Source organism: Alteromonas alvinellae, from assembly GCF_902705805.1.
In genome coordinates this window covers 1-50,343 of the sequence record NZ_CACSIH010000184.1, presented here as the reverse complement: position 1 = coordinate 50,343, position 50,343 = coordinate 1, and the positions used below count along the sequence as shown (strand labels likewise).

The 50,343-nt window shown below is 45.6% G+C and carries 47 protein-coding genes and 1 pseudogene; 33 read left to right on the top strand and 15 right to left on the bottom strand.

The genetic code is table 11. The features are described 5' to 3' along the window. The first annotated feature begins 217 nt into the window (after window positions 1–217). Complete coding sequence (locus tag ACX5KA_RS13555; protein ID WP_458731406.1) at window positions 218–1,330, top strand: MBL fold metallo-hydrolase; 1,113 nt, start codon at window positions 218–220, stop codon at window positions 1,328–1,330. 21 nt (window positions 1,331–1,351) lie between these two features. On the opposite strand, the gene ACX5KA_RS13550 is transcribed toward ACX5KA_RS13555, so the two are convergent. Further along, window positions 1,352–1,990, bottom strand: a complete 639-nt coding sequence (locus ACX5KA_RS13550) for an MOSC domain-containing protein (protein ID WP_458731405.1) — start codon at window positions 1,988–1,990, stop codon at window positions 1,352–1,354. 110 nt (window positions 1,991–2,100) lie between these two features. Between ACX5KA_RS13550 and ACX5KA_RS13545 the strand changes: the two genes are divergently transcribed. From ACX5KA_RS13545 to dnaB, 5 genes are all read left to right on the top strand, one after another. Beyond that, a complete protein-coding gene (locus ACX5KA_RS13545; protein WP_458731404.1) occupies window positions 2,101–2,676 on the top strand; it encodes an RNA polymerase sigma factor in 576 nt (191 codons plus the stop codon). Then, window positions 2,669–3,181, top strand: a complete 513-nt coding sequence (locus tag ACX5KA_RS13540) for a hypothetical protein (RefSeq protein WP_458731403.1) — start codon at window positions 2,669–2,671, stop codon at window positions 3,179–3,181. Before ACX5KA_RS13545 ends, ACX5KA_RS13540 begins: the two co-directional genes overlap by 8 nt. Window positions 3,182–3,194: 13 nt before the next feature. Then, window positions 3,195–4,196, top strand: coding sequence for a DUF4097 family beta strand repeat-containing protein (locus ACX5KA_RS13535; protein WP_458731402.1), 1,002 nt, complete (start codon window positions 3,195–3,197; stop codon window positions 4,194–4,196). Window positions 4,197–4,450: 254 nt separating this feature from the next. Beyond that, on the top strand, window positions 4,451–4,921 hold the full coding sequence (locus ACX5KA_RS13530) for a hypothetical protein (protein ID WP_458731401.1): 471 nt from the start codon (window positions 4,451–4,453) through the stop codon (window positions 4,919–4,921). 115 nt (window positions 4,922–5,036) lie between these two features. Then, window positions 5,037–6,422: a replicative DNA helicase gene (dnaB, locus tag ACX5KA_RS13525; protein WP_014999870.1), complete on the top strand. Its 1,386-nt coding sequence runs from the start codon at window positions 5,037–5,039 to the stop codon at window positions 6,420–6,422. Window positions 6,423–6,547: 125 nt separating this feature from the next. Here the strand turns inward: dnaB and ACX5KA_RS13520 are convergent, their stop codons facing one another. The 5 genes from ACX5KA_RS13520 to rsd form a co-directional block, all read right to left on the bottom strand. After that, a complete protein-coding gene (locus ACX5KA_RS13520; protein ID WP_458731400.1) occupies window positions 6,548–7,750 on the bottom strand; it encodes an OmpA family protein in 1,203 nt (400 codons plus the stop codon). An 89-nt stretch (window positions 7,751–7,839) separates the two neighbouring features. Continuing rightward, window positions 7,840–8,289 carry a secondary thiamine-phosphate synthase enzyme YjbQ gene (locus tag ACX5KA_RS13515; RefSeq protein WP_052235472.1) on the bottom strand — a complete coding sequence of 150 codons (450 nt, stop codon included), beginning with the start codon at window positions 8,287–8,289 and terminating at the stop codon, window positions 7,840–7,842. Further along, window positions 8,279–8,743: a chemotaxis protein CheX gene (locus ACX5KA_RS13510; protein ID WP_014951104.1), complete on the bottom strand. Its 465-nt coding sequence runs from the start codon at window positions 8,741–8,743 to the stop codon at window positions 8,279–8,281. Before ACX5KA_RS13510 ends, ACX5KA_RS13515 begins: the two co-directional genes overlap by 11 nt. Next, on the bottom strand, window positions 8,733–9,206 hold the full coding sequence (locus ACX5KA_RS13505; RefSeq protein ID WP_014951103.1) for a transcriptional repressor: 474 nt from the start codon (window positions 9,204–9,206) through the stop codon (window positions 8,733–8,735). The genes ACX5KA_RS13510 and ACX5KA_RS13505 overlap by 11 nt, the downstream gene beginning before the upstream one ends. A 35-nt stretch (window positions 9,207–9,241) precedes the next feature. Beyond that, the gene (gene rsd / locus ACX5KA_RS13500; RefSeq protein WP_458731399.1) at window positions 9,242–9,706 is read right to left on the bottom strand and encodes a sigma D regulator; all 465 of its coding nucleotides are present in this window, start codon (window positions 9,704–9,706) and stop codon (window positions 9,242–9,244) included. Between the two features lie 161 nt (window positions 9,707–9,867). Here rsd and nudC point away from each other — a divergent pair, with 161 nt between their 5' ends. The 3 genes from nudC to ACX5KA_RS13485 all read left to right on the top strand — a co-directional run bounded on the left by nudC (window position 9,868) and on the right by ACX5KA_RS13485 (window position 12,708). Beyond that, complete coding sequence (gene nudC, locus ACX5KA_RS13495; protein ID WP_458731398.1) at window positions 9,868–10,701, top strand: NAD(+) diphosphatase; 834 nt, start codon at window positions 9,868–9,870, stop codon at window positions 10,699–10,701. Window positions 10,702–10,969: 268 nt separating this feature from the next. Next, window positions 10,970–12,061 carry a uroporphyrinogen decarboxylase gene (gene hemE, locus ACX5KA_RS13490; RefSeq protein WP_458731397.1) on the top strand — a complete coding sequence of 364 codons (1,092 nt, stop codon included), beginning with the start codon at window positions 10,970–10,972 and terminating at the stop codon, window positions 12,059–12,061. Window positions 12,062–12,084: 23 nt separating this feature from the next. Further along, window positions 12,085–12,708, top strand: coding sequence for a hypothetical protein (locus tag ACX5KA_RS13485; RefSeq protein ID WP_458731396.1), 624 nt, complete (start codon window positions 12,085–12,087; stop codon window positions 12,706–12,708). Window positions 12,709–12,773: 65 nt separating this feature from the next. On the opposite strand, the gene queG is transcribed toward ACX5KA_RS13485, so the two are convergent. Further along, window positions 12,774–13,916 (bottom strand): tRNA epoxyqueuosine(34) reductase QueG, encoded by a 1,143-nt coding sequence (gene queG / locus ACX5KA_RS13480; protein WP_458731395.1) that lies wholly within the window; start codon window positions 13,914–13,916, stop codon window positions 12,774–12,776. A 6-nt stretch (window positions 13,917–13,922) separates the two neighbouring features. On the opposite strand from queG, the gene ACX5KA_RS13475 reads away from it, so the two are divergent. The 15 genes from ACX5KA_RS13475 (at window position 13,923) to ACX5KA_RS13405 (ending at window position 32,093) form a co-directional block, all read left to right on the top strand. Then, a complete protein-coding gene (locus ACX5KA_RS13475) occupies window positions 13,923–15,422 on the top strand; it encodes a bifunctional ADP-dependent NAD(P)H-hydrate dehydratase/NAD(P)H-hydrate epimerase (RefSeq protein ID WP_039233829.1) in 1,500 nt (499 codons plus the stop codon). Between the two features lie 145 nt (window positions 15,423–15,567). Next, window positions 15,568–16,050: a tRNA (adenosine(37)-N6)-threonylcarbamoyltransferase complex ATPase subunit type 1 TsaE gene (tsaE, locus tag ACX5KA_RS13470; RefSeq protein ID WP_014951096.1), complete on the top strand. Its 483-nt coding sequence runs from the start codon at window positions 15,568–15,570 to the stop codon at window positions 16,048–16,050. Window positions 16,051–16,135: 85 nt separating this feature from the next. Beyond that, the gene (locus tag ACX5KA_RS13465; RefSeq protein WP_039221795.1) at window positions 16,136–17,485 is read left to right on the top strand and encodes an N-acetylmuramoyl-L-alanine amidase; all 1,350 of its coding nucleotides are present in this window, start codon (window positions 16,136–16,138) and stop codon (window positions 17,483–17,485) included. 94 nt (window positions 17,486–17,579) lie between these two features. After that, window positions 17,580–19,445, top strand: coding sequence for a DNA mismatch repair endonuclease MutL (gene mutL / locus ACX5KA_RS13460; RefSeq protein WP_458731394.1), 1,866 nt, complete (start codon window positions 17,580–17,582; stop codon window positions 19,443–19,445). Between the two features lie 43 nt (window positions 19,446–19,488). Continuing rightward, complete coding sequence (miaA, locus tag ACX5KA_RS13455) at window positions 19,489–20,382, top strand: tRNA (adenosine(37)-N6)-dimethylallyltransferase MiaA (protein WP_052235480.1); 894 nt, start codon at window positions 19,489–19,491, stop codon at window positions 20,380–20,382. A gap of 78 nt (window positions 20,383–20,460) precedes the next feature. After that, on the top strand, window positions 20,461–20,709 hold the full coding sequence (gene hfq / locus ACX5KA_RS13450) for an RNA chaperone Hfq (protein WP_014951092.1): 249 nt from the start codon (window positions 20,461–20,463) through the stop codon (window positions 20,707–20,709). A 17-nt stretch (window positions 20,710–20,726) separates the two neighbouring features. Further along, window positions 20,727–22,016 (top strand): ribosome rescue GTPase HflX, encoded by a 1,290-nt coding sequence (gene hflX / locus ACX5KA_RS13445; protein ID WP_039221803.1) that lies wholly within the window; start codon window positions 20,727–20,729, stop codon window positions 22,014–22,016. A 67-nt stretch (window positions 22,017–22,083) separates the two neighbouring features. Beyond that, complete coding sequence (gene hflK, locus ACX5KA_RS13440) at window positions 22,084–23,235, top strand: FtsH protease activity modulator HflK (protein WP_061096083.1); 1,152 nt, start codon at window positions 22,084–22,086, stop codon at window positions 23,233–23,235. Window positions 23,236–23,240: 5 nt separating this feature from the next. Then, window positions 23,241–24,122, top strand: a complete 882-nt coding sequence (gene hflC / locus ACX5KA_RS13435) for a protease modulator HflC (protein ID WP_039221808.1) — start codon at window positions 23,241–23,243, stop codon at window positions 24,120–24,122. Window positions 24,123–24,418: 296 nt separating this feature from the next. Then, entirely contained in the window at window positions 24,419–26,020 is a 1,602-nt protein-coding gene (locus ACX5KA_RS13430) for an AbgT family transporter (protein WP_458731393.1), read from the top strand. 212 nt (window positions 26,021–26,232) lie between these two features. After that, window positions 26,233–27,312 (top strand): ferrochelatase, encoded by a 1,080-nt coding sequence (hemH, locus tag ACX5KA_RS13425; protein WP_458731392.1) that lies wholly within the window; start codon window positions 26,233–26,235, stop codon window positions 27,310–27,312. A 93-nt stretch (window positions 27,313–27,405) separates the two neighbouring features. Then, the gene (locus tag ACX5KA_RS13420) at window positions 27,406–27,807 is read left to right on the top strand and encodes a DUF4112 domain-containing protein (RefSeq protein WP_014977648.1); all 402 of its coding nucleotides are present in this window, start codon (window positions 27,406–27,408) and stop codon (window positions 27,805–27,807) included. Between the two features lie 142 nt (window positions 27,808–27,949). Beyond that, a complete protein-coding gene (locus ACX5KA_RS13415; protein WP_458731391.1) occupies window positions 27,950–28,834 on the top strand; it encodes a dioxygenase family protein in 885 nt (294 codons plus the stop codon). Between the two features lie 155 nt (window positions 28,835–28,989). Next, window positions 28,990–30,630 carry an acetolactate synthase large subunit gene (locus ACX5KA_RS13410; RefSeq protein ID WP_039221823.1) on the top strand — a complete coding sequence of 547 codons (1,641 nt, stop codon included), beginning with the start codon at window positions 28,990–28,992 and terminating at the stop codon, window positions 30,628–30,630. A 32-nt stretch (window positions 30,631–30,662) separates the two neighbouring features. Next, the gene (locus tag ACX5KA_RS13405; RefSeq protein WP_039221826.1) at window positions 30,663–32,093 is read left to right on the top strand and encodes an aldehyde dehydrogenase family protein; all 1,431 of its coding nucleotides are present in this window, start codon (window positions 30,663–30,665) and stop codon (window positions 32,091–32,093) included. Window positions 32,094–32,177: 84 nt separating this feature from the next. Here the strand turns inward: ACX5KA_RS13405 and ACX5KA_RS13400 are convergent, their stop codons facing one another. Then, complete coding sequence (locus ACX5KA_RS13400; protein ID WP_014951082.1) at window positions 32,178–32,537, bottom strand: DUF2237 family protein; 360 nt, start codon at window positions 32,535–32,537, stop codon at window positions 32,178–32,180. A 164-nt stretch (window positions 32,538–32,701) separates the two neighbouring features. Between ACX5KA_RS13400 and ubiG the strand changes: the two genes are divergently transcribed. The 5 genes from ubiG (at window position 32,702) to ACX5KA_RS13375 (ending at window position 37,129) form a co-directional block, all read left to right on the top strand. Then, window positions 32,702–33,454 (top strand): bifunctional 2-polyprenyl-6-hydroxyphenol methylase/3-demethylubiquinol 3-O-methyltransferase UbiG, encoded by a 753-nt coding sequence (gene ubiG / locus ACX5KA_RS13395; protein WP_039221832.1) that lies wholly within the window; start codon window positions 32,702–32,704, stop codon window positions 33,452–33,454. A gap of 249 nt (window positions 33,455–33,703) precedes the next feature. Beyond that, window positions 33,704–34,693 (top strand): esterase/lipase family protein, encoded by a 990-nt coding sequence (locus tag ACX5KA_RS13390; RefSeq protein WP_458731390.1) that lies wholly within the window; start codon window positions 33,704–33,706, stop codon window positions 34,691–34,693. Beyond that, window positions 34,693–35,679 (top strand): lipase secretion chaperone, encoded by a 987-nt coding sequence (locus ACX5KA_RS13385; protein WP_458731389.1) that lies wholly within the window; start codon window positions 34,693–34,695, stop codon window positions 35,677–35,679. Before ACX5KA_RS13390 ends, ACX5KA_RS13385 begins: the two co-directional genes overlap by 1 nt. A 182-nt stretch (window positions 35,680–35,861) precedes the next feature. Then, a complete protein-coding gene (locus tag ACX5KA_RS13380) occupies window positions 35,862–36,470 on the top strand; it encodes a glutathione S-transferase family protein (RefSeq protein WP_334059611.1) in 609 nt (202 codons plus the stop codon). Then, window positions 36,470–37,129, top strand: coding sequence for a glutathione S-transferase family protein (locus tag ACX5KA_RS13375; protein WP_458731388.1), 660 nt, complete (start codon window positions 36,470–36,472; stop codon window positions 37,127–37,129). Before ACX5KA_RS13380 ends, ACX5KA_RS13375 begins: the two co-directional genes overlap by 1 nt. Here the strand turns inward: ACX5KA_RS13375 and ACX5KA_RS13370 are convergent. The 3 genes from ACX5KA_RS13370 to ACX5KA_RS13360 form a co-directional block, all read right to left on the bottom strand. Next, window positions 37,119–37,358: a hypothetical protein gene (locus ACX5KA_RS13370; RefSeq protein WP_458731387.1), complete on the bottom strand. Its 240-nt coding sequence runs from the start codon at window positions 37,356–37,358 to the stop codon at window positions 37,119–37,121. The genes ACX5KA_RS13375 and ACX5KA_RS13370 overlap by 11 nt on opposite strands. Window positions 37,359–37,462: 104 nt before the next feature. Then, window positions 37,463–38,236: a homocysteine S-methyltransferase family protein gene (locus ACX5KA_RS13365; protein ID WP_458731386.1), complete on the bottom strand. Its 774-nt coding sequence runs from the start codon at window positions 38,234–38,236 to the stop codon at window positions 37,463–37,465. 171 nt (window positions 38,237–38,407) lie between these two features. Then, window positions 38,408–39,580 (bottom strand): ROK family transcriptional regulator, encoded by a 1,173-nt coding sequence (locus tag ACX5KA_RS13360; RefSeq protein WP_458731385.1) that lies wholly within the window; start codon window positions 39,578–39,580, stop codon window positions 38,408–38,410. Between the two features lie 285 nt (window positions 39,581–39,865). On the opposite strand from ACX5KA_RS13360, the gene ACX5KA_RS13355 reads away from it, so the two are divergent. Beyond that, the gene (locus tag ACX5KA_RS13355) at window positions 39,866–40,834 is read left to right on the top strand and encodes a carbohydrate kinase family protein (protein WP_458731384.1); all 969 of its coding nucleotides are present in this window, start codon (window positions 39,866–39,868) and stop codon (window positions 40,832–40,834) included. 127 nt (window positions 40,835–40,961) lie between these two features. Here ACX5KA_RS13355 and efpL read toward each other — a convergent pair whose 3' ends face one another. The 3 genes from efpL to ACX5KA_RS13340 all read right to left on the bottom strand — a co-directional run bounded on the left by efpL (window position 40,962) and on the right by ACX5KA_RS13340 (window position 44,385). Continuing rightward, complete coding sequence (efpL, locus tag ACX5KA_RS13350) at window positions 40,962–41,537, bottom strand: elongation factor P-like protein EfpL (protein WP_025257482.1); 576 nt, start codon at window positions 41,535–41,537, stop codon at window positions 40,962–40,964. 101 nt (window positions 41,538–41,638) lie between these two features. Continuing rightward, window positions 41,639–43,369 (bottom strand): cisplatin damage response ATP-dependent DNA ligase, encoded by a 1,731-nt coding sequence (locus ACX5KA_RS13345; RefSeq protein ID WP_458731383.1) that lies wholly within the window; start codon window positions 43,367–43,369, stop codon window positions 41,639–41,641. After that, entirely contained in the window at window positions 43,369–44,385 is a 1,017-nt protein-coding gene (locus ACX5KA_RS13340; RefSeq protein ID WP_039221863.1) for a ligase-associated DNA damage response exonuclease, read from the bottom strand. The genes ACX5KA_RS13345 and ACX5KA_RS13340 overlap by 1 nt, the downstream gene beginning before the upstream one ends. Window positions 44,386–44,631: 246 nt before the next feature. On the opposite strand from ACX5KA_RS13340, the gene ACX5KA_RS13335 reads away from it, so the two are divergent. Further along, window positions 44,632–45,447: a putative porin gene (locus ACX5KA_RS13335; protein WP_458731382.1), complete on the top strand. Its 816-nt coding sequence runs from the start codon at window positions 44,632–44,634 to the stop codon at window positions 45,445–45,447. A gap of 46 nt (window positions 45,448–45,493) precedes the next feature. Here the strand turns inward: ACX5KA_RS13335 and ACX5KA_RS13330 are convergent, their stop codons facing one another. Next, window positions 45,494–46,687, bottom strand: a complete 1,194-nt coding sequence (locus tag ACX5KA_RS13330) for a DUF418 domain-containing protein (RefSeq protein WP_458731381.1) — start codon at window positions 46,685–46,687, stop codon at window positions 45,494–45,496. Between the two features lie 223 nt (window positions 46,688–46,910). Here ACX5KA_RS13330 and ACX5KA_RS13325 point away from each other — a divergent pair. Both ACX5KA_RS13325 and pdeM read left to right on the top strand, forming a co-directional pair. Next, a pseudogene (locus tag ACX5KA_RS13325) lies at window positions 46,911–49,519 on the top strand (ligase-associated DNA damage response DEXH box helicase). Window positions 49,520–49,559: 40 nt separating this feature from the next. After that, complete coding sequence (gene pdeM / locus ACX5KA_RS13320; RefSeq protein WP_458731380.1) at window positions 49,560–50,264, top strand: ligase-associated DNA damage response endonuclease PdeM; 705 nt, start codon at window positions 49,560–49,562, stop codon at window positions 50,262–50,264. Window positions 50,265–50,343 lie beyond the last annotated feature (79 nt).

Here is a 50,343-nt window from a genome sequence, read left to right as displayed (position 1 = left end):
GCCGCTCACCTTAAGTGAACGGCATTAGCTCTTAGAGCGGCTTTTTTTTTGCGTATTTACTGTGGTGCTGATGGTTTCTCGCTTTACAATAACGGTTAACCGCTATCTTAGTACTTGCGCTAAACTGCGGTTCTCTTGATATCTGCACAATTGAGTAAATAAAACATAGACGCGGCAGTCAACTAAGCGCTTTGCCTACAAGGATGCAATGTTAAAAATGGTAATGAGTTTAAAGAAGTTAACGATGTTGTCGGCGTCGCTAGTAGTAGCAGGAAGTGTCGTGACTGGTTGCGCCAGCTCTAATCATGTTACTCAGATAGAAGGTGAAAATGCTGTAATCAAGCACACCAATGAGCCTGGGTATGAGGACAGATTCAGCAATATTTACGACGGTTTTAAAGCATACCCTGTCACGTGCACTAATGATTGCTACCCGGCGTCTGCCGATATTGAATGTGAAAGTGACATGCAAAATTGTCAGTTCGTTGGCAACAACCCGACAGTGAGCTTAAACACCCCCTTTACCGTTACCTGGTTAGGGCACGCAAGTTTTATACTTAACACCGCAAGTGGTGAACAAATACTTATCGATCCTGTGTTTGGTCAGTTTGATTGGCCTGTTAACTGGGCTTTTCGATTGGCGGAAGGATTCAGCCGCAACGAACCCGCTGAGGTAGGTGAAGACAAACTCGCACAAACCGATGCTGTAGTTTATTCCCATATTCATTATGACCATTTTAATAAGGCCGATATTGCCGAATTAGGCACGAAGCCCGAATATCTTGTTCCGTTAGGTTTCGCAGAGCACTTCCCTAATAGAGGCTACACCATTAAAGAGATGGCTTGGTACACATGCAAAAACGTAGGCAAAACCTCTATCCACTTCGTGCCTGCCCATCATTTCAGTAACCGAATTTGGGTGCCGTATTTGTACGAGGACGACAATGCGACACTGTGGGGCGGTTGGGTATTTGAGAGTGAAGGCAAAACATTGTTCTTTGCGGGGGATACGGGATATTCACCGCACTTCAAGGATATTAAAGCGCGCTTTGGTGAAATAGATGTTTGCCTGTTACCCATAGCGTCTTATTTCAGCGAAACTTCACCCAAATGGTATCGCAAGGTACATACTACGCCAGAAGATGCCATTGTTGCGGCCCAAGACCTAGGCTGTAAAGCCGTAGTGCCTTGGGGCTATGGAAATGCCAGCTGGATGATGGGTGACAAGACGTCACATTCTGCGCTATTTCGTCTTATGAAAATGAAGAAGCAGCTAAACCCTGCAATGCCTTGGATTATTTTGAATGAAGGTGAGCAGGCGTCTTTTTAATTTAAGCTAGGGATAAATGGCCTATTTATCCGCAATTTTTTGGCATTTTCCGCGCCATTCGTCATCAAGCGCCTCAAGTTTCGCTAGCTTTTGTGCCAGGGCTTTGTCTGCTTTGGTATGGGCGCATTGCATTAGGGTGTGAACATTAACGGTATCGTCCTCACGGTGCAGTAGTGTTACTTCGTCGCCTACGTAAATAGTACCGGTTTTAACAACCCGGTAGTACCAGCCAGTAATGCCTCGCTCTCCAACAAATCTATCTAGGTTAGGGATGCCAAAGCGTTGAGAGATTTTATTGCAAGGGGCACGGGGTGCACTTACTTGCAGTTCTACCTCGCCGAACTTCCATATATCGCCGATATAAACGGTAGCATCGTCCATGCCCTCTACACTGATGTTTTCGCCAATACTGCCCAGCGAAAATTCGCCTTCAGGAAAATGCTTTCTTAATGTCAGATAGTTGGTCGGGTTGAACTGATGCAGCACTTTCTCCGGTCCACCGTGAAGACGTTTGTTGGCCTGTTCATCTTCATCGGTTCTGTCCATATGTACCGTTAACGCGTCGACTGGGGCTTTAACAATACTGCTTGGTGCCCCACGAGGGCCTAACGGCTGAGGTTTTCCAGCAAACAGAGCGTTAACAGAAAATGAGGTAGACATGGCATCTCCAAAAAATATTTTTGTGCATTTAAACCTTTCTACTATAGGGTACGACTAACCTTATAACACTAATAATGCTAATCAGCACCACAAATAACAAAGAGAAAAGAATGGAACACACACAACAACGTGTTGTACACGCCAATGTGGTGTTTGGTAATAAAAGTGAAAATGAGCTGATATCTAAAGCGAAAAAGGGCGATAAGCAGGCATTTCGTTCCCTTTACGATGAACATATTGGGCGAGTCTACGCGCTTTGTTACCGGCTTACAGGTGAAAAGGGAATGGCAGAAGATGCTTCGCAAGAAGTCTTTATTCAGCTATGGAAAAAATTGGGTAATTTTGACGGTCAAAGCCAATTTTCCACGTGGTTACACAGCGTAACGGCAAACATTACCATCTCTTATATGCGTAAGCAGAAAGGGTGGGTACAGCGGATGTTTAACTTGGAAAACAGCGGTATTAACGAGATGCCGGCTGAAGAAAACAGCACCGATGTGGATTTAGAGGCATTAGTTATTCGCTTACCCGAGCGAGCCAGAATGGTTTTCGTGCTCCATGCGTTAGAGGGTTACCGACACGAAGACATTGCCAGCATGTCGAACATGGCAGTGGGCTCAAGCAAAGCACAATTTTTCCGTGCTAAGCAATTGTTGAAAGATTTTATGGGAGTCGATGATGAGTAATTTTGACGACAAGCTTGCTCAGCATATTTCTGAGCTATCAAAAGAGAAGCAGCCCGAGCGAGATCTGTGGCGAGGCATAGAGCTAGGTATAGCATCGGCTCAAGACAACCCTTCAAACGATGACGCTTCAGCACCTACTGTTACATCGAGACAGTGGATGGCGATAGCCGCAAGTGTTTGTTTAGTTACTGTATTGTGGTTCGCTGCTCCTTTTGCGTTTAAAGCTGATGAAAGCCGAAGTGATGGCTATGCCCTGATTGACGCAATGAGTATGCAGCATCAACAACAAGTAAATAGTCTTCTTGCTAGTTATGAAAGTACAACAGCGCTAACTGAAGATTGGCAAGAACAATTAAAAGAATTAGACGATGCTGCTGATGTTATCAAAGCGGCGTTAAAGGACGATCCTGACAACTCAGCATTAATCAAAATGCTGCATCACGTATATCAACAGCAAATTGCCTTAATTGAGCGAGTGCACGCGCCAAAGTGGCAGCAAATTTAATAAGGGTTTAAAGATGAATATGAATACGAAAAGCACATTTTTGCACACGTTCATGGCACCTCTGGGGGCCAAGGTATTACTTACTACTGCGCTGCTAAGTATCGCTACTACAGCGTTTGCAGGAGAAAAAGTAGATAAGACCATCGACACATCGTCTTCGCCGAAAGTGGACATTGAACACATCAACGGAAAAGCAGATATTCGAGTTTGGGATAAGTTTCAGGTTCGTGTCACCGGTGAACTGGGCGATCAAACTGAAGAGTTCATCTTTGAAAGACGCGGAGATGTTGTGGTTATACACGTTGAAGTCGAGCGCCACTCAAAGAGCTGGTTTAATAAAGGGAAAGATGGCGACGACCTTGTTATCTATATACCTTCAGCAAGCGACCTTCACTACACCGCGGTCAATGCTGATCTTATTGCAGAAGGTATAACAAAAGCAGTAGATGTTGAGGTGGTAAACGGCGACGTAACCCTTAAAAACATAGGTGAGCGGGTTGAAGTTGAGTCGGTTAATGGCGATATCGTGCTTGAGAATGTGAGAGGCCGTTTAGAGGCGGAAACAGTGAATGGCGAAATTGAAGCGTCACACTCAGGAAACACGCCAGTGAGCTTTGCGTCAGTTAATGGCAAGCTCGACATCACTTCCGATAGCCCAGACGTATCAGTAGAAACCGTCAACGGTCGAATCGATGTGTCTCTTCAAGCGGTAGACGTACTGCAAATCAATACGGTTAATGGAAGGACTTACGCAAGTTTAGGTCTTAATAAGAACGGTAGCGTAAAAGCGAATTCTGTAGGCGGTGCGATGGAATTTGTCTTTCAAGATGGCGTATCGGCACAATTTGATATTGAGACGCACGCTGGCGGCAACATTGTAAACAATATCAGTGATGAAAAGTCGCAAAAGCCTAAGTATGGCCCAGGTAGCTGGCTACGCTTTATCCACAACGGTGGGGCTGCAAATGTAGACATCTCTACGGTACACGGGCGAATTGAAATAGACCAAAAGTGAATAAGCTATAGGCAACACAATTGAAACTTTAGGTTGAAAAAATGAATTTAGTCCACATTTATTAATCAGACATGTGGTGATTAATGAAAAGCTGCGAGTGATCGCAGCTTTTTTTGTTTGGTCGCTAAAAATGTGTAGCTGAGCGTTTGTAAGTAACAAAAGAGCGTTTTAATGGCTCTTAGTTACAAGTTAGCGGACCTGCACGCTTCACCCACATCATCACATGGTTTGTTATTTTTTGATTGGAGGTTAAATTGAGTATTGTTGGACACGTCAAAAGGTTTTGGCGATTTCATAGTCTAATTATTGGTGCGTTTGGAATATGCGCATTTACGCTAGGCTGTGCTGTTCAGGAACCCGCTTATTACGAAGGTACTTGGGTGGTGACTAAGGCCTATAATGTAGGTGTTTCAGCTCACTCATCAATAGAGTCAGAAAAGTTCTTGGGTCGCTCGGTAACCTATGCTTCAGACTCGGCTAAACTCGATCAGGCATTCTGTGAGTCACCGGTGTATTCAACGAAAAATATCAGTAATCAAGATTTTTATGCGGCTTTTAAAGCATCGCCGTCTTCTCTTGGCTTTAGTGACGACAAGATTACTGAAGTGAATTTGTCTTGCTCAGAAGGCACGGACGTCTTAGGTTCTACCCTAATCTTTCAGGAAAACGGTAATACCTATACCTTGGTCGATGGTACGTTTTTAAAGCTGGAGAAAACGCTTTAAACGATGTCGCCTTTTTGCGCTTTCACAACAAAAGTCCTACTTCCTTTGTTGAGAGATGAGCGTTAAAAGCGCATAATATCCAACTGACTTTTGTGCATTGGAATAGGTTTCACTCGTGGCGTCTGCGTCTAAAAACGATAAAAATGTTGAGAAATTGAAGGTTCCACCTCATAGCATTGAGGCTGAGCAATCTGTTTTAGGCAGCATGCTTATCGACCCCGAAAGCTGGGATAAGGTCGCGGAGCTTGTTACCGATAACGATTTCTACAATCGCTCACACCAAATAATCTTTCGCGCTATCACTCGACTACTAAACAGTAGCCAGCCAATCGACCTTATTACGGTATCAGAAGAGCTGGAAAAGCATGATGAACTGGAAGATGCAGGTGGATTTGCCTACTTAGGTGAACTTGCCAAAAATACCCCAAGTTCCGCGAACGTTGTGTCTTATGCGCAAATTATCAGCGAGCGAGCCATTACACGCGAACTTATCGGCGTAGCGCATGAAATCGCTGAAGTAGGGTACAACCCTGAAGGCCGAGACAGTGCAGACATTCTTGATCTGGCGGAAAGTAAAGTATTCGAAATCGCCGAGCGAAGAACTGGTGAAAACGAAGGTCCTCGCGATGTTGAGTCAATTCTAGGCAAGACTATCGACCGTCTAGAAGAATTGGTGAAAACCAATAAAGAGGTGACCGGTGTTACAACGGGCTTCACCGATTTAGACAAGATGACCAGTGGTATGCAGCCTTCTGACCTTATCATTGTTGCGGCTCGTCCATCGATGGGTAAAACGACCTTTGCCATGAACTTGATTGAAAACGCAATGATGGCAGAAGACAAGCCTGTGCTCGTTTTTAGTCTTGAGATGCCTTCAGAACAAATCATGATGCGTATGCTGGCATCATTAAGCCGCGTTGATCAAACCAAAATTCGTACCGCACAGCTCGACGATGAAGACTGGGCGCGAATATCCAACACCATGGCTATGCTTAAAGACAAAGACAGCTTGTTTGTTGATGATTCTTCAGGCTTAACACCCATGGACGTGCGTAGCCGTGCCCGAAAGCTAGCGCGAGAGCGCGGCGGGATTAGCCTTATCATGGTGGATTATCTTCAGTTGATGCGCGTACCTTCTCTTAGCGATAACCGAACATTGGAAATTGCAGAGATCTCTCGCTCACTGAAAGCATTGGCTAAAGAGCTTGAAGTGCCGGTAGTTGCCCTTTCACAGCTTAACCGTACGCTAGAACAACGCGCCGATAAACGTCCTGTAAACTCTGACCTTCGTGAGTCTGGCTCAATCGAGCAGGATGCCGACCTTATTATGTTTATTTATCGTGATGAGGTTTATCACGAAAACAGTGAGTATAAGGGAATTGCAGAGATTATCATTGGTAAACAGCGTAACGGCCCAATTGGTACCTGCCGACTTACGTTCCAAGGTCAGTTCTCACGATTTGACAACTATGCAGGCCCTGCCATAGCCGACGAATATTAGCCCTCTTTTAGCGACTAAAGGCTTCGACCACGGCCACGGTCTACATATTAAGGGTTAACAAGTCAAAGTATTCCAGACACAAAAAAGGCGCAGTAGGGCGCCTTTTTCAATTCATATACAATGAATTACTTTTCTTCAGCTACTTTCACTGTGTCTTTAACTGTCACTGAAATGCGACGGTTAACACGGTGTGCTTCGGCATTCTTACCGTTGTCTAGAAGCTGAGTTTCGCCGTAACCGATAGTCTCTAGACGAGAGCCTTCGATACCGTACATGTCTACCATTACTTCTTTGAAGTTAGCAGCACGACGCTTTGAAAGGTCCATGTTGTATGCTTCAGAACCTGGTGCAGAAGTGTGACCTTCGATTACCGCAGTTGTTGAAGGATACTGCTTCATGAACTCAGCGAATTCAGAGATCTCTGGATCTTTTGGCATTTTAACAACAGCACTTTCGTTGTCGAATAGAACGCGTAGTGTGATTTCTACTGTCTCTTCATCAAATACTGTACAGCCTTTCGCATCAACTTTAACGCCTGCTGGTGTATCAGGGCACATGTCTTTGCTGTCTACAACACCATCGTTATCAGCGTCTTTAAGTGCACAGCCAGTTGCATCTACTTTAGTGCCAGCTGGCGTGTTAGGACACTGGTCAACACTGTTTAGAACGCCATCGTTATCGTTATCAACGCTACAGCCAGTCGCATCAACGCGAACGCCAGCTGGAGTCATTGGGCACTGATCTTTGCCATCTACAACGCCGTCGTTGTCGCTGTCTTTAGGTGCTGAAGGAGTCGCTTTACCAAATGGCACGGCTAAGCCTAGCTTAACACTATAATCGTTGTAATCTTCGCCGAAATCATGGTAAGCGGCAATTTCAGTAATTATCTTAACATTCTCATGAACATCCCAGTGCTTACCAATACCGATGTTACCAAGAGTTGTAGATTCAAGAACAGCTTGGCGCTTTACACCGCCGAATAGGAACCACTGGTCATTAGGCATAAAGTACATTACGTCAACGCCAGTCATTTCACCGTCGTCTTCAGCTGAATTTCCTGCATTATCAGTATACTCTAACTCCAATGCAGTAAATTCAACTCTTGCAGCCCAACTTTGAGTGAAACGGAAACCGTATTCAACTGTTAGGCCTATGCCGTTGTCGTCTGCAACGCCGTCACTGAAAGGTCTAGACTCGTCAGTGTTGTAATACATCGCTGAGCCACCAAACCAACTTTTATACGCTGGCTCAGAAGAGTCTTGTGCAAATGCATTAGTCGAAGAAATTACAGCAAGAGATAGCGCTGCCATTTTAAAGTGTTGTTTCATAGTCACATCCTGTTTAACGTTGAGTGATTATCAATTTTTGATAATTTTGTGTTGTGCTTAGCAAACAATGCAAGCACAAATTGTGCCATTTATAATGTGGGTTGTTCTGCTATCCCTTGTAATGTGGCAATAATTGTTCGTCTTCCACCATGATCTCGATGTTCACCGAGCATGATACCCTGCCATGTGCCAAGTGCAAGTTTGCCTTGTTGGACAGGAATTGTAAGTTGACAGCCTAGTATACTCGATTTTAAGTGAGCAGGCATATCATCTTTACCTTCATAAGTATGCCTGAAAAAAGAAAGCTCTTCTTTTACACTATGGTTGAAGAAAGCCTCCATATCGTGCCTCACCGTCGGGTCAGCATTTTCGTTTATTGTCAAACTTGCACTAGTATGCTGAAGCCATAAATGTAGAAGGCCAACTTCAACATGACGAATACTGGGGAGGGCAGATTCCACCTGTTGTGTTATCAGGTGAAATCCTCTCGGGTAGCTGTCTAGTGTAATTTTTTCAGAGTGCCAGAAATTATTTGTCAAAGCAGATTTCCAAATGCGCTAATCCTTCGTCGCACATGAAAGGAAGAATAATTTTAGCGCCATCCACCTGATGGCTGATTGTGTGTTGCTTTCCTGATACAACGATTGGCGTTGCCATGCCAAACTCATATCCACGTTCTGCAAGGTCTCGTTTAGCATTGCCGCAAATCATATTGGTAACCTCGCCAACCATGTCACCCACTTCAGCGTCGAGTTTCTCCGGACGCTCCCCTACCATTCTTTCCATGATAGTAAGCGCAAGCGACTCATCGAACGTGATAGACATAGAGCCTCGAACATCAGGACCAACCATACCTATCAAACCAGACACGTCACCTTTTGCGATATCGCTTTGTTTGCGCTTGGGCTTGCCCGGGGTCAATTTAGTTTGAGCCATGGTTTCAAGCACGTTCAAAAGACCAGCAATAAACGGGTTCACAAAATCAGCATTCATGTACACTCTCCTGGGCAGCGTGATCTTCCGTTTGTTGACAATCGGCACATAATCCATGGGCCTCTATAGTTTGTTTCGATACTTTAAATCCGTGTTGCTTTGCTTGGCTATCAAGGGTTTCTTGAAGACCTTCAGATTGAATTTCAGCAACATCACCACAGCTGTCACAAATTAGAAACTGAACAGGGTGGTTACAGCCAAAATGATAGCAGGCTACAAACGCATTGGTAGACTCTAAACGGTGAATGAACCCAAAATCGAGAAGAAAATCAAGGGCGCGATAGACTGTTGCAGGTTTAGCACTAGACTCTGTTTCTTTCAGAGAGTCGAGTAGTTCATAAGCACCCATAGGACCGTGCTTTGAAACAAGAATTTCGTACACCTTTTCTCTAAGCGGTGTGAATCTGGCGCCGCGTTGCTCGCAATAAGCCCGTGCCTTATGAATAAGTGTGGTTTTGTTCATTGATGATAACCGTAAACTCGACTTTCATTGTTATATTAAAGCGTCACTTCTGGATCACGTTTTTTAGTGTGTACATGAGCTATTAACTCATCTTCCAAGGCAAAACGCTCTTCTAATGTCTCACCAAGCTTGGCTAGCGCTGAGTCAAATTCAGCTGCCTGCTCGGGCGTTACTGCTTGTGCAAACGTATCATTAAATGCGAGTGCTGCGTCAGTGGTTTTTGTCAATCTGGGGTAAAGTTTATCTCGTAGTGCAAGGCCTTCATTGTCGTTTTCAACCAACATATCGAAAACCTCAAAGTGTCCTACCGACAAATAATCGAGTAATGCGCTGCAAAAGTTGTCTATTTCATCTGGGTCAGGTAAACACTCGCTTCGCTTGTTGATACCTGCTAGTTCACAGAAAGAAACTAACAGTGACTGTCTGTCCATTAACCAGCGGTCAATAACCTGGCTTTTCCCGCCCCATTTTGATTCAACGCTTTCTAACTGTTGCAACATTTTGATGTGTTACCCGTTTAGCGACAATAAGTTTCAGTATAACACTGTGCACTAGCGACACAAATTTTGCGCGAAAAAGTTCGTTTCAAAATGTATGGTGGCGATCTACACGCTTAGTATTTAGTGTAGTATGAAGCATTAAAGAACAGGAGTGATGTGCAATGATGATAAAGTTGGATGAGGCGAAACTAGCTGCTCAGCAAGCCCTGTGGGTAGTGTTTAGTCGCGGCAAAATTGTAGTACAAGAATCGTCTGAGTCTATCCCTGTTGCTTACCTGAGTGATATTCCTTTCTTAGCATCTTATGTCGATGAAATTCATCAACTTCCGCCGCTCAATGAGACGGCGCATAGAGACCTGCCCGTGTATGTTGTTGATTTGGGCGCTGAGCATGTTGACGAGCCCGGTTGGGAACGGGTATCGCTTAGGCAGCTTCTTTTTGCTGAATACGATATTGCCTTTTCCGTTATTGGGCGAGCCTGGCAATACATCCATTTCTTGCGTACTCATCAATTTTGCGGGCAATGCGGCGCGAAAACCGAACGTGTTGATTGGGAAATGGCAATGCATTGTCACCGCTGCAATCATCGCACCTACCCAAGAGTTTCGCCTTGTATCATTGTCTCTATTCATAACACCGAGAAAATTCTTCTTGCGAAAGGCGTTCGCCACCGAGAATCCAATATGTATTCAACCCTTGCAGGCTTCGTAGAAAGTGGTGAAAGTCTGGAGCAAGCGGTACACAGAGAAGTTTTCGAAGAAGTTGGCGTTAAGGTTAAAAACTTGCGCTATTACAATAGTCAGCCATGGCCATTTCCACATTCCTTAATGGTCGGGTTTATTGCCGAGTATGACGACGGGGAAATTCGTTGTCAGGAAAACGAGATAGATGATGCGCAATGGTTTGATATAGATGCGCTGCCGACTATTCCACCGAAAGTGTCTATTGCGGGACAATTAATTGCTGAAACGGTGTCTTTAATTGGCGACAAATAAAAAACCCTGCCGAAGCAGGGTTTCAATAAGTTTAGCACGGTCCCATGTAGGGCTTCTTTTCTTTAACGGTTATAGTATTAGCAAACACTCACTTTAAGTGCAAGCGTCTTTTTAACCTAATGTTCAAGTATTGTTTGTCTTCAATAATCGACACTGCACCGATTTGTCGTTAAAACGTTGATTTTTTTATACAGGTTTTAGCACACCTTGGGTAAGAATACTGGTATACTTTCGCGCTCAAATATCTTCAGTTATTTAGGTGAGTTATATGTCGCAAAATTTCCCCAGTGTTGATAAGCCCGCGTTAAAGAACGATCGTTACTTACGTGCGTTACTTAAGCAGCCGGTTGATGTCACACCTGTATGGATGATGCGACAAGCCGGGCGCTACCTCCCAGAGTACAAAGCGACGCGTGCAGTAGCAGGCGATTTTATGTCGTTGTGCAAGAATGCAGAACTTGCATGTGAGGTGACGCTACAACCTTTACGTCGTTTTTCTCTCGACGCTGCAATTCTCTTTTCGGATATTTTAACCATTCCAGATGCGATGGGCCTCGGTCTTTACTTTGAAACAGGTGAAGGCCCTCGCTTTAAAAATCCAATCACGTGTAAAGCGGATGTGGATAAAATCGGCCTTCCTGATCCAGAAGGTGAATTACAGTACGTAATGAATGCCGTTCGCACAATTCGGCGCGAGCTTAAAGGTGAAGTACCGCTCATTGGTTTTTCTGGAAGCCCTTGGACTCTCGCGACTTACATGGTTGAAGGTGGTTCAAGTAAAGCCTTTACCAAAATCAAAAAAATGGCATTTGCTGAGCCAGCAACGCTTCATGCGTTACTAGCAAAACTGGCTGACTCTGTTACTGAGTATTTAAATGCTCAAATCGCTGCGGGCGCGCAGTCAGTCATGGTATTTGATACTTGGGGTGGCGTGTTATCTCCTCGTGACTACAAAGAATTCTCGCTTCAGTACATGGAGCGCATTGTAAGTGGGCTGACCCGTGAAAATGAAGGTCGTAAAGTACCTGTTACCTTGTTCACCAAAAACGGTGGCATGTGGCTAGAATCGATTGCGGCGACAGGCTGCGACGCAGTAGGTTTAGACTGGACTATCGACATTAAAGAAGCGCGTGCGCGCATTGGCGATAAAGTTGCACTTCAAGGTAATATGGATCCATCAATGCTGTATGCTCAACCGAAAAGAATTGAGCAAGAAGTGGCGTCCATTCTAGAAGGTTACGGTGAAGGTAGCGGTCACGTATTTAATTTAGGTCACGGTATCCATCTAGACGTACCACCTGAGAATGCAGGTGTGTTCGTTAATGCGGTACATGAACTTAGTAAGCAATATCACAAGTAAGCGACTTCGATAAAGGAAGTAAAATGAAAACGTGGCTTGTGTTGTTGCTGATAGCGTTTGCATTGATAGCAGGGTATAAATTTTCTGGCTATCAACACCAACTCAGTGAATCAAATGCAGAAAAAGAGCGGTTAACCAATGTGTTAGCGCGCTCTCGTGCCACGGAAACGAGTGAGCTGAAAGTTATTAAGCCCGCTGCCAAGTTGGTATCAAATGATGCAGGTGCGGTGCTCTTGGATACAAGCGTTGCGAAAAACGGCGTGATGAATGCTGCCCCCGTTAATGAGAATGCCCAAATCATGGCGCCAGAGATTTTCTACACGAAAACCGAAGGCTCACTCAATACGTTTTTTGCGCTGCCGCCTAACAACGAGCGCTTTGTTTTAGACTCGGTAAAATGTGAGAACGGACATTGTGAAATAACGGGTGAGTATGACGGTTCTGAAACTGAGCTGTCGCGAGTTATTGAAGCATTGGAACAGGAGCCGTGGTGGGAATTCGGCTCGCCCATCATAACCACGCAAGTGGCACAACGAGGCCTGAAACTTAACGTTTCTTTCGCCGCATCCCATTCGCCAAATGCTCGTATGCGTTATCGGAATAGCACTCAGGCCGATTTAAACAGTCAGTTTGCTTCGGCGGGTTAACCCTAAAAACCTATATAGCTAAACTAAATGAATTCTCGGTATGCCTTATTCAAGCGTGTACTGCGTTAAGCGTCTCTTGGTAAGCCTTTCTCAATTACGCGAATGAGCCGCGCTTGCTGCCTGTTTTTTGCATCAGACGCTTGTTGTTTCTCTTGCTGCCGCTTAAGGGCCCAATCAATATGTCTGTCCACCAAGTCACTCACGCTCCCTCGTCTTTCTTTCAAAAGCAGAATGCTTTGTTCATCATACGGAGCGTTTCCTAACGCAACGGCAATATTACGCTGCCACTTCTCAAAGCCAATCCGCCTGATGGGAGAGCCTTCCGTATTGCGTAAAAAGGTTTCTTCAGACCAGCCGAAAAGCGCATTGAGACTTTGGCCGTGAAGCACTTGTCGTGGGTGGAAATCTTCTTCACTGGTGACATCGGCAAAGCGATTCCAAGGGCAAACAAGTTGGCAATCGTCACAGCCATAAATGCGATTGCCCATCATGGGGCGTAAACCCTCGGGAATATCTTTGTCTGATTCAATGGTGAGATAGGAAATACAGCGACGGGCATCTACTTTATAAGGCGCAACAATTGCATTGGTCGGGCAGATGGTTAGACACGCCGTGCAGGTGCCGCAACCCTCTTCAATTGGTGAGTCAGTGGGTAATGGCAAATTGATGAACAGCTCACCTAAGAAGAACCAAGAGCCGGCTTCTTTGTTGAGTGTCAGGCTGTGTTTCCCCGTCCAGCCAATACCCGCTTTTTCAGCAATAGCGTGTTCCAATACGGGGGCTGAGTCTACAAACGGGCGATATTGGGTATGCGCCAGGGATGCGGTGATTTTCTCACCTAATTGCTTCAGACGTTTGCGCAGCACTTTGTGGTAGTCACGGCCCAATGCATAGCGGCTGATGTATCCTATTTCTGGCTTTTTTAAATGCTTAGCAAACGAGGCGTCAGGAGGTAAGTAGTTCATGCGAACGCTGATAACCCGTAATGTCCCTGGGACCAACTCATCAGGCCGGGCACGCTTCATCCCATGACTTTCCATAAAGGCCATGTCACCGTGATACCCATTGTCTAACCATTCCCGAAGGTGTGCCTCGTGCTGATGTAGATCAATATCGCTGATGCCAACCTGCTGAAAGCCTAGCGCTGTACCCCAAGCCTTGATATTGTTGGTTAATTCAACAAGGTCGATAGAACTAAATTCGGACATGTGCTCATGCTAGATACTCAATTAACATCAAGTTTATCATACAAATTATTTCGGGCCGATCAGGTTAGGGAAAATGAGGGACAAGCCGCCGCGGATTCGGGCTGCGATATGTTCACGTTGATGCAAAGAGCTGGTGATGTGGTGTTTAAGCAGTGTCTTGAGCTTATGCCAAACTCTGACGTTTACTTAGTGCTGGTGGGGCAAGGTAACAATGCGGGTGACGGCTACATTGCAGCAATAAACGCAAAACTTGCGGGTAAACAAGTGCATTTATGTGCGGTTGAGCCTGAACGTACGCTGGATGGTGATGCTGGCAAAGCGCAGCAGCGCTGGCTCGATTCAGGAGGCAGTATCAATGGGTTTGACGCTGCGCTACTCGAGAAGTCTGACGTAGTGATAGATGCGCTTCTTGGTACAGGTATTAATAGCTATATTCGCAATGAGTTTGCAGACATCATTGATGCGGTGAATGCGTCATCAACACCGGTAGTAAGCGTTGATGTGCCGTCAGGGCTTGATGCAAATACAGGACAGAGCCTGGGACGATGTGTTCAGGCTGATATCACCGTTACTTTTGTGGGCATTAAGCCGGGGCTTGTTACTGGTGCGGGTAAACAATCGTGCGGTAAGTTAGTATATGCGGACTTGGGTATCGGCAAAGCGTTCCAAGCATTAGCTAAAGCGAGCGCGACCATGCTAAATATCGACCACTTTAAAGGTATGGGGCCACGGGAGATTAACAGTCATAAAGGGACTTACGGTCGACTGTTGTGCATTGGCGGTAACCGCGGAACAGCAGGTGCCATTCGCCTTGCCAGTGAAGCCGCACTGAGAAGTGGTGCGGGCATGGTACGTGTGTATACCCATGAGTCGTCGGTCGTTCAGGTAAGTGCAGGCAGACCTGAACTCATGGTTACCGACTTTAATTTGGAAGATGCATTAGCTTGGGCAACCTGTGTGGTTATTGGACCGGGTCTTGGGCAAGATGAATGGGCAGAAAGCGCATTTGAAACCACCATGAAGCACTGTCAAAGCCAAAATAAGCCTGTGGTCATTGATGCTGACGCGCTAAATCTGTTGTGTCAGCAGTCAACCGCGTACACCTTGTCTGACAGTATTTTAACCCCTCACGCTGGCGAAGCTGCCCGTTTACTCGGTGTTTCTATTGATGATGTAGAAAGCGACCGTTTTAACTACGCAAGGCAGTGCTCACAGCGATACCATGCGGTCTGTGTGTTAAAAGGGGCGGGCACGCTTATCGACAATGAAAAGAAAACCTGGGTTTGCCGTCACGGTAATCCCGGTATGGCTACAGCAGGAAGTGGTGATGTATTAAGCGGAATATTGGGTGCGTTGCTCGCGCAAGGTGTAGAAACAGATATTGCAGCGAAATATGGTGTAGTGCTTCATGCTAAGGCTGGCGATGATATTGCCCAACTGTATGGTCAACGTGGTATGATAGCGAGCGATTTGTTTGACGCAGTACGTGCGCTTATAAACCACTAGTTAGCGTGGTTTTGTCTTGAACGGGCAGGCATCTACTGTGTTACACCAGTCCGCATAGAACCTAACTCACCCAGCGCCTTCTGAGTGGGCCATTATCTATGTGGATTGGTATTATTCGGCTTTCTATTACTGTGGAATATTGTTGATGTCTTACCCGCATACCTCTTTTTTTGCTAATGAAGTAGATGATACAGCGCAGCTTGCCAGAGATTTAGCGCAGGCCGTTTCGAGTCAACTCCCTACCGATGCTGTTATTTATTTAAACGGCGACTTAGGTGCAGGGAAAACGACATTTAGCCGATATTTCATTCAATCTTTAGGTCATTCAGGTAGCGTTAAAAGTCCAACATATACATTGGTTGAACCTTATGAGTTGGACGGCGTCAATATCTATCACTTCGACCTGTACCGCTTAGCCGACCCAGAAGAGTTAGAGTTCATGGGAATTCGCGATTACTTTGGTTCGGGCGCAATCGCGCTTATTGAATGGTCGGAAAAAGGGGGCGAATACTTGGCATCCCCAGACTTAGTGATTAGTATAAATATTACGCCATCGGGTAGGCAGTTTAATTTGGAAGCAAAAAGTGCCCACGGTGCTAAATTGCTTCAGCAATGCAAGCGCGTTTAGCGCAAATGCGAAATGAAAGAAAAACTGAATAAATAGCCGCTCCGGAGTTGACGAGAGCAGCATAACAATAACAGAAAGGCTAATTATGGTGCGCAGTATAGTTTCGGTATTATTATTGTGTTTCGTCGTGCATTTCGCACACGGTGCGCAAAATAACATCGACGGGGTTAGGATATGGCCGTCGCCGGACAATACGCGCGTTGTTTTCGATATGAAATCAGCGCCAGAGTTCACCTATTTTACGCTCAAAAATCCGCTTCGGCTTGTCATCGATCTTAATAACACCAGCGACACCGCTAAGCTTTCTGGCATTGAAGACAGCGGTGATTTGATTAAAAAGCTGCGCTACTCCACACCGAAAAACAAATCATCTGCCAGAGTGGTTGTTGAGCTCAATAGAAATACAAAGCCTTCGTTATTTGCAGTAACCCCCGATGGTGCTTACGGACACAGGCTGGTTGTCGATTTACCAGATAGCGCGCCGAAGCCGTCGCCAACGTTATCAGCGTCGGCATTAACTGGCTCTGTCGTTATTGATGATTCTACCAGTGCCCGAGACCGAGACATTATCGTCGCCATCGACGCCGGGCATGGTGGACATGACCCAGGTTCAATCGGTCCGGCTGGTACCTATGAAAAGCACATCACCCTGAGTATCGCCAAAAAGTTGGAAGACATGATAAACAGGGAGCGAGGTATGCGCGCCATCATGACTCGTGGCGATGATTATTATGTCTCTCCGAATCGACGTCCTGAAATTGCGCGCGAGAAAAAAGCCGATTTGCTTATATCCATCCACGCCGATGCGTTTAGCCAGCCCCAGCCTCGAGGCGGTTCGGTGTGGGTACTATCCATGCGAAGAGCCGATACCGAACTAGGCCGATGGCTAGAAAAATCAGAACGTCACTCTGAATTACTCGGTGGTGCAGCTGAAGTGATCAATGATAAATCAAGCGAGCGATATCTTACTGAAACCATACTGGGTTTATCGATGGATCACAGTATGGCGACCAGCCACGATTTAGGTAATAAAGTGGTTGAAGAGCTAAAGCAGGTGACCAGTCTGCATAAAAGAAAACCACAAGCCGCCAGTTTTGCAGTTTTGACCGCGCCTGACATCCCCTCTATTTTGGTCGAAGTTGGTTTCATTTCTAATCCGCAAGAAGAGAAGAATCTGAACTGGTCTAAACATCGCGAACGCTTAGCGAATGCCATGTTTAATGCGACTAAGCGTTACTTCAAGCAAGTTCCCCCTGATGGTACACTGTGGGCACAAGAAAGGGCGAATAACCGAACGCACAAAGTAAGAAGCGGCGAGTCGCTTTCGTTATTAGCACAGCGTTACAATGTAAAAGTAAGCAGCATCAAAGCCGCCAACGATCTTTCAAGTGATGTTGTACGCGTAGGGCAGGTACTAAATATTCCGAGAACATAAACAAAGGTTTTGTTTCATCGGCTTTTTTAGCACTCGTTGCACTTACATGTCGTATCGCCACGAATCCATACAGTTAATATCATAGGGTAGTCCTTTGCCTATACAGCTTTTATCTCCCCAACTTGCTAACCAGATTGCCGCTGGTGAAGTGGTTGAGCGCCCCGCGTCTGTGGTTAAAGAGTTACTAGAAAACAGCCTTGATGCTGGTGCCACCAAAATAGAAGTCGATATTGAAAAAGGTGGCCACAAACGCATTCGAATAAAAGACAATGGGTCAGGCATTGTCAAAAGTGAACTGCAGCTGGCATTGAGTCGCCATGCAACCAGTAAAATCACCACTTTGGATGACTTAGAACAAATTCTCTCTCTTGGCTTTCGTGGCGAAGCGCTGGCCAGTATTAGCTCGGTAAGTCGGTTGACACTGACATCGCGCACTGAGTCTCAAGGTGAAGCGTGGCAGGCCTATTGTGAGGGCAGGGAGATGGCGGTAAATATCCAGCCAGCGGCCCACCCTGTTGGCACCACAATTGACGTGGCAGATCTGTTTTACAACACGCCAGCAAGACGTAAGTTTTTACGCACCGAAAAAACCGAATTTCAGCATATTGAAGAAGTCATAAAACGCATAGCACTGAGCTATCCCAAGGTTTCATTTGTTTTAAAACACAACGATAAAGTAGTAAAGCGCTTTATCGCCGACAAAGCAGGCAGTTTAGCCACCCGAATTGGTGCTGTGGTTGGACAAAAGTTTGTTCAAAACGCCGTACATATTAGTACTGAGTATGAAGGTCTTCACATTGATGCTTGGCTAGGTAATGAGGCCATGCTTCGCAGCAGTAATGATTGCCAGTTCAGTTTTGTTAACGGCAGAGGCATGCGAGATAAGCTTATTATGCACGCTATTCGCCAAGCGTACGAAAGCGTTTGGGGTGTGGTGGAGCAACCAAGCTTTGTGGTGTACTTAACGGTTAACCCTAAAGATGTGGATGTAAATGTTCATCCCGCCAAGCATGAGGTGAGGTTTCAACAAGGCAGATTGGTACACGACTTTATCTGTAAAACCGTGAGTGATGCGCTGCACGCCATGACCGATGAACAGCCGTTATCAGGAATGGACGCAAACCACCCTTCTGGCTCAGGCTTTATGTCATCTCAGGTAGAACACGACTATATCAGGCCCTTGCAAGAGCAAACGCCTGATAACGATCGCACATTTAATGAAAACTCTCATTATCCATCGGGGGCATATTCGCAAAATTCGATGCAAAGTCGTGGTCAATACCTTGGTAACGCGAAATCGCCATCAGCGGGAAGTTTTAGTGGTAGCGGTGGCGCGACGTCGTTGCAAGGAAGAGGACAAAGCCGAGGACCAAGCGCTGCATATCAATCTAGCTATAACGCTTTGATGACGCCAAATAGTGCCATTGTTGATAGTGGTAGCGGTGAACAGCGGGTGAATGGTCACGTTAATCTCTCTCCCTCGTGCCGAATTTACCCAAAGTCAGAAAAAATCTACCTTCTTTTTGCAACTAAAGTTGCAAGTATCTGGTTAAGCGAACTATTTTTAAAAGCAGAGCATGGTCAACCGCTTTTGATGCCTGTGGCAGTCTCACTAGAAAACGTCGATGAAAACCTTGTTGAGTTACTAAACGCATCGCATTTTGAGGTGAACAAAGTAGCGGGTAAATACCGCTTGCAGCAAGTGCCAGCGGGAACACGGCATTTACCTTGGTTAAAATGGTTTGAATTCTTTTTATCCATTGAAGGTGCAGGTGAAGTAAATTCGCTTGAAGCAGCGATGAAATCACTGACTTTAAATGAACTCGTGCTAGACGACGAGGTATTGAATACGCTCTGGTACTGGTTGGATCAGCAAAGCGAAGCGAAACAATGGGAAATTATTGAGCAATTTGGTAAAGTGCGCCCCTTAAATTTAGTGCTAGATGTATGGGGAGAATAAAGTGTCCAATGGCATAAATTCTGCATTGCCTGTAATTGCAATTATGGGACCCACAGCATCGGGTAAAACCGGTCTGGCGCTAGATATAGCGGCTAAGGTTGACAGTGAAGTAATTAGTGTTGATTCGGCCCTTGTATATAAAGGCATGGATATTGGCACAGCAAAACCTTCGCAGGACGAGCAAGCAGGTGTAGTGCATCACCTAATTGATATTATCGACCCTGCTGAAAGTTATTCGGTGTCGCAATTTGTAAACGATACCAATGCGCTGATTGGCGATATTTTATCTCGCGGCAAAGTGCCAATTTTGGCTGGCGGTACAATGATGTACTTTAATGCCTTGATAAATGGAATTTCGCCACTACCTAAGTCAGATGAAAAGGTACGGGATGAAATAACACAGCAGGCACAACGCTTGGGTTGGTCTAAATTACACGATGAATTACGTGGTGTAGACCCAATTAGTGGTGAGAGAATTCACCCTAATGATCCTCAGCGAATAACCCGTGCACTAGAGGTGTATAGAAGTACTGGCAAGACGTTGACACATTGGCAACAGCAAGAGGGGGAAAGGTGCCCTTATAATATTGCACAATTTGCCATAGCGCCCGCTGACAGGGCAGTGTTGCACGAACGTATCGCGACTCGCTTCGACATGATGTTGGAAGCAGGTTTCGAGCAAGAAGTATTAAAACTCTATGAGCGCAGTGATCTTCATGAAGATTTACCTTCTATACGTTCAGTAGGGTATAGACAAATGTGGCAGTATCTAGACGGCCAACTGAGTTATGCAGAAATGCGTGAGAGAGGCATTATCGCTACAAGGCAACTCGCCAAACGTCAGCTTACGTGGTTACGGGGCTGGGAGCAGGTTACATGGCTAGACACATTTGCTAACGATAATTTGACTAAAATTACAGCGAAAGTCACACTTTAAATGTTTGAGTGTGGTATACATTAGACGTGCGGTGATAGTGAAATTTCTATCACGAATAATAAAAACTAAGGATATCAAATGGCTAAAGGGCAATCATTACAAGACCCATTCTTGAACGCTTTGCGTAAGGAACGTATTCCAGTATCAATTTATCTGGTAAATGGTATTAAACTTCAGGGACAGGTTGAGTCATTCGACCAGTTCGTTATTTTACTGAAGAACACAGTAAGCCAAATGGTGTATAAGCACGCAATTTCTACTGTTGTTCCAGCACGCGCTATCACTATGCCTAGCGCAGGAGATTCTGAAAATACTAAAGGTGAATAAATTAAAAGGTAACGCGCTTGTTTGACCGTTATGAAGCCGGTGAACAGGCTGTACTTGTTCATGTTAATTTTTCCGACGAGAACAGTAAAGAAGACTTAGGTGAGCTTGAATTGCTTGTGTCTTCAGCAGGGGTGAATGCGGTAGAGGTTATTACGACGTCACGCAGTGCGCCTCATGCTAAGTTTTTTGTCGGATCAGGTAAGGCAGAGGAAATAGCAGCAGCGGTTAAAGCACATGATGCTAACGTTGTTATTTTCAACCACGCGCTTTCTCCTTCTCAGGAGCGAAATTTAGAAGCGGTGTGTAAATGCCGGGTGTTAGATAGAACCGGGCTAATTCTCGACATTTTTGCGCAGCGCGCAAGAACACATGAGGGTAAGCTCCAGGTCGAACTAGCCCAGTTGAGGCATATCTCAACCCGTCTTATCAGAGGATGGACCCACCTCGAGCGTCAAAAAGGTGGTATTGGTCTTCGCGGTCCAGGTGAGACACAGCTAGAAACTGACCGTCGATTGCTTCGTGGACGTATTAAAGCCATTCTTCGTCGATTGGAGAAAGTGCAAAAGCAACGCGAGCAGGGTCGTCGCTCGCGCAAACGCGCTGAAATTCCAACGGTATCCTTAGTTGGCTATACGAATGCGGGAAAATCGACGCTGTTTAACACCATTACCGACTCACACGTTTACGCTGCCGATCAGCTGTTTGCAACGCTGGACCCAACGTTACGTAAAATCGAGTTAAAAGATGTTGGTCCCGCTATTTTGGCCGACACGGTTGGTTTTATTCGTCATCTTCCCCACGACTTAGTTGCTGCGTTCAAAGCGACTCTTCAAGAGACTCAAGAAGCAGATTTACTGCTCCATGTGGTTGATATTGCTGATGCAAAATATCGCGAAACCATGGATGAAGTTAATGATGTACTTGAAGAAATTGAAGCTGGAGAGATTCAACAATTACTAATCTGTAATAAGATTGATAAACTAGACGACGTTCAACCGCGTATAGAAAGAAACGACGAAGGCGTGCCTGTTAGAGTGTGGCTATCTGCACAAACAGGCGAAGGAACGGAATTATTGAGCCAAGCTTTAACCGAATGTTTAGGTAAAAGCATGGTGAATTACACGTTGAAGATTCCGCCTGCACAAAGTCGATTGCGCGGCGTGTTGTTCGAACTAAACTGTATTGCTAGTGAAGAATACGACAGTCAGGGAGACTGGGTAGTTGATGTAAGAATGCCCGCCGCTGACTGGAACAGGCTTGAAAAGCGTCTGGAAAACGGAATATCAGAGTATGTTGTGCGACATTAGTCAGTGCTAGTCACTGCATTGAGCATGCGAAATTCAAAAATATAACAGTAATCTATGGAGTATCAGCATGGCTTGGAATGAGCCGGGTGGCAATAATAACGACCCGTGGAAGAATCGCGGTGGGAAAGAGCAAGGTCCCCCAGATTTGGACGATGTGTTTAAAAACTTATTTGGTAAGTTTGGAAAGTCAGGTGGCAACGGTGGCGGCTCAGGCAAAAGCCTAGGCGGTATTGGTGCTGGTATTCTTGTAGGTTTACTTGTCGTAATTTGGTTCATTAGTGGCTTTTACACCATTCGTGAAGCAGAGCGCGGCGTAGTCCTTCGTTTTGGTGAGTATCACGAGCAGGTTGAACCAGGTCTTCGTTGGGCACCAACGTTTATTGATTCAGTTATTCCTGTAGATGTTCAGTCAATTCGCGACCAGTCATCTTCAGGTTCTATGCTTACAGAAGACGAAAACGTGGTAAGCGTTCAAATGGAAATGCAATTTCGCGTTGTAGATCCGTATCGTTGGACGTTTGCCGTTGAAAGCCCTGAGCAGAGCTTAAGCCAGTCGCTTGATAGTGCTATTCGCTACGTTGTTGGTCACTCTAAGATGGATGATGTGTTGACTGACGGTCGTGAGGTAACGCGTCAGCGCGTTTGGGAAGAGCTACAAGCTATCATTGAACCCTACAACATGGGTGTTTCCATTATCGATATGAACTTCCGTGATGCTCGTCCACCTGAGCAAGTTAAAGATGCATTCGATGATGCCATTGCTGCACAGGAAGATCAACAGCGCTTCATTCGTGAAGCTGAAGCTTATGCGAGAGAGATTGAGCCACGTGCACGTGGTCAAGTAAATCGTATGAATGAAGAAGCGCAAGCCTATAAAGAGCGTGTAACGTTGGAAGCGCAGGGTGAAGTGGCACGTTTTGAAGAGCTGCTTCCACAATATGAGCGTGCTCCTCAAGTTACTCGCGAGCGTATTTATCTAGAGACCATGGAAGAAGTGTTGGGTAATACCAGCAAGATCATGGTTGATAGTAAAGGCGGCAATAACATGATGTATTTGCCTTTAGATAAGATTATGGAACGCCAGCAATCAACTAATAACAAGAATACTCGCAATACACTGGAAGGCTTACAAGCACCAGTAACTGATGCTAACGGCCGCAGCCGCAACAGCTCGCCAAGTATGGGCTTGCGTGGCGATAGCTACAGAGAGGGGAGATAAGCACAATGAAGAATTTGTTAATTGCAGTATTTGTTCTTCTTGTAATGCTTGCATCAGGCTCACTGTTTGCAGTTAAAGAAGGCGAGCGCGCCATTGTTATTCAGTTTGGTAAAGTGCAAAGAGACGATGCGACCGGCGATACAAAAGTATTTGAACCAGGCCTTCACTTTAAACTTCCATTTATCGATTCAGTCCGTGTTCTTGATGCGCGAATTCAAACGTTAGATGGATCACCAGACCGCTTTGTAACAAGCGAGAAGAAAGACCTGATTGTTGACTCTTATGTTAAGTGGCGCATAGAAGACTTTGCACGTTACTATCTATCAACGGGGGGCAACAAGCTGCAAGCAGAAGCGCTACTGAAGCAAAAAGTAAACAACGGCCTACGTTCTGAGTTTGGTACTCGTACTATTGCACAAATCGTTTCTGGTGAGCGTTCAGCGCTTATGAACCAAGCAATGGAACAAGCTTCTACATCGTCTGACGAGCTTGGTATTGAAATTGTAGACGTACGCGTTAAGCAGATTAACTTACCTACTGAGGTGAGCAACTCGATCTTCCAGCGTATGCGCGCAGAGCGTGCCGCCGTAGCTCGTGAGCACCGTTCAGAAGGTCAAGAGCAAGCCGAAGTCATTAAGGCGAACATCGATGCTAAGGTAACGGTAATGCTTGCTGATGCTGAGCGTAATGCTCGACAACTTCGCGGTGAAGGTGATGCGATTGCGGCACAAATTTACGCTGACGCTTACTCAAAGAACGCTGATTTTTACAGCTTCCTGCGCAGTATGGATGCGTATAAGCAAAGCTTTAACAGCAAACAAGATGTCATGGTTATTGCACCAGATAGCGACTTCTTCAAGTATATGAACAAGTCAAACGGTAACTAAATAGCCGTAATTTGAAGCTTTAAAAACCAGTCTTTTTAGACTGGTTTTTTTACGCCTTTCAAAAGGCTAAAGGTATGATATAGCGGGTTATATTTAATCAGCGTAGCCGGGCAATTTTAGGAAAATATACACTGACTTAACCCTTCATTTACCCTACCTACTGCCAAATTTTCACAGAATCGGGTAAAATACCACCTGAATATTATTAAAACACGTCACTATTTATGTACAAGGTTGATGCCTTCCCAGCATTAACCTTGGTGTGGTAGACGTCAATAAACGACAGAGGGAAGATTTTGACAACGGAAAATACAAATACAGTGTCTGCCGATGATAGGGGCGGACAAGGTGGGTTATTCTCGCGATTTCTCACCACGGTGGAATGGTTAGGAAACCTGCTCCCACATCCAGTAACGCTGTTCGCTCTGCTTTCACTTTTTATAGTGTTACTTAGTGGGATACTTGGTTACTTTGACATTGCTGTGGCTGACCCTCGCCCAATAGGTGCAAAGGGGCGCGAAGAAGACGGTATGATTGAAGTCATATCGCTGATGAGCGCAGAAGGTTTGCAGCGAATAGTAACGGGTTTGGTCACCAACTTTACTGGCTTTGCGCCGCTGGGTACCGTACTTGTTGCGCTTCTTGGTGTATCGGTAGCAGAACATTCTGGCCTTTTGTCGGCAGCTATGCGCGCATTGGTGATGAATGCCTCTAAACGTGCCGTGACCTTTGCTATCGTCTTCGCAGGTATCATTTCAAACACAGCATCAGAGCTTGGCTACGTGGTACTTATTCCACTGGCAGCGATGATTTTCCACTCGTTAGGTCGTCACCCGTTAGCGGGTCTGGCCGCCGCGTTTGCAGGTGTATCGGCTGGCTATAGCGCCAACCTACTGCTTGGAACTGTTGACCCACTGTTGTCGGGTATCACGGAAGCCGCTGCTCACATGATTGACCCCTACTATATGGTAGGCCCAGAAGTAAACTGGTACTTCATGTTCATCAGTACCTTCGTTGTAGCCACAATGGGAGCGTTGGTCACCGAAAAGGTTGTTGAGCCGAGACTCGGTAAATTTGACCCTGCTGATGCTTCCATAGATTTAGGCAAGCAATCAATGGACGCGCCTACGGATTTAGAAAAGAAAGGCCTGCGTTGGGCAGGGATATCGTTTGTTATAGTTTGCGCGATATTAGCGCTAACGGTAGTGCCAGAAAACGGTATATTGCGTCATCCAGAAACAGGTGAAGTAGCGGGCTCTCCGTTCCTTAAAGGCATTGTTGCTTTCATCTTTATTACTTTTGCTATCCCTGGTTTTGTCTACGGGAAAGTCACCAAGTCGATGAAGAACGACAAAGATGTTATTGATGCCATGTCTAAAAGCATGGGGGCAATGGGTCTTTACATTACGCTAGTATTCTTTGCTGCGCAGTTTGTTGCGTTTTTCAAATGGACAAACCTAGGCACAGTATTAGCCGTTAAAGGTGCTGCGTTGTTACAAGCGGCAGGGTTAGATGGCCCAGCGGTGTTTATTCTGTTCATTTTGATGTGTGGTGTAGTGAACCTGTCGCTAGGGAGTGCATCAGCGCAATGGGCGGTAACAGCACCTATTTTTGTGCCAATGCTCATGCTCATAGGTTACGCGCCTGAAGTGATTCAAGCTGCATACCGTATTGGTGATTCAGTCACAAACGTTATCGCACCTATGATGAGCTATTTCGGACTAATCTTGGCCATGGCTGCAAGGTACAAGAAAGACTTGGGAATGGGCACGCTCATTGCCATGATGCTGCCTTACTCAATGGTGTTTATCGTAGGTTGGACAATTTTGTTCTACATTTGGGTGTTCCTACTCGGTATGCCGGTAGGCCCAGGCGCAGCGACTTACTATCAGCCTTAAATAGATAGCTTTACGGGCTGCCACACGCATAATGCGGCAGCAAACTAAGAAAGCGGCATGTGTTTTTGAAAAGTATTTTCGAACACCTGTCGCTTTTTTAATGCCCAAAATCTATTAACGCAATCGCACTTTTTTGGCGTTATAGCAGATCATAATCTAAGGTAATTCAGTATAATACGGATATAACGCAGTACTTCTCGGACTATGAATAGATGAAATACAAATCGAACAAAGGTTTTACTCACGGGCAACCAGATAAAATTGGCGTACTGGTAACGAATTTGGGGACACCGGAAGCGCCAACTAAGCAGGCGTTACGCCCTTATTTGAAAGAGTTTCTTTCTGACCCGCGGGTTGTGGAAGTGCCTAAAGCGATTTGGTGGTTTGTATTAAATGGCATCATTTTGAACTTTCGCCCTAAGCGCTCAGCTGAGGCTTATTCTACTGTATGGACGGATGAAGGTTCTCCGCTGATGGCAATCACAAAAGCGCAGGCGAGTGCCATAGCAGAACGCTGCAAAGCCCAATATGGTGATGACGTAATTGTCGATTTTGCCATGCGCTACGGCAAGCCCGCCATAGGTGATACCATCGAGTCCATGTTGGAAAAAGGCGTACGCAAACTCGTCGTTTTACCGCTTTACCCTCAATACAGCGCGTCGACAACTGGCTCCACATTTGATGCTATCGCTAAGGATTTCACCTCTCGCCGTTGGTTACCTGAACTTCGCTTCGTGAATCACTATCACGACCGCGATAATTTCATCACCGCGCTGGCGAACAAAGTAAAAGCGCATTGGGAAACCCATGGAAGAGCGGACAAGCTTATTTTGTCTTACCACGGAATTCCTAAGCGCTATTTAATGAATGGTGATCCCTATCACTGCGAGTGCCACAAAACGTCGCGTTTGCTTGCCGAGAAACTTGGCCTTTCACACGACGAATATATGACAACCTTCCAATCTCGTTTTGGTCGAGAAGAGTGGTTGAAACCGTATACAGATGAAACGTTAAAGTCTTTACCTGAAAAAGGGGTGAAATCCATTCAGGTTATGTGCCCTGGCTTCTCAGCCGATTGTTTGGAAACGATTGAAGAAATTGGTGAAGAGAATCGCGAGTACTTTATGGAGGCTGGCGGTGAACGCTATGAATATATCGCGGCACTTAACAGTGACAAAGAACACATAGACGTGCTTTTTGACATAGTGCAAGAAAACCTGCATGGGTGGACAGTACAGTCGGACAACGGTTTGCGCGCAGGCTTAGCAAGAGCGTTAGGCGCTGAAAAGTAGCGTTTGAAAAGCTGACAGTAAACGTTTCGAGGAAAACCAATAGGGAAATCACCCTTGGTGGCGCATTTATTATATTAAAAGGGAGATAAGGTCGTGGAAGGCAAAGCACCAAAGGCACTACTTAAAGCGCAAAAACTGGCGAACTTGCTGGATACTGCTGTAAAGCTCCCTTTTATCCCAATAAGAATAGGCTTGGATTCAATCGTGGGCCTTATCCCAGGAGCCGGTGACGCGCTGATGCTCTTCGTTTCACTTCGAATAGTTTGGCTGGGAAAATCATTGGGTATGCCCAAAGCGCTAATAGCTCAAATGGTAAAAAATTCAGCAATCGACTTTGGCTTAGGTTTTATCCCATTTGTTGGCGACATCGTGGATATATTCTATAAAGCCAATCAGAAAAATGTTCGTATTATGGAACGCTGGTGGATAAGCGAAAATAAACATGAGGTAGATAAAGTAACACAGAAGGCGCTATCCGAATGGAGTGCTGAATAACCTAGGTTTAGTTACCCAAATACCTGCGCTTTTTTCATTTTGCTTATTTACTGTGTAAAGCTACGTAAAGCTTGAGTAAATAAGAGAACCTTGTCCTTTAGCTAAATGTCTTTTTTGCAAAGACAACCAAGGGCAACGTACGATGACATCAAAAAAATTAACGGAAGAGCCGCTCAAGCGACGCCGCTTTATGAAAACAGCGGTGGGGCTTACATTGGCTCCTATTGCTATCGGGTTGTGGGGTTGTGGAGGTTCTAATTCCACCTCTGGCAGTTCCACAACACCTAACTCCTCATCTTCTAATAATGACACCGACTCAAATGCAGGGTCAGAAGAAGATTTTGACGGTTGGGCAAGCGGTGGCACGTCAGCTATGACGTCAGGCTTTCCAGACGATAGTTTATTTGACACTGCTTCTGTATGCAGTGTGGCTCTCACAGGTTCTCAAACGGAAGGCCCGTGCTATTTTCAAAGTGACTATCTTGACGACATCTCATATGAGCAAACAGGTTTGCCGATGATGTTGTGTCTGCAGTTAATTGATGAAGCCTGCAATCCCCTATCTGGTTATGAAATTGAAGTATGGCATTGCGATGTAGATGGCGTTTATTCAGGAGATACCAGTGATAGTGCTGATGCCAGCGGCTTTAATTCGGCATTTTGCACGGGAAATGAAGCGAATGCATTAAGTGCGAAGTGGTTCAGAGGTATTGCGGTGACAGATGCTAGCGGAAGAATAAACCTAAAAAGCTGTTTTCCCGGCTGGTACAGCAGTCGAGCTATCCACATCTATTTTCGTATACGTCGCAACAATATTGATCAATTGGTTTCTCAATTTGGCTTTTCCGATAGCTTTTGCCAAGACATTTGTACCAATCATCCCGACTACAGTCACCGGGGTGAGCCAGACACGTTGCTGGGGCAAGATACAGTGTTTGGCAGTGACTACAATGAATATACATTCAGTGTGTCACAAAACGAAGATGGTTCTTTGCTCGCATACAAGCGCATAATAATCAGTGATTAGACTTCCTTTTTCTCTCCTATACACTATTTTTTTTTTAACATGCCCGTTCGCAACGGGCATTTTATTACGCACAGTAAACCCATTCGCAGCATTGTTTCGTAGCACAACTAAGAATAACTTTATTTCTTGCTCAAATTACAAGGAGCGTGCAGCACATGAAAGCGTCCGACTTATTTGTGAAAGCGTTAGAAGCAGAAGGCGTGGAGTACGTCTTTGGTATCCCAGGCGAAGAAAACCTAGACTTACTTGAGTCGTTGCGCGAGTCCTCCATTAAGCTGGTGCTGACTCGTCACGAGCAAGGGGCGGGCTTTATGGCCGCCACTTACGGTAGGCTGACTGGAAAAGTAGGAGTTTGCCTATCAACCCTTGGGCCTGGTGCCACTAATTTAGTTACGCCCGCAGCCTATGCTCAGTTAGGCGCGATGCCAATGTTGATGATAACGGGGCAAAAGCCAATCAAAACCAGCAAGCAAGGTCGCTTTCAAGTTATCGATATCGTGGACATGATGCGGCCCATTACCAAATTCACCAATCAAATAGTAAGTGGAGACCGAATACCTTCTACCGTTCGAGAGGCTTTCCGACTGGCGTCAGAAGAGCGCCCTGGCGCAGTGCACTTAGAATTGCCTGAAGATATTGCAGCGGAGCAAACGAATGCGCAGCTTTTAACACCCAGTAGAACGCGTAGACCCATCGCCGAATATAAAGCAATCGCTTCTGCCATCACAATGATAGAAGAGGCTCAATCTCCTTTGTTATTGATTGGCGCAGGCGCAAATAGAAAGCTTACTGCAAAAATGCTAAGGGAGTTTGTTGATAAAACCTGCATTCCGTTTGTTACAACTCAAATGGGTAAAGGGGTACTGAACGAAAGCGATCCTCGTTTTGCAGGAAACACCGCATTGTCTGACGGCGATTTTGTGCATAGAGCTATTGAGCGTGCAGACCTTATTATCAACGTAGGCCACGATGTGGTAGAAAAGCCACCATTCTTCATGCATCACAACGATAAAAAAGTGATTCATGTTAACTTTGATTCGGCTGCAGTAGACCCTGTTTACTTCCCACAACTCGAAGTAGTTGGAGATATTGCTAATAGCATTTGGCAGATAAAAGAAGGCATTACTCCCCAAGACAGTTGGAAACTCGACTTCTACAAAGATGTGCATCAAGCCTATGTAGACCACCGTGCTGAAGCAGAAGATGACGACCGGTTCCCCATTTTACCCGAACGCTTAGTACGCGACATACGAAAGGTGATGCCAGACAATGGTATCGTCACTTTAGACAACGGGGTTTATAAAATTTGGTTTGCAAGAAACTACCCGGCTTATCACCCAAACACGCTGCTGCTGGATAACGCGCTTGCGTCGATGGGGGCTGGCTTGCCCTCAGCGATCGCTGCAAAACTCGTTAACCCAGATGCGCCCGTGTTAAGTGTATGTGGTGACGGTGGCTTTATGATGAATAGCCAAGAAATTGAGACCGCCGTCAGGCTTAAGCTAGACCTTGTGGTGATCATCTTGCGTGATGACGCGTACGGAATGATTAAGTGGAAACAAGCAAACATGCAGTTTGATGAGTTTGGCTTAGATTATGGTAATCCCAACTTTGTAAAATATGCGCAAAGTTATGGTGCGCAGGGCTGGAGAGTTGACGACGCGGATGTACTTATTCACTTAGTTGATAAGTGTTTGAACACAAAAGGCGTACATATTATCGATTGTCCAGTTGATTACAGTATGAATGACAAAACACTAAATCATACGATTAAAGAGCTTAGCGCCAAGCTTTAAGCCAAACGTAACAGAAAGGTAAGGAGTAAAAAATGTTGAAGGAAAGCTATCCCTATTATTTAGCGAGTGAGCCACATTATGCCAATACCGACTTGGACGTGACTAATAAATACACCGGAGAGGTAGCAACCAAGGTGGCGATGGCCGATGCGGATACCATCGATAAGGCCATTGCTGCAGCAGAAGAAGCGCAGCCTGCGATGGCCGCCATGGCTCCTTTCGAAAGACAAGCGGTGCTAGAGCACTGTGTGAAGCGCTTTACCGAAAGAGCCGATGAGTTGGCACAAGCGCTTTGTATAGAGGCTGGTAAGCCAATTAAAGACGCTAAGGGCGAAGTCAGCCGCCTTATCGATACCTTCAAAATAGCGGCAGAAGAATCAGTGCGTATTAACGGCGAGGTGGTGAATTTAGAAATCTCGGCGCGCGCCAAAGGTTATCAGGGCATGACCAAGAAAGTCCCTATAGGTCCATGTTCATTCATATCGCCGTTTAACTTTCCTCTGAATTTGGCTGCGCACAAGGTGGCGCCTGCAATCGCGGCAGGCTGTACTTTTGTACTAAAGCCTGCCTCGCGAACTCCTATTGGTGCGCTCATTATTGGAGAGGTATTAGCTGAAACCGACTTACCCAAAGGCGCATTTTCTATTCTACCTTGTAGCCGTGACGGCGCTGATTTATTCACCACTGATGAAAGACTAAAGCTGCTTAGCTTCACAGGTTCACCTGATGTGGGCTGGGCGCTTAAAGCAAAAGCAGGAAAGAAACCTGTGGTATTAGAGCTTGGCGGTAATGCGGCCTGTGTAATTGATGAAGATGCTGACATTGAAGACGCTATCGACCGCGTAATTGTTGGGGCTTACTACCAATCTGGTCAAAGCTGTATCAGTGTTCAGCGCCTTTTAGTGCATAGCAAAATATACGATGAATTTAAGTCTCGCTATGTAGAAAAAGTGAAAGCCTTAGTGTCTGGCGACCCGTCTAATGAAGACACCTTTATTGGCCCTATGATCTCAGAAGGCGAGGCAGAGCGCCTTCACGGCTGGATTGAAGAAGCAAAAGAGAAAGGTGCCACCATTCTATGCGGCGGAACGCGAGACGGCGCCATGCTTGAGGCTACGGTAATGGAAAATGTACCAAAGGATTGTGATGCCAGTGCCGAAGAAGCGTTTGGCCCTCTATCTATTCTGGTGCCATTCGATGACTATGACGAAGCGCTTGAAGAAGTAAATAACAGCCGCTACGGACTGCAAGCAGGTGTGTTTACCCGCGATATATACAAAGCGCACAAAGCATGGGACGTGCTTGACGTTGGTGGTGTGGTCATTGGAGATGTACCTAGCTGGCGGGTGGACAACATGCCCTATGGTGGCGTGAAGGACTCAGGTCTAGGGCGCGAAGGTATTCGCTATGCGATTGAAGATATGTCTGAAACACGCCTTATGGTTATTCGTACTCCTCAGTAGTAGATTGAACTTCACTGCGCAATCAAGCAATGTTCGCGCAATAGTGCGAATATAAGCATTCGAGGGCGAGGCGGCAGGTTTAGATTAATCTGCCGCGTACTCTTCTAGCAGTGAAAGTGGAATAATGTCTAACGCTTTTTCATGTGTGGCTTCCAAGCGTACTTTCGGCGCTACACCTGCCTCATAGGCTTGTAGCCAGCGAGCGGCACACAAACACCATCTGTCGCCTGCTAACAGGCCTGGAAATGTCATACTAGGCCACGGCGTGATGAGGTCGTTGCCTTGTCGTAGCGAAAACTGAAGGAATTCGTCAGTTACAACCGCGCATACGCTGTGATTACCCACATCAGCGTCTGGTACATAGCAAAACCCTTCTCGCGTAAAGCCAGTATTTCCACAGCATAGCTGTAGCGGTCGACCATAGACATTTTTTGCGTTCGCCAAAATCAGAACCCTCTTTTACAACGTATATTTTAACAGGTATGACTAATTCAAACCGCCAAGTGCGAAATTAGAGTGAATAGAACCTTATCTGTCCACCTTATGACCCTGCTCGATAAGGGTCAACAACAAAGCGCTACGGTAACTACGTTTTAAGGTAAAAAATCGTGCTCGATAAAAGCAAAAAAACAGGCGACAGTAACTTTTCTGAACAAGAAATTTCGCGCTTTGACGCACTGGCAGAGTCTTGGTGGGACCCGCAAGGAAAATATAAAACTGCGCTGGAATTTAATCGTGCTCGACTAAACGTTATAAAAGCACAGATAGAGATTCATTTTGGCAGAGGTAACCTACCGCCAGACTATTCAGCATTATCAATCATTGATATCGGAAGCGGTGGCGGTCTTATAAGTGAACCGCTGGCCAAACTGGGAGCGCAGGTTACGGGTATAGATGCCAGTGCAGTGAGCGTAGAAGTGGCAAAGCGCCATGCTCAAAATACGGGAGTAAAAGTAGACTATCAGCATAAACTTTCAAGCGAGGTAGTAGAAGAAGGTCGGCAGTATGATGTGGTAATTAACGCCGAAGTTGTTGAGCACGTGCCTGACCAGCAGCAGCTTATGCGAGAGTGCGCAAGTTTAGTTAAGCCGGGTGGCCTGCTGATTTTGGCAACGCTGAACCGCACCCTAAAAAGTTATGTTGTTGCCATAGTGGGAGCGGAATACGTAATGCGCTACTTACCTATAGGAACCCATGACTGGAAGAAATTTGTTAAGCCCAGCGAATTAAAAAGCTGGATTGGAAATGAGTTTACCCTAAAGTATCAGGTCGGTATGAGGCTAAACCCACTTAAAGGAGAGTGGCTAACCACTTCGAGCCTGGCCGTAAACTACATTCAAACATATTCCAAACATAAATAAGCGACTATAAGTGTTATTTATGTCCTGTATGTATAGTGAAAATGGTATGGGTTAACATACTTCATACCTGACGCTATCTTTCTGAATTAACTGATTAATAGTAACTAACTCCGTCGAAAACTTACCTATACACAGTAAAAGCCTTTATTAAAGATTTCACACAAAGGTTGATCTTTACATAGTGTTTACATAATTATAACAAAGGTCTGACCACAGACCACACATAACCATAATTATGGGACACACTCGATGACACTATATAACCACTTACGCTCTATAAGAATACGCTCTACAAATCCATGGTTCGGTAAATTCGCCGTGATATTAGCTTTGTTCAGTATGACATTAGGCTTGTCTGGCCAAGCCAACGCTGGCACCTACGCAAAAACAAAACACCCTATTGTATTAGTTCACGGTCTGTTTGGTTTCGAAGATATCTTATTTGTTGATTATTTCTATAAGGTACCGCACAAACTTAGCCGAAATGGCGCTGTTGTCTATATTGCAGAGGTCTCACCAGCAAACTCGACCGAAGTGCGCGGTGAACAGTTACTCGAGTACATTGATGAAGTTTTGGCGCTATCAGGAGCTGACAAAGTGAATTTAATTGGACACAGTCACGGTGGTCCTACGGCGCGTTACGCCGCAAGCGTTGCCCCAGATAAGGTTGCTTCGGTAAGTTCAGTTGCCGGCGTAAACTGGGGAAGCAAAGTGGCAGATGAACTACGGGACGCTTTTTCTGAAGGTTCAGTGGGCGAGGGTGCTGCGGGCGTTGTAGTTAATGCGTTCGCTAATATCATCGAGATTGCCTCTGGGTCAGATCCGCGAGACAAACCTACAGATTCAATCGCTGCGCTTAACTCACTTTCAACAGAAGGCTCGGTGGCTTTCAATAAAAAATACCCAGAAGGCATGCCAACGGCCTACTGCCGCAACGATGGAAAAATGTTGGCTGAAAATGGCGTGTACTATTTCTCGTGGAGCGGAGGCAGAACTTACACCAATGCTCTTGATGTAGTTGACCCATTCTTAGCTATTACTGGCACCGCATTCAAAGAGCCAAACGATGGGCTAGTATCGACCTGTAGTTCTCATTTAGGTAAAGTACTTAAAGACAACTATAAGATGAACCACCTTGATGAAGTGAATCAGAGTTTTGGCATTACGCATTGGTTTGAAACTGATCCAGTAGACGTATTTGTTCGTCAGGCCAACCGTCTTAAAAGATTGGGGCTGTAGTGACGACGCGTAAAGTACGCAATGTTTACCCAATATTGGGAGGGCTTCTGGCCCTCTTAGTATTGGCCTGTATTTTTTATGTGAAACCTGCTTTCAAAGCAGATACCCTCAACCAAGCTTCATTAGAAGGGGCTCGTGACAATGCTAGTGAAAAAACGCTAAATGAGAGCGGATATGCGCAAGTTGACTCGGTAGTCAGTTATCGGTTGCAAAACGAAACAGTTGCCGCAAATACTGGCCTTAACGTTTTTATGCTCGACTACTCAACAAAAGACCGCTTCGATCGTTTTATACTTATGCGCACCTCTGAGGAGCCACATGTCGTTAAGCTTTCTTACTCAACCCATGTAATTACCGTATTTACCCCTGACACGCGGGTGGTGGCTATAGACTTATTTAATCGTTACGTTGATTACAAAGTGGCACTCTCTTCAATTGAAGTTGAGGTCGACCTTTCAAGTCACAGTTTGCAAGATGTGTCTTATAAGCTCGATGAGCGCGAAAAAATTCGACGTACTTATTTCAATGATACCGAATACCACTATCTATTTAGCCAAGAAGCCCAAGTGGACGAGGCGGCGTTAGCGCGCTTACAGCTTGCTCAGGAAAGAACGCTGTCTAGGGATGAAAGAAAAGCGCTTATTGTTGAGTCGCTAGAAACGGGAAGTCAAACCGAACGCGACGTCTTTCAGCCAACGCTGAATATGCACCGTATTAATGAAATAAAACGCAGCCACAGTGATCTTAACGACCGATACAACGCCGTGGCGGCTGAGTTCGGCAGTGAGATCGCAGACCGCTTCGCAAGGACCTGGGAAAAACAAGCACAGTGGAAAAACAAAATCGCCGACTATGAAAGGTTTCGCGATAACCTGGCAAAGCAGTCGTTAACAGCGAGCGAGTTTGAAAGCACGCTACGCGAATACCAATCTGAAAAATTCACTGTTAATGAAATAAAGCGCCTAAAAGTTATTACTGGGTCTTAAAGCAATGCTTCCAAGGTTGCGGTCTAGCTGTTGCGACAATGAGAAATAGCAAAGAGGTATAACCATAAAAGCACTGAATAGTTTTGTGCATAGGCATAGTGATTTGAAAGCAGTTTGTGCAGTTACTAATCTAGGTAATACCCTACTTTCAACAATCCGCAATAAGGTTTGTGACAATCATTATGAAAATCTACGAAACGAAGACTGCGCCCAACCCACGTCGAGTACGCATATTTTTGGCTGAGAAGGGCATTGACGTTGACTACGTTCAGGTCGACATTCAAAAGGGTGAAAATTTAACTGCGGAAATGCGCGCGAAGAACCCGCTGGGAAAGATACCTATTTTAGAGCTTGATGACGGCACCTGTATTGCCGAAACCGATGCCATTTGTACGTATTTTGAAGCTCTGCACCCAGAGCCACCTTTAATGGGAACAACACCCGTTGAAAAAGCGACTATATCTATGTGGCAGCGGCAGGTCGAATTAGCGTTTATGATGCAAGTTGGTATGTGCTTTCAGCACACTACAGGGTACTTTAAAGATCGCATGACTCCGGTGCCCGAATATGGCAAAGAAGCGGGTATCAATGCGTCGAAATATTTGAACATTTTAGAACGTCGACTTGGGGTAAAGGAGTTCATCGCCGGCGATACATTTTCTATTGCCGATATAACCGCGTTATGCGCCATGGATTTTGCGCGGGTGGTAAAAATTCGTATGCGTGATGAGCATGTTAATTTAGCGCGCTGGTATGAGGCCGTAAGCAACCGAGCGAGTGCAAAAGCCTAATGATTGATTTATATACCGCAGCCACGCCCAATGGTTGGAAAGCGTCAGTAGCGCTTGAAGAAATGGGGCTTAAATACACCGCCCATGCCGTAAACCTGATGAAGGGAGAGCAGAAAACTCCTGAATTTTTGGCAATGAACCCCAATGGCCGCATTCCTGTAATTGTGGATAGAGAAGCCGATGGTCACGTAGTGTTCGAGTCTGGCGCTATCATGATTTATCTCGCAGAAAAAAGCGGTATGTTTTTACCCTCCGACGCAAAGCGAAAAAGCCAGGTTTTACAGTGGGTCATGTTTCAGATGGGAGGCATAGGCCCAATGATGGGCCAAGCTAATGTGTTCCACCGCTACCTAGAAGAAAAAATTCCAGTGGCGATAGCACGTTATCAGAACGAAGTACGCCGCCTATTTACTGTGCTTGATGGGAGGCTAGAAAATCGAGAGTATTTGGTCGACGACTACAGTATTGCTGACATGGCGAACTGGTGTTGGGTGCGTACCTATGAATGGTCTGGTGTAAGCATAGAAGGGTTAGACAACTTAACCCGTTGGAAAAACAGTATTGAAGCGAGGCCAGCCGCACGGCGTGGAGTGGAAGTCCCGAATAGAATTGACAGAGAAGCACTGATCAAAGGGGCTAAAAATGTTGTTACGAAATAGCGCTTTTAACTGAGTCGACAAACCGGTTGAGCCATCCCGATGCCATGCTAGGTTTGTAAACAAGTTCGAAGTGCTCCGTATGATAAAAGTCATAACCTAATACATCGACGCTAGTAAGGTTATGGCTTTTTGCTATGAAGTCAGGCACGTAGGCCAAAGCCAGTCCTTGCCGAACAATAGATATCAGCGTGCCAAAATCATTACATTGATAGCGAATTGAGCGGGGCACTTTGTCGTCTCTCCATCCATCAGAACCGATGCCGCGTTTTATTCCACAAAAGGGCGAAACACAGGACTTTGCGCTGTAAAGCTAGCCACGTCTATTTAGTACTTTTATTGACCAAAAACGTCGCTGATGGCTTTAATATGTTCAGGGCCGATACCACAGCAGCCCCCGATGATAGTTGCGCCAGCAGCTACCCAAGTCTTAACGTATTCAACATAGCGGGCGGGGGTTATATCGTCACGTATTTCGGAAAGTAGCGCGTTGGCCGCGTGTGTACGTTTTCTCTCAGAAAAGCTATTTGCATAAGCGCCAATATTAATCGAAGCATTTAAACTTCGCGTTATTGAAATAGCGTCTTCCATCTCTTCCGGCTGCGAGCAATTGAAAAGTACGCTCTGTACTTCGCTCAATATTGGCGCTATCTCACTTAGCGGCTCACCAGAGCGCAATGTCACAGGCTCGTTAGATGTTTCTCGATTACTAACGGAAAATGACAGCCATAAAGGCAGTGTAGAGTGCTGTTTTATAAGTGATACCATGGCTTCAGCTTCTTCTACCGAGCTTGCAGTTTCAATCAACCAAACATCAACGTAGGGCTCCTGCGCTTTAATAAGCGGTGTGAGAATGTCGGCTACACGGGTTGCATCAAATAAATCTGGGCGGTAAGAACCAAAAGCCGGAGGAACGCTACCCGCGACAAATCGCTTATTGTCACCATCGCTCTTTAGTGCGTTTACTGCGCCTCGAGCGAGTTCGGCCGCACTCTGAGCCAGAGTAAAAGCCTGCTCCCTAAATGTATTTTCCCTAATATGAAAAGGTACAAGCGCATAGGCGTTAGTGGTAATAACGCAGGCACCAGCTTCAAGAAAACGTTTGTGCACATCACTTACTAATTAAGGTGTTTGCATTAGTGCCAGTGCTGACCACTCTGGCTGCTTAAAGGGCGCACCTGTCTTTTTCAGCTCTCGCCCCATGCCGCCATCTAAAATTAAAATGTCATGCATTCCTTCTTTCATACTGCCCAAAGCCAAACCTTTTGAGATGTGAGATGGCTAGTAATAATTTGCCTGAAGGGCTAGGTTTGCACTTCCAATGGATTGCGCTTTTCTGCCTACAAGACCTTCGCTTATGTGTACCTGAGCAAGGCCACGCATATCAAGCGTCTCCATCGCGCTTTGCGTATGCGCGACCAATGCGTTTTTGACATCATCAGGAATTGCGCCATCTATAATTACGCCGTCTAGGTCTAACAAGCTCATTGCACATTGAGTCGCAAAGGCCAATCCTCTGGCGGTTTCGCTTAACCAGTCTTCTATTGAGCGCGTGTCACAAGACCAGTGGGATGGCGATTCATAAATATGCTGACCGTTGTGCCCAGCGTCGTTTAGCTTTCTTTCCAGCAAATAAAGTGAAGACTGGGTTATTAGCTGGCTTTGTGTACTGCCATTGTAAAAGGGCAAAGAGCCAATGGCCCCAGCGTTGCCTGTTTTTCCATTAACTAACTGGTTATTGAGAACTAGGCCACCACCTAAGAATGTGCCAACAAAGATATAAAGAAAACTACTGTAGTTTTGGGGATTACCGAACGACATCTCTGCGCTGCACGCTGCTCCAGCGTCATTTTTTATAAAAACAGGCAGTGATAATAAATCTTCCAACGCGGCTTGTGGATTAAACTCTCTCCACTCTTCCAATTCATTTTTTGGGGCGCCGGCTTCTTCTGCCCAGCTCCAAATTTCGAAGGGCATAGCAACGCCTAAACCTCGGATCAGGCGCTGTTGGTCGGCATCCAAATTTTTAATGAGTACATTGAAAGCACGTTTTGCAAAGGTAAGCAGGTTGCTTACGGTCGGGTAGGCAAACTTCTCGTGAAGTGTTGCTCTTACATTGCCTTTTAAGTCGAGTAACGTCATATCGAAACTTCGTCGACCTACTTTCAGCCCTATACCAAACGCGCCGCTTTCATTTAGACCAAACGGCACCTTGGGCTGGCCTACACCGCCTTTGATTGGCTTTAGTCGCCTTACTAGGCCGTCAGCCTCTAGTTTTTTAATGATCACTGTCGCTGATTGTGCAGACAGCCCCGTTAATTGGGCTATTTCAGCTTTAGGTAATGAAGAACGTTGGCGAATTAGGGTAAGAATATCCCGTTCATTCGATGAGCGGTTATCAAGCAATGTAGGTGCTTTCTGTGATGGTAGGTGAAAGGCCGATTCTTTATTCAATGTATTTACAATCTATCGTTTTAAGAAGCTAGAGTGTAATAACAACCTAGCCGTGTATCAAATTTAAGAAATGGTGTAGGTACTTGTTCCGACATAACTTTATTCGACAGTACTAAGACAACCCTATCACACCCATTGATTTTTACGCAAAATGTTAAATCAATCAGGTTGATTTAATTTGTACTTTAGACAATACTATGCCCCAATTAATTAACGATTCGTTAACCTTGTGTGAGCTCTGCATGAGGAAACTGCAATTTTTAAGTTCTGTTAAGAGAGGCTGGTATGAAAATTTTGTGTTTAGGTGAAGTACTCATTGATATGTTAAGCCAAGGTGCTGCGCCCAAAGATGGTAACATACCGGCAATGAAGCCATTTCAGCCTTATGCTGGCGGTGCACCTGCTAACGTAGCGGTTGCTGTTGCTCAGCTGGGTGGAGAGAGTGCAATGGTATCAAAGGTAGGTGACGATACCTTCGGCGCCTTTCTTAAAGAAATGCTTGAGCACTACAGAGTAAATACGGACTTTGTGTGGACTACACAGGAAGGCAATACGGCGCTGGCATTTGTTAATTTAGACGAAGACGGTGAGCGTTCGTTTGATTTTTATGTTGATAATGCCGCACATAAACATATTTCAGAGCAAGACTTGTCGACAATTGATTGCGACAAAAATACAGTGCTTCACTTTTGTTCAGGTTCAATTTCAGGCCCTGAACTTATTCCTGGCACCGAGTTTATTTTAAACAAGGCGAAGGAAAACGGCATGATGGTGTGTTTAGACATTAATTATCGCCCAGCATTTTGGGATGACACTGCAAATGCGCCGACACGTATTGATGAAGCAGCAAAGAAAGTTTCTATACTTAAGGCAAGCCGTGAAGAGCTAGCAGAGCTTTATGGCGAAGAAAATGCCGATACAAAAGTTCAGCAATGGCTTGATAGCGGCGTTAAAGTTGTATTGGTAACCGATGGTGGTGAGCCAATTCACTATATTACAAAGTCGTTTAGCGGCACGCTAGCGTCACCCAAAATGGATGTAAAAGACACGACTGCAGCAGGCGATTCATTTATCGGTGGGTTCCTTTACTTCCTTTCTACCAAAGTTAAGAGCGCCGATGAGTTTGGTGCATGGGCAGAAAACTTTGAAAACGTTAGCGAAGCGACTGAATTTGCTATTCGTTGCGGAGCTTACACGGTAACGCAATACGGTGCATTTAGTGCGCTGCCTACACAGGCCAATATCGCTAAGTAAGAGGCGTTGAACAACGTTTTCAAAACTGATTTCAAGGCAATAAAAAAGGGTTCGATATGAACCCTTTTTTGTCATTTTAAAGCTTAACAAGCGTCGATGGCAGCTTAATTTAATAAGTTAACTTAGCTCAGTGCTTATCGGCTCTGCTTTGAAACTTACGTTCCTCGGTGTTGACCTTTATCCACTCGCCGGTGCTGATGTATTCCGGCACTTGTACTACTAGGCCGGTCGAAAGCGTGGCTGGTTTGGTACGAGAAGTAGCAGACGCACCTTTAATAGACGGATCGGTTTCAACTACCTCAAGTTCCACGCTCATTGGCAAGTCCAGGGCAACAGGTACTTCGCTAACAATAACAACTTGAATGCCGTCAGTTTCTTCGTTAATGAACAAGGCTTCGTTTTCAATGCTTTCTTTGTTCAAGTGATAAGGGGTGTAGTCTTCCTTATCCATGAATACATATTCTTCGCCATCAATATACGAAAACATAGCAGGGCGACGAATTAAGTCAGCCATATCTAGGGTATCTGAGTCTTTAAACGTTTCATCGTATTTGGCACCTGTTACCACATCGTACATGCGCATACGATAGATGCTACCGCCTGCACGACCTTGAGGGACAGAGCGTTCAATGTCTCGCACTATGCAAGTTTTTCCGTCAAATACCACAGTGTTATTCTTTTTAATTTCACTAGCCTTAGGCATGGCGATTTCCTATTGTCTTATTTTCTTAAGGTGTAAACCTTATTTCTATCTCGCCCTATTCTCTGCGATTTTACACGACTAAGAAAGGATTTTTGATGGGCTTACCCTTCTATTAATGCTTTTACATTCGCTAAGGTATCAGCTTCACTCGCGGGCTTGTCCCAACGAATTCTATGTATACGGGGAAAGCGCAGCGCGACCCCCGACTTGTGCCTAGATGAAGGGTGTACAGCGTCGAAAGCCACTTCAAGCACTAGCTCTTTTTTCACTTCTCTTACCGGGCCAAACCGTCCTACGGCATTGCGCCTTACCCAATTGTCCAGTTTTTTAAGCTCTTCATCGGTGAACCCGGAATATGCTTTTCCGATAGGCAGAAGCTGACTGTCCTCCCAAGCGCCAAACGTGTAGTCAGAATAAAAGCTGGAGCGCTTACCGTGCCCGCGCTGCGCATACATCATTACCGCATCCACAACCAGCGGGTCTCGCTTCCATTTAAACCACTTGCCCTTAGGTCTGCCAGGTACATAATGACTATCTAAGCGTTTTATCATCAGCCCTTCTACCGCACGATTTTTGCATACTTGGGTGTGAAGCTGGCGCAAAGTTTCGGGGGAGGTGGCATTGAGTGTTTCAGAAAGAAATAAACGGCTGTTATTCGTTTTACTAAACCATTCTTCAAGGACGTGGCGCCGCGCTTTTAGTGTTTTTTCTGTTAGATCTTCACCATTAAGCACTAAAGCATCGTAAACGATTAGTCCAACCGGGGCGGAAGACTGTAACGCTTTGCTCGGTTTCTTTTTATTAAGGCGCTGCTGGAGGGCATTAAAGGTATCCACATTAGGCTGTGTGGCGGATGAAGCCTGTTTATCGCTTTTATCACTACTCGTGCGTTGACTAGCTGCACTTTGGACAGTCGATTCTTCAGATGGGTGAAAGCCAGGTTCTGCATTATGGATAACCAGCAATTCTCCATCTAAAACCATATCGCCATTTATAGACTCAAGCAAATCAGGGAATGAGTGGCTAATATCATCGCCAGTGCGGGAGAAAAGGGCTTTTTGGGGCTTATCGCCATCGGCCCCACTACCGTTCTGAGCCTTATCATTGACAGGGTTATTTGACTTAACGACAAGCTGTACACGAATGCCGTCATACTTGTTCTCAATTTGCCAAGTGTTCTTGGTGAAAGCGTTGATATCGCTATCTTCAATGGGGTGAGAAAGCATAACTGGATGAAAGGTGACGGCATTTTTAATATCAGGCTTGTCGACTTTTCCTTCTAGCCAACTAAGCATATCTATATAAGGCGGGGTAACTGCGTGCCAAAGTGTCTCAACTTCTTTAATGTCTTTATTGCCATAGTCGGCCAAGATTTGTTTTATAGAGCGTGCCGAAACGCCTATACGCAGGCCTCTGGTGCCTAATTTTAGTAACGCCCAGCGTTGGGCAGGCGTCATTATCGTAAGGTAGTGAGCTAGTGTGGCAGAAACTTTCTGCTTACTTATAGACGTAAAGGTTTCTACCACCTCGGTAAGCGTGGGTAGTGAATCTGAAGGCTCGCTATATGGCCATAAATGAGCCACGGTTTCACTAACCTCACCCACATAGTCATAGCTCATAGCAAAAAGCGCAGGGTCGGTATGTTCGGAAATAAGCTTTTTTACCGTATTTCGCTTAAAGAAGTCGAATCTTAATGTGCCTGCCATAGCAGCAATAGCCCATCCACGATCGGGGTCTGGCGCATTGGCAATGTAGTCGGCAATCAGCTGCGCCTTGGCTTTGTTTGCAGACGTGAAATACAGCTGTTCAAGTAAGTGACTGAATGCTTCCACTAGTCGCCTCCTTGCTCATCTTCATCATAACCAACTAGCGATAGCGCTCTGGCTTTATACCCCATTTTCTCTGCCTGATACATCAGCGCATCTTCTCTGCCATGAGTCACCCACACTTCTTTCGGATTGACTTCTTCAATGGTTTGCAGTAATTCAGGCCAGTCGCAATGATCAGAGATAATAAGCGGTAGCTCGGCATTTTTTTGCTTAGCGCGAGCGCGAATTTGCATCCAGCCAGATGCTACAACAGGGCGTACATTAGGTAAGCTTCGCGACCACCTATCGGCAAGTGCAGAAGGGGGAGCAATGATTATCTCACCGGCTAACGTTTTTTTATCCGCGACCTCAGACACCGGAATTAACTCGCCTAAGTCTATTCCTAATTGCTTGTATAGATCGCACAATTTTAGCTGCGCACCGTGTAAGTAAATTGGCTTGGCGTAACCCGCCTCGCGCAGCGCCAATATCACTCGTTGACATTTGCCCAGCGCATAAGCGCCTACTAAATGGCATCGTTCTGGAAACACCCGTAGTGAATGAAGGAGCTTTTCAATTTCATGTTCAATGGGCGGGTGCTTAAAGACAGGAAGCCCAAAGGTGGCTTCGGTAATCAATACATCGCATGGAACGACCTTAAACGGTGGGCATGTAGGATCGTGGCGACGTTTGTAGTCGCCTGAAACCACAACTCGGTAGCCTGCATATTCAATAAGAATTTGTGTAGACCCAAGAATATGGCCAGCAGGATAAAATGTGGCTCTTACATCGTTAAAATTGACGGCTTCACCCATTGCTACAGCGTGCTGGTGGATAGCCATATCTTCACCGTATCGGGTTTTCATAATTGCCAGTGTTTCTGAACTTGCGAATACACTGTGATGACCTGCCCGTGCATGGTCTGCGTGCCCGTGGGTGACAAGCGCGGTGGCGACTTCATTCATGGGGTCAATGTAAAACTCACCGGGTTCACAATACAAGCCAGTATCATCAGTTTTTAGCCATGTTGATGGGTGCACTACTTACCATTCCTGCCAAATTAGAGAATGCTTGTTACTACGTATTCACTCCCTTAAAACGACCACTTGAAGTATGCAAGACCAATAACTCAATATGTGTGCTGAATTAGTTTGGCTTTATGAATTGTCACAAAATATGTCGATATGCTGTCAACTATTGCACTACACGACCTTTTAATTTAACTTCAACGCCTACTAAAAAAGAGCTTTTTTTTGGATGCTCACTATAAATAAGGATATTGCCTAATGCTGCGTTTGAGCGCTTGTTTGCTAGCTATTTCAACCCTTCCTGTGTTTGCCCAATCAACTGATATTCAGCATGAAATTGCGTTAGGGTTTTCTGATGTACGTGATGCCGACGACAACTTTATTGGTGCAAGTTACCGCTACTATTTTCAATCAGTGAATATAGATCAGCAACCTTGGTCGATTAGCCCCTACCTTCAAAGAAAGAACAATGTTTCTGTGGATTATTTTGGTATAGATAACATTGACAGCGTAAATGTTCGAGGAGAATGGTTTTATTCAAATGCGCTGGTAATTCGAGGGCGTTACGGGCGTGTAACCAACGACAATAGATATTTTGACGAAACATTAAATCGCTATGCCGTAGAAGTATCTACGTTCGCGAACCAAAATTGGGAATACGGCGTCGGCGTAGAGTACTTTCATCTAAATGAAGAACTTTTCAGTTCCATTGATGCTGGCGTTAGCGAGGAGCGTTCAGATTCTGAATTTAGCTACAGTGCATTTGCAAGATATACGAGTTTTGGGCAGCGCGCTGGCAAGTTTTTGCCAGGCTGGGATACCAAGTTAAAAGCAACGCAGTTTGATGGTGAGTTCTCCATTGAGCTAGATACAGATTATTATTTCCGTCCTGATTGGAGCGTAGGCGTTACTTACATTCACGAAAGTAATGAGGTCATAGGCTCTGACAACGTGATTGAACTAGGCACACACTACTGGTTCAACCCGCATTCATCTATCGAATTTGGCATAGGCTATGATACCGATGAGAATCAGTTGGGTTCGGCTACGTTGTTAGGAACATTTAGATTCTAATACGCCACTCAAGTGGACGAGGGCCTTATTTTTTACAGGCCCTTTTTTATACTTCATCCATGTAGGTGAGCTGTTCTTTCTCATCATGTTTCAATTTTTGCTTTTTGTGAAAACTGCGCAAATACATTTTTCGCCATAGGGCTTCAAAGGGACCTTGGTTGAAGTGCTTAGTAATGGCGTTCGCCAAAATAACTTGTACTGCGGTGAAGGCAATGGTGACCAGAAGCAAATCAAGCAACGTCACGCTGTAAATAAAGTTTGGAAAATAAGCGGGCATGACGATGCGAAATAGCACAGCGAGTGCTATTGATTGGGTTAGGTAGAGCGTGAGTGCAACTTTGCCGCAGTTTATAAGCGACTGATACCACCACGCCGCAGTATGTCTTATGTTTATCAATACGTGAGCGTATACCAAAGCACAGAAAATGGCAGGAATGCTAGTGAACATGGGAATCACATCTAATGTTACCTGTTCGAATAAAAATTGCGGAAGTGCAGTAATGATAGATGTGACGATAGCAACCAATACTAACTTCTTAAATATTAGTGACGAGAAGCCGTGATTGAAAAAGCCTGCCCTATACAAATAAGCGCCAAACATCATAAGCCCCATAGACTGCCACAGCATAGTGAATGGCGCGACAATAACCGTAGACAGCATAAACGACGCTTGAATACCAAGTTGCGTTAAATAGCCGCTTTGCCACAAGGCCGCTTCTTCGTTAAATGTTTCACTCGGTCGTGTTGGTAGTTCAGCCCCCATGTCGAACACACACGCCATGACGAGCCCACCAACTAACATAATTGCGCTTCCCACAATAAGGTAATGAATACTTTTCTTTTTGAGTTCATCTTGAGGGAGCGTGAAGTGTTTTAAAATAAAAAGTGCGCACAGACTGTAATACAGCAAGATGTCGCCGCTGAAAATAAACACGCCATGCAGTAGCCCAAATAAAAACAGCCACTTAAGCCTGGCTTGTGAGAAATCTAAAAAATGGTGTCCGCGCTTTTCGCAGGCCTCAAATTGAATTGCCAGACCAGCACCGAACAACAGGCAGAACAGAGAACGAAATCGTCCATCCAAAAACAGCGTGTTGAAAAGTGAAATAACCGTGTCTGATAATATCGGTTCTTCAAAAAATGCATAATTAGCGTATCCATTTTGGTGAAACGTAATGTTCATGAATAAGATGCCAAGAATGGCTAAGCCTCTAATGGCGTCTATTGAATGAATTCGCATGTACGGTCCTTGTAAGAAAATCGCTAATTCGTGAAGCATAAAAAGATCAATAACTCTGCACTGAAGTTTACGCTAAGAAAATGCATGGGGTCGAAGTGAAAAGTGTATCTAAACATTAAACGCGCTGAGGATGATTACATTGTGCACCTATCGTAAGGCGTGACAAGTAAACCTAACCAAGGTTTTGCCGTATAAGTGCTAAAAGTATTAACAAGAACCATCAATGACTCCACTTCCTTCAGTCTTTGCCCATTGGTTTGAACAAAAAGGCTGGCAACTACGCGATTATCAACACACCATGCTGGTGGAGAAAGACCAGCATGACTGTACATTATTGATTGCGCCAACCGGCGCTGGCAAAACCCTGTCGGGCTTTTTACCTAGCCTAGTCGAACTTGCAGAGACATTTGGTATGAGCGAGCTTGCTGAGGCATTCGGTACGATGAATATCTTGCAGAGATGTCGAAAAACAGGGAGCTTGTTAAGAAGACCGGAACCAGCGAACAAGCCGAAATAAAAACAATAAACAAACAGGCAACGAAAGGAAAAGAAAAGGGTGGGTTCAACGGCCTACATACCCTTTACATATCGCCGCTGAAAGCGCTCACGCAAGATATTCATCGAAATTTGTTACAGCCCATTGAAGAAATGGCACTGCCGATATCGGCAGAAACACGCACAGGCGATACGCCCTCACACAAGCGCCAGCGTCAACGTAAAAAGCCGCCAAACATCCTGCTTACCACACCAGAATCGCTCATGCTGATGTTGAGCTACGCCGATGCAGATAAGCTTTTTGGCAAGCTTAAACGCGTGATAATCGACGAAACGCACAGTTTAATGGCCAATAAGCGCGGTGACTTTCTTTCACTCGCCCTCGCGCGGTTAAGCGTTCTATCACCGCATTGTAAGCGTATTGGCTTATCAGCCACCGTGGCTTTTCCCGAAACGCTCGGTGCGTGGCTGGCCGGCAGCGACGGTGTGGCTAATATTGTAAAAGTGAAAGCGGGTGAAAAACCTAAGGTGGAAATGCTGCACTCTAAAGCGCGCATGCCCTTTGGCGGTTTTATGGCGCGCTACGCCATCGATGATATTTACCAGGCCATTGAAAACGCCAAAACCACGCTGGTGTTTGTGAATACGCGAGCTCAGTCGGAGCTGTTGTTTCAAATGTTGTGGGAGGCAAACAAGGCTGCGCTACCCATTGCTCTTTATCACGGCAGCTTGAGCAAAGAGCAGCGTCGTAAGACCGAAGCCATGATGGCAAGCGGCATGCTGAGGGCAATTGTATGTACTTCGGCCTTGGAGTTAGGTATTGACTGGGGGGACGTGGATAAGGTTATTCAAGTTGGCGCACCAAAAGGCGTGAGCCGACTACTACAGCGTATAGGCCGGGCAAATCACAGGCTTGACGAGCCGAGCGAAGCGTTACTCGTACCGGCAAACCGCTTCGAAGCGCTGGAATGCCAGGCGGCGATCACCGCTATTGAAAAAGGGGAGCTAGACGGGGAAAGTCCACAGCCAGGGGCACTGGACATTGTCCCGCAATTTATATTGAACTGCTTGTGTAGTAGGGCTGATAACCCAGATACCTTGTATAAAGAGATACTTACCGCCACGCCATACCAAGGGCTCGATAGAGATGATTTCGACAAACTATGGCAATTTACCCAAGACGGCGGCAGTGCGCTTAATGCGTATGAAAGATATCAGCGGCTGACGAAAAACGACGATAGCACTTACTCGCCAGCGAATCGGCGGGTTATTCAAAGGCACAGACAAAACATAGGCACCATCGTTGAGGCAGGGCGTTTAAAGGTAAAACGCATTCGTAGGGGAAATCAGGGCAAGATCATTGGTGAGGTTGAAGAGTATTTCGCCCAGCAGCTAACGCCTGGAGATACCTTCTACTTTGCCGGAGAAGTATTGCGTTTCGAGGCTATTCGCGACATGCAGCTACACGCTAAGCCTGCAAAAGCCAAAGAGCCGAAAATACCAAGCTACGCGGGTGGTCAAATGCCGCTATCTACCTATTTGGCAGAAGGGGTACGTGCAATTTTGGCTACTCAGAAGTCATGGAGAGCACTGCCTGCACAGGTACAAGAGTGGCTTAAACTTCAACAGGCGTTTTCTCAATTACCTAGTCCTGACAGCGTGCTTGTAGAACAATTTCCGTTCAGACAAGCGCACTATACTTTGTACTACACCTTCGACGGACGCAAAGCGAACCAAACCTTAGGTATGTTGCTAACGCGGCGAATGGAAAAAATGGGCATTAAGCCTTTAAGCTTCAGCGTGACCGATTACGGATTATCGGTAGCATCAGTAAACGCCATCACACAGGGACAGCTGCATCAGCTATTTCAGCCGGATATTTTAGGGGACGAGTTAGAAGACTGGATGTTACAGGCACCTATGCTTAAGCGCTCGTTCAGGCAAGTGGCGGTGGTGAGTGGTCTCACTGAACAGCGCTATCACGCCAGCCAAAAAACCATGAAGCAGGTCACCTTCTCTACGGATCTTATATACGATACGTTGCGTGAACACGACCGCGACCATATCTTACTTAAAGTAGCACGGGCCGATGCAGAGCGTGAGTTACTTGATTTACGACGACTGGCTAATTTACTTATTCGCTATGTAGATTCAGCGACATTAGTGAATCTCGAAAAACCATCGCCCATGGCCATTCCTATAGTGCTGGATGTGCGTAGTGAACAAGTGAAAGGCGCTGGCGCACAGGCTATCATCGAGCAAGCTAATTTATATGCAGAAGCTGAAACTATGTTAGATGAAGTGCGCGCATTGTTATCGGGCTCATCTGTTGAGTAAAGTTAGATAGAAGTAAAAACGAAAAGAATAAGAGGATAATTTGGCAATAACTGACGCGTGGCTAACCGAAAAAGTAAGCCGGCGCCACATCACAATTACAAAATATGCAGACTACTTGTGGCTGTTAGACGCGCGCGGTGTGGCGTACTTACCCGCATGCGATTGGCTTATAGTGTCTGATCTCCACTTAGAAAAAGGCAGTTATTTACGCAGCTATGCGAACCCATTGCCGAGTTTAGATTCTACCGCTACGTTAACGCGATTAGAAAGTATCATCGAAGATTACAAGCCATTGCGAGTTATCAGCTTAGGTGACAGCTTTCACGATAAACACAGCATGTCGCGCATGACCACTGAGGACCGTCAGCACTTATGTAGACTAGTTAGTAGTGTAGACGAGTGGATGTGGGTAGAAGGTAATCATGATCCAGATTTACCCGACGGCATACCGGGTACGCCGTGTTTTGAAATAGTGCTAGATAATATGGTTTTCAGACACGAAGTAGAAACGAGTGAAACTCGTGCTCAAGTTATTGGCCATTATCACCCCAAAAAGCGCACAACTATCACCCGTCGCCGTTACTCAGGCAAATGCTTTACTAACAACGAAAATGTATTTGTGATGCCAGCCTTTGGTCAGTTCACTGGTGGGCTGGATATTGATGAAGAGGTAATGCTAACGCTTCTACCCAAACGCTCAAGACAGGTATTTATGCTTTACGACAAGATTATATTTAAAGTGTAACCACCAAAATGGGGTCAGAGTACATTTCCACCGCGGCAGAATTAAAAAAGGGGTCAGAGTCTGAGGGATCCCCACGAAT

Excerpts from the sequence above, each read along its gene's own strand:
- ACX5KA_RS13380 (WP_334059611.1), top strand. The coding sequence starts at position 35,862 with ATGAAAATCTACGAAACGAAGACTGCGCCCAACCCACGTCGAGTACGC.
- ACX5KA_RS13330 (WP_458731381.1), bottom strand. The coding sequence starts at position 46,687 with ATGCGAATTCATTCAATAGACGCCATTAGAGGCTTAGCCATTCTTGGC.
- ACX5KA_RS13335 (WP_458731382.1), top strand. The coding sequence starts at position 44,632 with ATGCTGCGTTTGAGCGCTTGTTTGCTAGCTATTTCAACCCTTCCTGTG.
- ACX5KA_RS13405 (WP_039221826.1), top strand. The coding sequence starts at position 30,663 with ATGTTGAAGGAAAGCTATCCCTATTATTTAGCGAGTGAGCCACATTAT.
- hemE (WP_458731397.1), top strand. The coding sequence starts at position 10,970 with ATGTCGCAAAATTTCCCCAGTGTTGATAAGCCCGCGTTAAAGAACGAT.
- rsd (WP_458731399.1), bottom strand. The coding sequence starts at position 9,706 with ATGTTGCAACAGTTAGAAAGCGTTGAATCAAAATGGGGCGGGAAAAGC.
- hemH (WP_458731392.1), top strand. The coding sequence starts at position 26,233 with ATGAAATACAAATCGAACAAAGGTTTTACTCACGGGCAACCAGATAAA.
- tsaE (WP_014951096.1), top strand. The coding sequence starts at position 15,568 with ATGTCTTACCCGCATACCTCTTTTTTTGCTAATGAAGTAGATGATACA.
- efpL (WP_025257482.1), bottom strand. The coding sequence starts at position 41,537 with ATGCCTAAGGCTAGTGAAATTAAAAAGAATAACACTGTGGTATTTGAC.
- ACX5KA_RS13510 (WP_014951104.1), bottom strand. The coding sequence starts at position 8,743 with ATGAATGCTGATTTTGTGAACCCGTTTATTGCTGGTCTTTTGAACGTG.
- ACX5KA_RS13520 (WP_458731400.1), bottom strand. The coding sequence starts at position 7,750 with ATGAAACAACACTTTAAAATGGCAGCGCTATCTCTTGCTGTAATTTCT.
- ACX5KA_RS13465 (WP_039221795.1), top strand. The coding sequence starts at position 16,136 with ATGGTGCGCAGTATAGTTTCGGTATTATTATTGTGTTTCGTCGTGCAT.
- ACX5KA_RS13555 (WP_458731406.1), top strand. The coding sequence starts at position 218 with ATGGTAATGAGTTTAAAGAAGTTAACGATGTTGTCGGCGTCGCTAGTA.
- ACX5KA_RS13475 (WP_039233829.1), top strand. The coding sequence starts at position 13,923 with ATGCTAGATACTCAATTAACATCAAGTTTATCATACAAATTATTTCGG.
- ACX5KA_RS13375 (WP_458731388.1), top strand. The coding sequence starts at position 36,470 with ATGATTGATTTATATACCGCAGCCACGCCCAATGGTTGGAAAGCGTCA.
- ACX5KA_RS13390 (WP_458731390.1), top strand. The coding sequence starts at position 33,704 with ATGACACTATATAACCACTTACGCTCTATAAGAATACGCTCTACAAAT.
- hflC (WP_039221808.1), top strand. The coding sequence starts at position 23,241 with ATGAAGAATTTGTTAATTGCAGTATTTGTTCTTCTTGTAATGCTTGCA.
- ACX5KA_RS13355 (WP_458731384.1), top strand. The coding sequence starts at position 39,866 with ATGAAAATTTTGTGTTTAGGTGAAGTACTCATTGATATGTTAAGCCAA.
- ACX5KA_RS13540 (WP_458731403.1), top strand. The coding sequence starts at position 2,669 with ATGAGTAATTTTGACGACAAGCTTGCTCAGCATATTTCTGAGCTATCA.
- hflK (WP_061096083.1), top strand. The coding sequence starts at position 22,084 with ATGGCTTGGAATGAGCCGGGTGGCAATAATAACGACCCGTGGAAGAAT.
- ACX5KA_RS13550 (WP_458731405.1), bottom strand. The coding sequence starts at position 1,990 with ATGTCTACCTCATTTTCTGTTAACGCTCTGTTTGCTGGAAAACCTCAG.
- nudC (WP_458731398.1), top strand. The coding sequence starts at position 9,868 with ATGATGATAAAGTTGGATGAGGCGAAACTAGCTGCTCAGCAAGCCCTG.
- miaA (WP_052235480.1), top strand. The coding sequence starts at position 19,489 with ATGGGACCCACAGCATCGGGTAAAACCGGTCTGGCGCTAGATATAGCG.
- ACX5KA_RS13410 (WP_039221823.1), top strand. The coding sequence starts at position 28,990 with ATGAAAGCGTCCGACTTATTTGTGAAAGCGTTAGAAGCAGAAGGCGTG.
- ACX5KA_RS13485 (WP_458731396.1), top strand. The coding sequence starts at position 12,085 with ATGAAAACGTGGCTTGTGTTGTTGCTGATAGCGTTTGCATTGATAGCA.
- ACX5KA_RS13535 (WP_458731402.1), top strand. The coding sequence starts at position 3,195 with ATGAATATGAATACGAAAAGCACATTTTTGCACACGTTCATGGCACCT.
- ACX5KA_RS13545 (WP_458731404.1), top strand. The coding sequence starts at position 2,101 with ATGGAACACACACAACAACGTGTTGTACACGCCAATGTGGTGTTTGGT.
- ACX5KA_RS13415 (WP_458731391.1), top strand. The coding sequence starts at position 27,950 with ATGACATCAAAAAAATTAACGGAAGAGCCGCTCAAGCGACGCCGCTTT.
- queG (WP_458731395.1), bottom strand. The coding sequence starts at position 13,916 with ATGTCCGAATTTAGTTCTATCGACCTTGTTGAATTAACCAACAATATC.
- ACX5KA_RS13505 (WP_014951103.1), bottom strand. The coding sequence starts at position 9,206 with ATGAACAAAACCACACTTATTCATAAGGCACGGGCTTATTGCGAGCAA.
- hfq (WP_014951092.1), top strand. The coding sequence starts at position 20,461 with ATGGCTAAAGGGCAATCATTACAAGACCCATTCTTGAACGCTTTGCGT.